Source organism: Paraburkholderia sp. MM6662-R1, assembly GCF_050436245.1.
Taxonomy (GTDB): Bacteria; Pseudomonadota; Gammaproteobacteria; order Burkholderiales; family Burkholderiaceae; genus Paraburkholderia; species Paraburkholderia tuberum.
The window spans coordinates 343,008-400,678 of sequence record NZ_JBNDLV010000004.1; the positions used below are offsets into that span (position 1 = coordinate 343,008).

A 57,671-nucleotide genomic window follows, 5' to 3' on the forward strand; every position below is an offset into this window, starting at 1 on the left:
CACTTCAGTTTCATTGACGTCGCCTCTGCCTTTTATGATGACCGGGCGAGCCCGGGCGGATGCTTGCCTGTTACCGAATGGCGCGGGGTCGTCGATCCCCGCTGCCGGCGCAATCGGTGCATGCGCGCGTTCATGTAGCGAAAGATCTTCCCGGTATTGGAGCTGTGGAACTGAACGATGTCGCCGACGACTTCTATACAGAAGGCCGGCGGCGATCGCCCCAACCAGGGTGACCGACGACCCCGCATACGCGCCGCCGCTCAATAACGACGACGGCGCCTCGATATCGACGATTTTCCGCTTCATGGAGCCCTCTTTTCATGCCCGTCGACTGATTTGGACGGGATGCGCAACTTGACGATCCCTCGACGATTCCGGGGCCTTCCTGCAACGGCCCGGCTTGCCGACCGAACACTGACAATGCCGATCATCCTCTAAAATTGTTGATGTCGACATTAATACTTATACTGAGTCGACCCGGCAGGCAGAACGGTATATGGCTTCGCGACAAGCGACCACGACACCCGCGACAGATTCCGCAACTCTATTTTTGTCGACATTATTATTTTATGGGGATACACTGTGAACCACAGTGGCCTTGCACTGCCGCGGCCGATGTGAAGTCAATGAACGGAGGGATTCCGATGCTCTCGACGCAGCCATTTGCGAAGATATTGGTGAACAAAACTCATGCCGCTCGACGGATTGCGGCGCGGATTGCCTCAGGGTTTGTCCCGAGGGGGAATCTCACTCCGATGACTCATGAAGCGCTTTGCTATGCGTGCATGGTCGGCATTGTGATGCCGACCCACCATGACGTCACGCCGACGCATCCGTCTCATTGTCTAAGCCGCTGAGAAGCACGTTGAAGAAGGAACGATTCATTGCGCAGCACATTGCTTCCGACAGAATCGCGCGCGGCATGCCAATGGCTCATCAGGACCCCGATGAAAGTCAGGTGCTGACAATGAACCAGATTGGTCAGCATGATGTGCACTTGATCTCGTTTCGTCCTGCCGTCGCTGTCGGGATCGTGGATGCGGCAGTCGATGATCCGGCGCTCTTGCGTCAGCGGATTACTGTCATGAAAAGTCAAGTGCAAGGCATGCAATGTAAAGCAGGAAGTGACGGCGGGCCAGATGATTCACTGGGCGCATCAGACACTCGATGGTGCTGCGAATGGCGTACTAAAGCTTTCTCATCCAGTTCGACATTCTCACTATTCACAATTTCAATTTGGAGATCCATCACCATGAACTTCCTTGACGGCCACCTGTATCCCGAGAACCAGCAGCCCCTGATCATTACAGCCGCTCCCTATGCGCCGGGCTGGATTCCCTCAGACTTCCCGGAAGATATCCCTGTCACCATGGAGGAGCAGATCCAGAAGGCGGTGGATTGCTACGAAGCTGGTGCCACCGTGCTGCATCTGCATGTGCGCGAAGCCGATGGCAAGGGCAGCAAGCGCCTGTCCATGTTCAATGAACTGATCGCCGGGGTGCGCGCCCGCGTGCCGGAAATGGTCATCCAGGTGGGCGGTTCCATCAGCTTCGCGCCTGAATCCGAGGGCCAAGCCGCCCAATGGCTAAGCGATGACACGCGGCATATGCTGGCCGAACTCGATCCGAAGCCCGACCAGGTGACTGTCACCGTCAACACGACACAGATGAACGTGACAGAGCATGCCGGTATGGATGACTTCAAGGGTGTTTCGCGAGGATTCCCGCACCTCTATGCAACCTACAAGGACATGATTGTCCCCTCGAATCCCAGCTGGGCCGAAGAGCACATCCGACGCCTGACAGCCGCCGGAATCCAAAGTGAGTTTCAGTGCTACAACATCAACAGCTTTGAAACGATCGAGCGGATGATTCGCCGCGGTGTCTACAAGGGGCCACTGGTGATGAACTGGGTGGCTATCAGCGGCGGCATGGATCAGGCGAACATCTACAACCTGGCCAACTTCCTGCGTGCTGCGCCCGACGGCGCAGTGGTGACGGTGGAGAGTTCGGTGCTAAATGTGCTGCCCGTGAATATGATTGGCATCGCCTTGGGTCTGCATGTGCGGTGCGGCATCGAGGATGTGCTCTGGAACCAGACCCGCACGGGCAAGATGAGCTCCGTCGAGCAGATCAAGCAGTTGGTGCGCATTTCAGGCGAATTTGGCCGTCCCATCGCGACAGCGAAACAGGCGCGAGAGATCATGAAGATTGGGGTCTTCTACGACACGGCTGACGAGACGCTTCAGGCCAACGGCTTCGCGCCCAATCGTAACGGTGGCAACCAGGGCTTCCTGCGCAAGCCGACCCAAGGGTGAAGTAAGCGCTAGCGAGCCGCAGACGAACTGCGGCAGTCGATACATATCCGCAACCAGCTTGCATCGGACCAGAGTAAGGGCTTTGCATGGGACCAGAGTAGCGCGCTGAAGCGCGAACTCTGGTCGACAGCTAAAGCGCCAACTCTGGTCGACCGCAGATATTGCATGGGACCAGAGTAAGGCGCTAAAGCGCCAACTCTGGTCGACAGGAGACAACATGGCAAAAGTCGTTAAATTCTACGAAACCGGCGGTCCCGAGGTCCTTCGTTTTGAGGACGCTGAAGTTGGAGAGCCGGGACCGGGAGAGGTGCGCGTCCGCCACGTGGCAGTGGGTCTTAACTTTGCCGACACCTACTTTCGCGGCGGTATCTACGAGGTTCCGCTGCCCAGCGGCCTCGGCAACGAGGCATCCGGCGTGGTCGAGGCCATCGGTGCGGGCGTGACCCATCTGGCGGTCGGCGACCGTGTGACCTACACGGGCTTCATCAACACGCTGGGCGCCTACAGCACGGAGCGGCTGATTTCTGCCGCGCCGCTGATCAAGCTGCCGGAGGCCATCAGTTGCGAAGCTGCGGCGGCCATGACCATGCGGGGCTTGTCCGCCGCCTACCTGGTGCGCCGAATCTACCCTTTCAAAGCTGGCGACGCCGTGCTGCTGCATGCCGCAGCAGGCGGTGTTGGCCTGATCGTTTCGCAGTGGGCCAAACTGCTCGGCCTGACGGTGATCGGTACGGTTTCGACTGACGCCAAGGCGGAGGTGGCGCGCGCCCACGGCTGTGATCACACGATCAACTATAGTCATGACGATGTGGCCAAGCGCGTGCGGGAACTCACCAACGGAGTGGGCGTGTCCGTGGTCTTCGACAGCGTGGGCAAGACCACCTTCATGTCCTCGCTAGACTCTCTCAAGCGCCGCGGCCTGCTGGTCTGCGTCGGCACCGCTTCCGGCAAAATCCCGCCGTTCGATCCGGCAATTCTGGCCCGCAAGGGCTCGCTGTACGTGACCCGCCCGGGTCTCGCCGACTATATCGCCGATCCGGCCGAGAAGGCAGAACTGGTCGATGAGCTATTCGGCCATGTGGCGGCAGGCCGCATCCGCATCGGGATCAATCAGCGGTATGCCCTGGAGGACGCGGTGCAGGCACATCAGGACCTGGAGGCTCGAAAAACTACGGGGTCCTCCATTTTCGTGATTTGAATATGTCAGGCTGTTTGGGCTGCGGAACGTAGCCCAGTGATTCGGCATGTCGGGTCAGGTCGTTAATGACCCGCTGCCGGACGGTTATACGTATGAACGTTAGGGCTGCACGGGTCGAAGGACATTCTGGGCAGGAAGTAACAATCACCCTCGCAGACGGCAGCGCCGTACGGGGCACGCATATTCTCGTCGCGGCAGGGCGTATCCCCAACGCCCGAGATATTGGTCTTGACGCGGCAGGAGTTGAAGTTGATTTGCGCGGCTTCATCGTCACAGACGAGCGACTCGCAACGACTGCACAGAACACGTGGGCAATCGGTGAAGTTCCCGGCACGCCCATGTTCACACACGCTTCCTTTGACGACTATCGCTTACTGAAATCGGTTCTGGACGGAGGCTTACGGACAAAGACAGACAGGGTTATCCCGTACGCGCTCTTTGTCGAGCCGGAGCTGGGAAGAATCGGCATCACTGAGATAGAAGCGACAACACGCGGCATTCCGGTCCGGGTCGCAAGCCTGCCGATGGCAGCTGCGCCCGTACCAACGGCGAAACGGATAGATCATAGTTGACCGTGACTCAGACGAGATTCTCGGCTTCACAAGAGGGTTGGCTGTAATTCGTGAATTTTTCGTCAAAACGATGCTAATTCAACGAGTCCAAAAGGAAAAATTTGACCGATCGCAGTGCATTGAACACTGCAAGGGTCGACTGAAAGTTAATGGCAGCTTCAGTCAGGTGGTAACCCCGGCCACCGCGATGCCCATTTCCAGATCGAACCAGCCGTCGCCGGCATGGTGCGCCGTCCCGTCGATGGCATGGATCTCGATCACGTTGAAGCGGAACTCAGCTGTCATGGTGACGCGCCAGCCCTAGTCGCGCAGAAGAGGTAACACGTCATTCACGAACGCGTACAACGCATCGGGCTCCGTTATTCCGAGCATCGCATCGGGAAGCGATTGCATACTCTGTACGCGGCCGGCGGGTATCTTCTGCAGCCCGCTCTTGCGCAGCTCCACGAGCCGCTTTTTCTCAGCATCAGCGCGCCGCCTGAGCTGAACAACGCCACCATCGGGATTCGAGACCAGGGTCGCGTCACTACCCGCGTTGAGGCAGGCCCCGTCGTAGTTGTCAAACGAACTAAAGTTGATACGAACTACTACAAAAGTTGGTGCCTTTTCAGTTCTGTGACGAATTCCGGGCTGAAGAGCCTTGTGTAGCAGGGTTTCCGGCTGATTGACGTAAAGATGGTACGCTGTGTAGCGAGAGACTTTGGCCTGTCTCACCCGACGCGTCGCCTCTCAATCAAGAATCTCGAGCCCGTTTTCAGCGCCCCATTGCCTTAGTGCCTTTTCGACAGAGTCGGCTTCAAACGCATACCAGCGTTCCAGAGCACCTTCGCGCTCGAGTAAATCCTTGAAGCGCGCGTATGCCCCTCGCCGCTGGAAAAACCCTTCAATCTGGTCATAACGCGCAGGCAGCTGCTGTGCGGCAAAGCGCAGGGCGAGACTGCTTCCGAGATCAAGTTCGTTCTTGTGCGGTATCGCGAGGTAGCGATCCGGGTCTTCCAGATCCTCGGGAATCGCCTCCTCGATCGTGTCGATGGCATCGGAAATCCAGTAGATTTTTCCCGTATCGAGCGAGATATACGCCTGGTGTTCCATCGGCGCTGCATAGCTGACGAAGTCGAAGGCCGAGGAAAGATCATCGAATTTGACGGCGACCATGACGGTGACCTCATCGGGATGTTTTTGCTTTCTGTGGGGGTCGTGGTGTCGCCGGCGAACGTGTGGGCGGTTTTTGCGTGGCGGTTGAACGGGGCGCCTTTGGAGCCCCCGCGCGCAGCTTGCCGGCAGGTTTTGCGGCAACGACGGGTTTGACCACCGCTTTAGGCGCCGCCGTTTTGCCTTTCGAGGTCGATTTCGCGCTTGCTGAACGGGTCGCCCCTGGTGCGTCCGCACGCGCCTTGCCAGCAGGTTTTGCGGCAACGACGGATTTGACCACCGTTTTGGGTGCCGCCGTTTTGCCTTTCGAGGTCGATTTCGCACTCGCTGCCGGTTTCGCTGGGGTCGATGGCGTGGGAACCCGGCTCGTTTGCGCAGCGGACTGCCTGCCTGTCCGTTTGCGTGCAGCAGGAGATGCGGCGAGCGGCTCGCTGCCGGTGTCGATCTCGATACCGAATACGTCGCCCAGGGCCGCGTCGTCGAGAACCTTGCCCGACGCTGGCGCGGGTCCCGCTGCGGACAATCCGGCACCCGTGCTGCTGACGAGATCGGCGGCGTCCACACCCCGCAGCGTGAAGAGCAGTTCGGGCTGCTGGTCGAACCGGGCGCCGATACCGTACAGCACCGCGGCCACATGCTTGCACATCGACGCCCAGTCGAGGCAGCTGCAACCGAACCGGATATCCTTCGGCGACGGAAAGAGTCCCGTGCCCGGCTTGCAGATCCGTTCCATCACGGCGCCCGATAGCTTGCCCTGCAGCAGCTCGACCATGGAATCGATCGATGACGCGCAGTCGGCGACCAACGTGCGCCAGTGTTGATTGGCAGACGCACTGACGTCGATCTTGACCGTGTAGAGGCTCGATCCCATGACCTGTGCGTGTATTTTGCCCGCCGTGATCTGCAGATCGATCACCGAACCGTTACGGACGTAGGTGCGCCCGCGCGGCAGGCGATTGCCGTAGTCGCTGTAGCGCTCCAGATTATCGCACCACGCCTTGCCCCAGAAGGTTTTCGCGATGGCGCCGCGATACGGCGCTATCGGCGACAGCGTCCTGCCGGTCTTGATTGCTTTCGCGACCTGCTGTTCGGCTTTTCTCCGGCGTTCAGCCACCGGGACATAAGGTTTCCATCCACCGTAGTAACCCATCACATTCCCTTTGCGTAGTCAGGTTTCCTGCGCACGATGTATATCGAGCCTGACGAGATCGAGCAACTCCCGATCGGTCATTTCAGTCAGCAGCAGCTCCGCTCCGCCTTCGAGCACATCCTTCACCAGTTGCTGCTTCGTTTCGATTAGCTGGTCGATCCGATCCTCGACTGTGCCCCGGCAGACGAACTTGTGCACCAGCACGTTCCTGCGCTGGCCGATGCGAAAGGCCCGGTCCGTCGCCTGATTCTCCACGGCCGGATTCCACCAGCGATCGAAATGAATCACGTGGGAGGCAGCCGTGAGATTCAACCCCGATCCCCCTGCCTTGAGCGACAGCACGAAGAAGGGCGTCAATTCGTCTTCCTGAAAAAGCCTGACCAGCTCGCGCCGCTTTCCGACCGGGGTGCCGCCATGCAGGATCAAACCCTCGCGGCCAAACAGTGATCCCAGAAACGCCGCCAGGGGCTCGGTGGTTTCGCGAAACTGCGTGAATACGAGTACCTTTTCCTGCTTCGCGGCAATCACGTCGACCAGTTCCCGCAGACGCGCAAATTTGCCGCTGGCCTCAGGCTTCCATGCCGCGTCGCCGAGCCACTGGGACGGATGGTTGCATATCTGCTTCAAACGCATCAGGTAGCTCAGCACGATGCCCTTGCGCTCGATGCCTTGTGCACCGTCGAGCGCGGCGGCCAGGTCCTGAACCGCGCGCTCGTACAGTGCGGCCTGGACGGGACTCAGGTGACACCAGGCCTTGAGCTCGGTCTTTTCCGGGAGATCGGCAATGACATTCCTGTCCGTCTTCAGGCGGCGCAGAAGGTACGGTCGCACGAGCGAGCGAAGCGGACCGAAGTGCCCGGCTTTCGCGAGACGCCTGCTGAATCCGGCGAAATCCTTCGCCGAGCCCAGCAGGCCCGGATGCGTGAAATCGAAGATGGACCACAGGTCCGCCAGGCCGTTTTCCACGGGGGTACCTGTCAGGGCGATGCGCGACTGCGCCTGAAGCTTCTTGACCTGCCGGGTCTGCCTGGCTCCGGGGTTCTTGATTGCCTGCGCTTCGTCGACGATCGCCAGGCGCCATCGGATCGTCTCCAGCGCGGGTTGGCGAAGCAGCGCGCCAAAACTGGTGATGACGAGGTCGGTCTGGGCGAGCCGCACCTCATCGAGGCCGCGCAGGGTCTCGGCCGGCGTGACGGAGGGGTGGGCAACCAGGACGCGCAGACCGGGCGCAAAGCGTTCGGCTTCCGAGGCCCAGTTGGCCAGCAAGGAGGCCGGCGCAACGAGGAGGCTGGGACGTGGATCACGCTGTTCGCGCTTCAGGATGAGGAGCAGCGCGAGGATCTGGATCGTTTTGCCGAGCCCCATGTCGTCGGCCAGACACGCGCCCAGTTCGAGCCGGCTGAGCAGGTAGAGCCACTGCACGCCCGCGTGCTGGTACGGTCGAAGCTGCGCATGCAACCCGGGGCCCGGCTCGACGCGCGCCAGGCCTTGCGGTTGACGCAGGTTCTGAAGGGTATCGGCCAGCCAGGGACCGGCCACGACCTGCGCCCAGTCGTGTTCTTCAGGCACTTCGGCATCATTGCCCGGCACGCCTGCCAGCAGGCGTAGCGCGTCGTTGAGTGGGAGCCCCAATTGCGCGGCTTGCCCGAGATCTTCGAAGCGTTGCAGAAGACGGCCGAGCTTCCGGGTATCCACCTCGATCCAGCGCCCGCGGATCCACTGCAGGCCGTCGGCGCCCTTGAGCAGCTTTCGGACTTCGGCGGGGCTTAATGGTTCGCCCTCGAGCGAGACTGCCAGGTTGAAATCGAGCAAGGCATCCTTGCCGACGAGCGACGGCGGTTTCGTGCCCACACTGGCCGTGACGCTCGGCCGCGCGGGACGACCCGTCGTCCACGTACCGGGCAGCCGGACGATGATGCCGGCGGCCTCGAGTGCCGGCAGATCCTGGAGCAGGTGCCAGGCCTCGGTGGGCGTCCAGCGCAGCGGATGATAGATCTCGCGCGACTCAAGCATGGAGCGCACCCAGTCGCAACACTCGGCCGCCCGCTGAACGGGGAGCAGCAGCGAAAGAAGCTGCGCCTTGTTGCGCGTGCCGGAAAATTCCTCGAGCGAGCGCGACAGGGGCTGATGCTGGGTCTTGCCATGCGCGGAGACGCGCGCCGTATAAGTGGCCAGAAAAGCGAAGGGGGCCTCAGGGTCTTTCCGGTTCTCGGCAAGATTGAAGTGGACCCGGCCCACCAGATTCCAGGTGGGGTGACGCGACCTGAGAAATGCCTGAAGCGAGCCGCCCGTGCTGGCCAGCTCCTGGCGCAGGGCGCTGCCGATCTCGCCCCACAGTGTCGCGAGCACTTGCGGCGTGAGATATTCGACGCCTGTCATGGGTGGGGCATCGTCGATCAGCCTCCCGATGTCCCGGGCGTCCGGTTCGGCGACTGCGATGTCCCCGTCTGTGGCCGTCGTGCACAACGCGGTGACGTAACGCATGGCGAAGTCGCGCCACCAGCCCCAGGCGGGGGGCAGTGCCCGTCCGATTACCGTGCTGCCGAGATAGAGCAGACCGTGGCCTGCGCCGGCCTGAAAAGCGCGGTCGAGCGCGATGTCTTCCGGCACAGGGGAAGCATCGGTTTTCGGCACCGCAAGAAGATGACCCGTCGGCGTGATGTTGGGCGCAAGATGATCCGTATTGATCGAAGGCATGATGGTCGAAGGCGCTGATTTCACTGCAAGTCAGACGGTGTACGCTGTTTCCTGATGCGACGTCCAAAGGCCTCAGCGAACTGCCGGGCGCGCTTGAGGTCGTCTCCGCGCAGGTACATCGAGGTCGTTGAGATGGACGAGTGGCGCAGGTTGTCGCGTACGCTCGTCAGTTCCGCGCCGCGCGCGAGTGCATGACTGGCGTGGGAGTGCCGCATCCAGTGCGGGCTCGCGCGGCACAGTTTTTCCGCCAGCAGCGGATGATCACCCTCCAGCACGCCAGCGGCTTCCACGAAGAACCGGCGCATGACGCGCCACAGGTGCGCGCCCGTAATACCCGCGCCCTCATTCTCGCCGAGGCTGGCGAGGATTGGCGTCGCCGGGCTCCAGCGCTCCCGTGAGACCGGCAGCCGTCGTTCAAGCAGATATTGATCAAGCGCATCGGTTGCCAGCGGGGGTAACGCCACCCTGCCGGGTTTGCTGCCTTTGCCAATGAGGTGAAGCCACGACTCGCCGTGCCCGTCAGCACGGATGTCGCGCAGCACGGCGCCCACGAGTTCGCTCGCGCGCAGGCCCGTCGCGTAGCCGAAGTCGAGCAGGAAGCGCAGCCTCTGTGCGGCCGGTCCGGACCAGCCGTACGACCACTCGAGACCGTCCGCAAAGGCCCGCAGCAGCAGCCACTCGCCCTCGGTGAAGCCGCGCGTCGTGTCGAGTTCGGGGCGCAGCGCCGCGCCGCGAACCTTGACGCCGGCAAAGGGGTTGGCCAGCACGTAGCGCTGCTCGATGAGCCATCGATACAGCGCCGAGAGGACCGTCAATGCGTAGGCAGTCGAGCGCGCCGACAGGCCGCCTGTGAAGGGGCGCCATTCGACAGAATCACGCGGTCGCGGGGGACCGACCCAGCGTTCACGGGGCGAGGGACGGCGTACAAACGTCCGGTATGCAATCGCGTCGTCGGTCGTCAGCGACGAGAACGCGCGGCCTCGCTCGACGATGGCCCAGAGGATCAGCCGCTCGGCTTCCTTGCGGTAGGCGCGCTGCGTCGTGACTGTTTCGTGCAGCGCGAGCCACGCCTGCACGGCCTCGTAGTCGTTCGTGGCATTGAGCGTGCAGGTCTCGCGCGGGGCGCGCAACGTACCCTGCGAACCGTCGACTTCATGCGGCAGCCGTAGCTGCTCCCACGGCACGATACCGGCCGGCTGCGTGAGCGTGATCAAGGCACGGGCACGCTCGGTCAAGGCAGGGTGCGCGGCGAAGAACGCTTCGATGGCGTGCGCGCCGGTCGCCCCGAGCCCCTTGATCCGGGTCCACCACTGGCGCCGGCGCGGAATGCGTACCGTCAGATCCGTGAGCGTACGAATGCCGTGCGCATGCAGCGCCCGCACTGTGCGCGGCGCGAACCACAGCGCGACGTCGTCGGTCACCTGCGGTTGTGGTACGGGCAACGATCCAAGCGTCCTGATCGTGCGCTCGACCGTGCCCGCCCGTGCGTGCCGTTGCGTGGGTGTATGTTCGAAGACTGCCGCCAGATCGGGCCGATGCCGGCTATGCGCAAAGGCGATCAGTTGCCTGCGGATGTCTCCGATGAGACCCCGCGAGGAAACGCCTGCCGCCCTGCGCCCGCCCAGGTAGCGGGCCACGGCTGCGCGCGAGGACAGGCCCGCATACCAGCTGCGCAGGGCGGCAAGCGAGTCGGCATTGGGGAAACCCTGCCCGGCGGGCTCCTGGGTCTGACGCGTTTCCATGGTGCCAACTTTTCATGTGCGAAATGAATGACGCGATAATATAAATTATCTCACTGCTTCGAATTTGTAAAATTTTTCTCGAGCGCAAAAGACTGTGACGAGCGCTTCGAGCGCCGCCGCGTTCGCGCGGAAGTCGTCCGAGCGGGGGTTCAGCTTTGATTCGATGAAGGGCATCGTTTTAGTCTCCTTTTTCCCGCGCGCGCTTAAATCGTTTCCGCGAACAGTTCGCGGCCAATCAACATGCGGCGAATCTCGCTCGTGCCCGCGCCAATTTCATAGAGCTTCGCATCGCGCCACAAACGACCGACCGGATACTCGTTGATATAACCATTGCCGCCGAGAATCTGGATCGCCTCGCCAGCCATCCAGGTCGCCTTTTCGGCCGTGTACAGAATCACGCCCGCGCAGTCCTTGCGGACCTGGCGCACATGGTCGTTGCCGAGCGTGTCGAGTTGGCGGCCCACCGCATACAGATACGCGCGGCATGCCTGCAGCGTCGTGTACAGATCGGCGACCTTGCCCTGGATCAGCTGGAATTCGCCGATCGACTGGCCGAACTGCTTGCGGTCGTGGATATACGGCACGACCGCGTCCATCACCGCGACCATGATGCCGGTCGGGCCGCCCGCGAGCACCGCGCGCTCGTAGTCGAGACCGCTCATCAGCACCTTCACGCCGCCGTTAAACTCGCCGAGGATGTTTTCCTCCGGCACCTCGACGTCCCGGAACACCAGTTCGCCGGTGTGTGAACCGCGCATGCCGAGCTTGTCGAGTTTCTGCGCGACCGAGAAGCCCTTCATGCCCTTCTCGACGATGAACGCGGTGATACCGCGCGCATTCGCTTAGGGATCGATCTTCGCGTAGACGACCAGCGTGTCGCAATCGGGGCCGTTGGTGATCCACATCTTGGTGCCGTTGAGCACGTAGCGGTCGCCCTTCTTGTCCGCGCGCAGCTTCATGCTGACGACGTCCGAGCCCGCGTTCGGCTCGCTCATCGCGAGCGCGCCGACGTGCTCGCCCGACACGAGCTTCGGCAGATACTTGCGCTTTTGCGCCTCGCTGCCGTTGCGATGAATCTGGTTCACGCGCAGGTTCGAATGCGCGCCATACGAGAGGCCGACCGAGGCCGAGGCGCGCGAGATTTCCTCCATCGCGACCATGTGCGCGGTGTAGCCCATGTTCGCGCCGCCGTACTCTTCGGAGACCGTCATGCCGAGCACGCCGAGATCGCCGAACTTGCGCCACAGGTCCATCGGAAACTGACCGGTGCGATCGATTTCCCCCGCGCACGGCGCGATTTCCTTGGCGGCGAACGATCCAATGCTGTCGCGCAGCATTTCGATCTCTTCGCCGAGCGGGAATTTGAGTCCAGGAATTTGTACCATTGCATGTCTCCTGTATAGGAAACGTTGATTTCAGTTCGTCGCCGGGCGGCTATGCCATGCGACCGCAAGGTTCGGTGTTACGCCGCTACTTTTGGTGTTGCCTGTCTCGCGGTCTCACCGTTTGCCAACAACGCCGCGGCGGTCTTCGCAGCGGCGGCCGCATTGCGCTCCCTGATATGTCCGAATCCACGAACCGTCTGCGGCAACTTCGCAAGCTCAATCCGTGTCGTCATATGCGCTTCGTCAAGACTTTCGACAAGACGTTTCACGAGCTTCTGGTAGTCTCCGATCGCAGCACGCTCGTCCCGCCGTTCCGCCGTGTAGCCGAACGGATCAAGCACGGTGCCGCGCAGAAATTTCGCTTTCGCGAGCAGGCGAAACGCAGGGACGACCCAGCCGCCGTACTGCTTCTTGATGAGGTGGCCTTTCTCGTCCTTCTTCGCCAGCAGGGGCGGCGCAAGATGGAAGCGAAGCTTGAAATCCCCTTCGAATTGTCCACGGAGCCGTGTGAGGAAGCTTGTCTCCGTAAAAAGGCGAGCGACCTCATACTCGTCCTTGTAGGACATCAGCTTGTACAGACTGATCGCCACCTCGCGAGTAAATCGGTCACCACCCACACGGCTCGATTCAAGCGACGCGATTTGTTGGACGAAATCCTCGTACCGCTTCGCGTAGGCCGCATTCTGATACGCCGTCAATTTACCCACGCGATCTGCGACAATCTGTTGAAGAGACGCTTTGCGCTGAGGCATCGCCATGATGCTTACTTTTTCCAGACCTGCTGCCGCGCGAGCGATGGAAAGGTCCAGCGCGGCCTGTCGCCCCCATGCAAAGGCCGACTTGTTCATCTCCACTGCCGCGCCATTCAGTTCGATCGTCTGTAGCAGGGAGCGCTCCTCGATAGGAATCAAACCCTTCTGCCACGCGTATCCCAACAGAAAAACGTTCGTCGCTACAGCATCGCCCGTCAGCGCTGTAGCGATCCGCGACGCCTCCAGCGCCTCGGTCACTTGCGTATTCGCCTTGACCTGGCTCAGCAGTCCTGCAGGCGCTGCCTGCCAGTCGGGGTCCCGCGCAAAAGTCCCGGTCGGAGCAACGTCGAGGTTGACGACCGCAAGCGTGCGCAGCGGGCTACTTAACGTCATCGCGTCTTTGCTCGCAGCAACCATCATGTCGCAGCCGAGCAGAAGGTCAGCTTTGCCCGACGCCACTCGCGCCGCGTGCAATGCGTCCGGGGTCTGAGCGATGCGGATATGCGACATGACTGCGCCACCCTTTTGCGCCATGCCTGCCATGTCGAGAACCAGAACTCCTTTGCCTTCGATATGTGCAGCCATCCCCATCAGAGCACCGACCGTGACCACACCAGTTCCTCCAACGCCCGTGACTACGACGTTGTAGGGACGTGACAGCCCCGCGATTTTCGGCGCGGGCAACCCCGTTGGAACCGCAACACGCGCCTTTGCGGCTTTACGCAACTGACCGCCCTCGACGGTAACGAAGCTTGGGCAAAATCCCTTCACGCAGGAGAAATCCTTGTTGCAGGAGCTTTGATCGATAGTCCGCTTTTGGCCGAGATCGGTTTCTAACGGCATCACGGAGACGCAATTCGACTGCACGCCGCAATCGCCACAGCCTTCGCAAACTTCTTCGTTGATGACCACGCGGCGCGCAGGATCAACCAGCTTTTTCTGCTTTCTGCGGCGCCGCTTTTCCGCCGCGCAAGTCTGCGCATAGACAATTGCGGTCACGCCCTCGACGTCCCGCAGTTCCTTCTGCAATGCGTCCATCTGGTCGCGATGCAGCAACCGTGTGCCCGGCGGCAGTGTTGCGCCGTTGAACTGCTGCGGCTCGTCACTGACCAGGTGAACCTGCTTAGGCTGCTACTAGCAGACAGGCGTGGGTGTTGTCCGCTACCATTGGCGAGACAGTTGTAATAACGACCCGCAGGTCATGCTTGCATGGACGCACGGTACAGCTATTGAGTTGGAATCGACACCTGAGCGCCCCGAGGCAACCCGGAGCTACGAGGAAAACCGCATATGGCGACACGCACGAAACCGCGAATCCGGGTTGGCGTTGGAGGCTGGACCTATGGCCCATGGCGCGGGGTGTTTTATCCGCCGGATCTGACGCAAAAACGCGAGCTCGAATACGCGAGCCGCCAGCTGACGACCATCGAAATTAATGGGACATTCTATGGCTTGCAGAAACCCGAGAGCTATATGAAGTGGCGCGACGAGACGCCTGACGATTTTGTATTTGCACTCAAGGCGCCGCGCTACGCGACCAACCGGCGTGTGCTGGCCGAGGCCGGCGACAATATCGAACGCTTCTTCGGCAGTGGCCTCGTGCATCTGAAACAAAAACTCGGTCCGATCAACTGGCAGTTCGCCACAACCAAGCAATTCGACGCAGACGACTTCGAAGCGTTTCTCGCGTTGCTGCCCAGGAAGCTCGACGGACTCACGCTAAGGCATGCCGTCGAAGTTCGACACGAGAGTTTCCGCAACGAAGTCTTTGTCGCGCTGGCGCGCAAATATGGCGTGGCGATCGTACTCGCAGGCGATAGCCATTATCCTCAGATCGCCAGTCTCACCGCACCCTTTGTGTATGCGCGCATCATGGGGACGTCCGAAAAGCAGGCCCAAGGTTATTCGAAGAAGGCGCTCGATGCGTGGGCCGAGCGCGCACGCCAGCTTGCCGCAGGCACCATTCCTGAAGATATCGAACCCGTCGAGGCCAAGGCAGCCGCAAAAAGCGCGCGCGATGTTTACCTTTACGTGATCAGCGGCTTCAAGGAACGCAATCCGGACGCGGCAAAAGCCATCATCGAGCGCCTGTGACAGGCTAAAGTTGAGCGATATGCGTACGCGTTGATCGTATTGCGAGCAGAACCCGAGGCGCACGCAACGAAAAAGTGGGAAGCCCGCAAAGGCTTCGCTCTCAAGCTGGCGCGTCACAGCATTAGCAACTTCGGTCCAGCAGCCAATTTTTCCGCCTCTTTTGAAACCCGAGTGGGTGATTTGGCGGGTCAAGGGCGGGCGTGAGCCCGGCGCAGCGAACCCTTGAGGCGCCCTGAACCGGCAAGCTGGTGCATGGCTGGTTGCGGCAGAATGCGGCAACCAGCCATGCGAGACGAAGCGAACATGACGAATCAACTCTTTGAAGCCGCCTTGGGAATCAAGGCCCCGTGGTACCTGCAAGGCGTCGACTTCGACACGGCCAAACGGCAGCTCACGATTGCCGTGGACTTTGTCGCTGGCAGCCGCTTCGCCTACCCCGGGGTCGCCGGTGAGCACCCAGTGCATGACACGCAAATCAAGCGACTGCGCCACCTGAATTTCTTCCAGCACGAGTGCTATCTGGAAGTGCGGGTACCGCGAGTGCGCTTGCCGGATGGCGCGGTACGGCTGGTGGAACCCGACTGGGTCGGCCAACTCGACGGCTTCACGTTGCTGTTCGAAGCGCTGGTGCTGATGCTGGCGCAGCAGATGCCGTTTGCCGCGGTGGCACGCATCGTCAATCTGTCGTGGCACCGAGTGCACGCCATCTGTTCGCGCTATGTGGAACTCGCGCTCACGTCGGCGAACCTGTCGGACGTGAGCACGGTAGCTATTGACGAAACCTCGTACCGGCGCGGCCACGAGTATCTGACGCTGGTCGCCGACATGCAGGCGCGACGGGTCGTGTTCGTCACGCCCGGGCGTGACGCGAAGACGATTGAAGGCTTCGCGGCATATCTGAGCCGACACCACGGCACGCCCGAGCAGGTCACCTCGGTGAGCATCGACATGTCGCCCGCCTTCATCAAAGGCGTGGGCGAACATCTGCCCAATGCGCGGCTGACGTTCGACAAGTTTCACGTCGTCGCCCACGCGTCCAAGGCGCTTGATACGGTGCGCCGCCAACAACAGAAAGCCGACCCAGAACTTAAAGGGATGCGCTGGACGCTGCTCAAGGACGCCAACAAACTGAATCTGGCGCAATTGACCGACCTCGAGGCGCTGGTCAGGCAGTACGCCACCAAGCGCACCGCCCGCGCATGGCTGTATCGCGAGCAACTGCGCGAGATTCTCGGGCGCAAGCAAATCCATGTCGTCTCCGAGATGTTGCGGCAGTGGTGCACCAACGTCATGCGTTCGAAAGTCGAGCCGATGAAGGACGTCGCGCGTCTGATTCGTCGGCACTTCGACGGCATCGTCGCCTGGACTCAGACGCGCCAGACCAACGGCTTCATCGAAGCAATCAACGGCTTGTTTCAAGCGGCCAAGCGAAAGGCTCGCGGCTACACGCGCTTCGCGACGATGCGCACGGTCCTCTTTCTCGTTGCTGGCAAGCTCGATTTCTCCGGCCTCAACCCGCATGCCTCGTGAGCCCCGTTACCCACTGCATTTTCAAAAGAGCCGTCTTGCATGATCGCCGAGAACTCCCCAGTTTTAGCGTTCGCGAGAATCAGCTTGGTCATGCTCACGCGATACTGCGGACAAAACCGATACTAAGCGGAAGCCAAACCGCTTCCGCCGTTACCTTCATCCAATCTTCAATCCATCGCGATTGGGCGAACTCACTGGACGAGTGTCTCGTCTACGACCCGCTGCCCAGAGCTGAACCCTGCCATGAGCGCGACGGCTTCCGTCGCGAAAGGCTGCTGGTTATCTGCTGTCAGCCGTATCGGCGCAATCATGAGCCAAGTAGCGCCCGCCGTTCTAATGTGCCGTGTGCACGACGGCGATGAAGCCACGCGGTGGCAGCAATGTAACGTTGCCAGACGCTTCCCACACTGGTTCAAGCTCGACCGCGATCTCGAAGCCTTTTGTACGTATAGATTCTTTTCATCTGTCTATTTGAATTGTGACCCCGCTGTCTCGCACTCTACGAAATCAATTCTTCGACGCAGGCCCCTTCTCCCGTTCCGTAACGGAAGGTTCGCGAAAAGTGTTTGAACAATTTTTTCAGGGGCCGCCATATTCACCTTTCTTTCAAAGTTGGGGCTGGTGGGCCGCACGAATGACATTATGCCCACAATACCGCCACGGTAAATGATCGGCGTCACTGGCGAGCCTCGTCGAGGCATTGATAGCTCATCGACCGCTTTCAGGCGCAGCTATCGATCGAGGCGTCGCCGCGTCGAAGGGCGGCTCGCTCCTCATTAGTTGACGTTCGCGAACAGATCGTGACGGGCCGTTTCTGGCCGATCGCGGACTAACAACAGTATCAGTTCGGCGCCGGCATCCGTGGCGCCCAATAGGAAAGAAGTTTGCGAAGCAGCGTGACCGGACGTCGCGCCGCACACTCCGGCGAAATGTGCAGTTTGCCTCGATACCGGATTTATTGCGACGGCTCCGCGATGGCCCCGGACATAATGAGCAAGCGTACGTGAGGTCGAGCGCCTGGCGGTCCGCTACCAGACATCGGATGCTATGGTCCCTTGCTTGGGTTGACGCAATCCGCCAAATTCAGGGTGCTAGCTGTGCCCCATCAATCAATGAGGCCCTCCATAATTGTCCCACCACCGTAACGGCGAACCGAAGTGAATTTCCTTCAGTGCGAGACAAGGTCTGACAAAAGCTATGAGACAGTCGCAGCCAATTGAATTTTTAAGCTGGCGCTGAGTTTATTGGTTTTGTTAGATGCATGTCATTGATTGAGAAAACGACAGGCAATTAACCAAACCCACACTGACATGCCGACCGCTTTCGCACAAACCGTCGAAGCCCACTTTACCGAGCTTACCCCCACGGCCAAGCGCATCGCCAGTTACATGCTGGCGAATCTCGAACGACTCGGACTCGAGACCGCTGATCAAATTGCGCAGCAGACGGCCACGAGCGGAATTTCTGTGGGGCGTTTTCTGCGCAGCGTCGGCTATCGCAACCTCGACGACCTCAAGCGCGAGCTGCGCGGCGCACAAGCGCGCCCGTGGATGATTACCGACCGGCTCGACGAATACCGGCGTGTGTCCGGACAGTCCGGCAACACCGCGCATAACGGCGAGAACGGCGCCCTGACCCGCTCGCTAGAACTCGAAATCGACGCGATCCGGCATGTGTACCAGTTGGCGCAATCGCCCATGTTCGCCCGCATCGCGGAGCGCATCTCCAATGCGGATGCCGTGTATATCCTCGGCATCCAGTCGACGCGCGGCATCAGCAACGCGTTCTACAGCTACCTCGAATACATCCGTGCGCGCGTGTTCTACTCCGACGGTATGTCCGGCTCATATGTCGATTCGCTGAACTCGGAGTTTGCCTCACCGTACCTCGTCATTACCGATACGCGCGCCTACTCGATGATCGCGCGCCCCTACTGTGAAGCCGCGACACGTCGTGGCGTGCCGTTCACGCTGGTCACCGACATCTATTGTCCCTGGGCTCGCGAATTCGCCTGCGACCTGTTGCAGGTCAAAACCGACGTCGGCCAGTTCTGGGACTCTCTGGCGCCGCTCACCTGCCTGTTCAACCTGCTGATTACCGCGATCGTCGCGCAACTGGGGGCCGCCATCGACGAACGCGTCGCGCGCAATCGCGAGCTGCAAGGCGAATTTAACCAGTTCGATCTCTGAACCCTCTCATATCCGGCATCGTACCGCGCCCTCCATGACAAGACCGCGACTCATCGAAATTACCGCCGCCACGCATGGCGTGGACATCGACCTCGTCTATGCCACCGAGCGCAACCTGACCGGCAAGCCCATCTACAAGATGGCTCACTGCCTGCTGCTCGAACCCGCCGAAGCCGGTTTGCGCAAGGGAGTTGAAATTGCCCGCGGCGCCGGCCTGACAGTGCGGATTTTCGACGCCTACCGTCCGCCCCAGGCGCAACAGGTGCTGTGGGATTTCCTGCCCGATCCCACCTACATCGCTGAGCTTGGCCGTGGTTCGAACCATAGCCGCGGCACGGCGATCGACCTGACGCTGCTGGATGCCAGCGGCAATGAACTCGACATGGGCACGGCCTTCGACGCCATGACGATCGAGTCCGAACACTTCCATACGGGCCTGCCCGAGCACGTGCAGCGCAACCGCCTGTTACTGCTCGGCATCATGCACGGCGCCGGTTTTGCGCACATCAAGAGCGAATGGTGGCATTACGAGCTGCCAGGCTCCCGTGCGCTGCCGCTGATCGACAACAGCGAAAGCGGTCCGTTGCATCTCATGTAGTGGCGTTCGATCTCTCCATCCGTTGTTCCCTGACAGGCTCTACCCCATTCCTTATGGAGCGGCAATGAAACTGGTATCGCGCAATGCACTGACGGCGGCAGCGATCGCCTCCGCCTTGACCTTGTCGTTCACAGCGGCCAGCCCCGCTGCGGCGGCGACGCCGAAAGACATGTTCGTCATGGCCACGCTCCTCGACGAATTCACCACGCTCGATCCAGGCGAAGTCTACGAGCTGGTGCCGGAAGAATATGTGGCGAATACGTATGACCGGCTGGTGCGGGTCGATCTGAAAGACCCGTCGAAGTTCAACGGCGATGTCGCACAATCATGGACCGTGAGCCCCGACGGCCTGACCTTCACGTTCAAGATCCGTTCGGGTCTAAAGTTCCACTCGGGCAATCCGTTGACCGCCGACGACGTCGCGTGGTCGATCCAGCGCACCGTCCTGCTCGACAAAGGCGCGGCGGCCGTGCTGCAAGGCATCGGCCTGACCAGGGACAATGTGCTTAACAACGTAAAGAAGGTTGACGACACAACCGTCAGTGTGACGACAGACCAGAAATACGCGCCGACGTTTGTCCTGAACGTACTCGGCGCGTGGCCTGCATCGGTGGTGGACAAGCAGTTGCTGCTCACGCACCAGAAAGGCAATGATTTCGGCAACGACTGGCTGCGCACCAACGAGGCCGGCTCCGGCGCCTACAAGCTCGTCAAATGGACCGCCAACGACAGCATCGTACTGCAGCGCTTCGACGGTTATCGCTTACCGCTCGCGATGAAGCGTATCGTGTTGCGTCACGTGCCGGAAGCATCGAGCCAACGCCTGCTGATCGAGAACGGCGACGTCGATGTGGCGCGCAACCTGAGTCCGGACGATCTCGTCGCACTGACCAAGTCCGGCAAGGCGCATGTGACCGCGGTGCCGCAAGCGACGCTTCTGTACCTCGGCCTGAACGTCAAGAATCCGAACCTGGCAAAACCGGCAGTCCAGGAAGCGATGAAGTGGCTGATCGACTATAACGGTATCCAGAGCAACGTCGCTAAAACCACCTACAAAGTGCACGAAACGTTCCTTCCGGAAGGCTTTCTCGGCGCGCTGAACACGAACCCTTACCAGCAGAACGTCACGAAGGCCAAGGCGCTGCTGGCAAAAGCCGGGCTTCCGAATGGCTTTTCCGTGACGATGGACGTGCGTAACGGCTACCCGTACAGCGAAATCGCCGAAGCCGTGCAGGCCAATCTTGCGCAAGGCGGCATCAAGGTTCAGATCATCCCCGGGGACAACAAGCAGACGCTTGCAAAGTACCGCTCGCGCTCGCACGACATCTATATCGGTGAATGGTCCGCTGACTACATCGACCCGCACAGCAACGCCCAGGGCTTCACCTGGAATCCGGACAATTCCGACAAGTCGGCCTACAAGATGCTCGCCTGGCGCAACTCGTGGGACATTCCTGGCCTGACGAAGGAGACCAACGCCGCGCTCGCCGAATCGTCGACAGCGAAGCGCGCCGAGTTGTACCAGACGATGCAGAAGCAGATGCTCGCGAACTCACCCTTCGTGATCATGTTCCAGCAGGTCTCGCAAGTGGCCGCGCGACCGGGCGTGACGGGACTCGAGGTGGGTCCGATCAACGACCTCGTGTCGTATCGTGATCTGAAGAAGCAGTAACGTTTGCGGCGAAGGCGATACTGTCCAGGCTTCGCCTTCGACCGAGGAACTCATCATGTCGACTCCCTTCACGACTTTCGAGCGCATGCGCGCGCTTTCAGCTGAAAGCGCCAGCGTGCGCTGGACCTTGCGCCTCGTGCGCTGGATCATCACGCTCGTGATCACCTTCACCGGGTTGCTGGCGGTCACGTTCGTGATTGGCCGTAAAATTCCGATTGATCCGGTGCTGGCGATTCTCGGCGATCGCGCGTCGGCGACGGCCTACGTGGCGGCGCGTCTCCAGCTCGGGCTGGACAAGCCGCTCGCCGTGCAGTTCCTGATCTATGTGCGCGATGTGCTGCATGGCAACTTCGGCATGTCGCTACTGACCGCGCATCCTGTTATCGAAGACATCCAGCGTGTGTTTCCCGCGACGCTCGAACTCGCGACCCTGTCGACCATCATTGGCGTACTGATCGGTGTGCCGCTCGGGGTGATTGCCGCCGTGCGCCACAACCGCTGGATCGATCACGTCGCGCGCTTTGTCGGCCTCGTCGGCAGTTCGGTACCGGTGTTCTGGCTCGGGCTGATGGGCCTGCTGCTGTTCTACGCGAAGCTGCACTGGGTAGCGGGTCCGGGTCGCGTCGATCCGGTATTCGACGGGATGGTCGATACGCACACAGGCAGCCTGCTCATCGATTCTCTCATGGCGGGCGAATGGGACGTGTTCTTCAATGCGTTCTCGCATATCGCCCTGCCTGCTGCCATTCTCGGCTACTACTCGGTCGCCTATCTGAGCCGCATGACGCGTTCGTTCATGCTCGAGCAACTCAGTCAGGAGTACATCACCACGGCACGTGCGAAAGGCTTGCCCGAGCGCCGGGTGATCTGGCGTCACGCCTTCGGCAATATCGCCGTGCCGCTCCTGACCGTGATCGCACTCACGTACAGCTATCTGCTCGAAGGCTCGGTGCTGACCGAAATCGTCTTCGCCTGGCCCGGTATCGGTTCGTATCTGACGGGCGCCCTGCTGAACGCCGATATGAACGCCGTGCTTGGCAGCACGCTCGTGATCGGCGTCACGTTCATCGCGCTCAACCTGTTGACCGATGCGCTTTATCGCGTGTTCGATCCGCGCGCCCGCTGATGTTCCGGAGATTTCCCTCGTGCTTCCCCCAACCGATCAATCTATGCAAATGCAGGACTGGCCGATGAATGCCGTGCCCCGACGATGGAAAGACTGGCTGCTGAGTGACACGCCCGCGTCACGCAAGCAGGCCGCACTCGGCCTCGCTTACCGGCGCTGGCGACGCTTCGCGGGCAACCCGCTGTCGGTCTTCGGCTTGGTGATTCTGGCCTTGCTGATCATCATCGCGGCAATCGGGCCGCTGATCGCACCGCACGATCCGCTGCAGCAAGTCCTCTCCGACCGCCTGCTGCCGCCGGGTTCGCCATCGCACTGGTTCGGCACCGACCAGCTTGGCCGGGACATCCTCTCGCGTCTTGTCTACGGCTCACGGCTCACGCTTTCGATTGCGATTCTCGTCGTGGTGATCGTGGTTCCGGTGGGCCTTTTGATCGGCACCACTGCTGGCTTCTTTGGCGGCTGGGTGGACAACGTGCTGATGCGGATCACCGACGTGGCGCTCGCGTTTCCGAAGATCGTGCTCGCGCTCGCTTTCGCGGCCGCGCTGGGATCCGGTGTCATCAACGCGGTGATCGCCATTTCGATTACGGCCTGGCCGGCCTATGCACGCCTCGCGCGGGCGGAAACGCTGCGGCTCGTGCAAGCCGATTTCATTCACGTCGCGCGCTTGCAGGGCGCGTCGCGGATGCGCATCCTCCTGCGCTATATCATGCCGCTCTGCTCGTCGTCGGTGATCGTGCGCGCGACGCTCGATATGGCCGGCATCATTCTCACTGTCGCGGGTCTTGGGTTCCTTGGCCTCGGCGCGCAACCGCCGAGCCCCGAGTGGGGTTTCATGGTCGCGTCGGGCCGCAACGTGCTGCTCGATTCGTGGTGGGTGGCCACCATTCCGGGCTTTGCCATTCTGCTGGTGAGCCTCGCCTTCAACCTGCTCGGCGACGGTCTGCGAGACGTCTTCGATCCGCGCCATGGAGGCTGATATGCCAGCCGTTACGACCCAACCCCTGTGTGAAATCGACGACCTGCGAATTGGCTTTCGCGGTCATGGCGGCGAATTGACCGAAGCCGTGCGTGGCCTTTCGCTGACGCTGCAGCGCGGCGAGCGGCTTGGCATCGTCGGCGAATCCGGTTCTGGCAAATCGCTCACCGGGCGTGCGCTACTCGGCCTGCTGCCGCCTGCGGCGCAATGCCATGCGAAGGCGATGAAGTTCGACGGTCAGGATCTGCTGGCAATGTCGGTGCGAAAGCGCCGGCAACTGTGCGGCCAGCAGATGGGCATGATCCTGCAAGATCCGAAATACTCGCTCAACCCGGTGATGACCATCGCGCAACAGATGCGCGAAGCGTTCGAACTGCACGGTTCGAAGTTCAGCCGTCGCGAGATGCGCGAGAAGATCATCGAGGCGCTGGCAGCGGTGCATATCCGCAATCCGGAGCGTGTCGCCGATGCCTACCCGCATGAGTTGTCGGGTGGCATGGGGCAGCGCGTGATGATCGCCATGATGGTGTCGTCCGGACCGCGTCTGCTCATCGCCGACGAGCCGACCAGCGCGCTCGACGTGCTCGTCTCGATGCAGGTGCTCGGGATTCTCGACGCGATGATCGAAAAGCACGACACAGGCCTGATCTTGATCAGCCACGACCTGCCCCTTGTAATGTCGTTCTGCGACCGCGTCGTCGTGATGTTTGCGGGACGTGTGGTGGAAACCTGCGCGGCGCGCGATCTCGTCCACGCCCAGCATCCCTATACGCGCGCCCTGCTCGCGGCGAATCCACCGCTCATCAATCCGCCCGATGAACTGCCCGTGCTGAAGCGGGACGCAGCATGGCTCACGCAATCGGCAGGAGAATCAGCATGATTGATGTTAACGCCCTGACGGTCCGCTTCAGGACCAAAACCGGTGACTTCGACGCAGTGCGCCAGGCCAGCTTTCATGTCGACGAAGGAGAAGTGTTCGGGCTGGTCGGCGAATCGGGTTCCGGCAAGTCGACGATCCTGCGCGCGTTGACGGGCCTCGCGCCCGTCGCTGGCGGCCATATGAAGATCGGCTCGCACGTGCACGGAGAGAAGATCGACCGCTCCTTTCGACGCGACGTACAGATGGTTTTTCAGGATCCGTACGGCTCACTGCATCCGCGTTTCACAGTCGATCAGACCTTGCGCGAGCCCCTGACCATCAACGGCATCGGCCGGCAGGAAGAACGCATTGTCGATGCGCTGCGCGAAGTCGGGTTGGGTCCGGCGTATCGTTTCCGCTATCCGCATCAGTTGTCGGGGGGGCAGCGGCAGCGCGTCGCGATTGCACGGGCGCTGATTGTCGAACCGCGCGTGCTGCTGCTCGATGAGCCGACATCCGCGCTCGATGTGTCCGTGCAGGCCGAAATCCTCAACCTGCTGCGACGGCTTCATCGCGAACGCAATCTCACAATGATGCTCGTGAGCCACAACCTGGCGGTGGTCGGCTTTCTCTGCTTGCGCGTCGCGGTCATGCGTAATGGCGAGATTGTCGAGCAGCGCGATATCGCTTCCATTCGAGCGCAGCAGGTCGAGCACGAGTACACGCGCAGCCTGCTGCTCGCGACCACGGGCTACCGGCGCAAGTCGGCCCGGGTAACTGGAGCGGACACGCTGTTATAAAAGCCAGTAGCGGCGAGGAGTTGTCACCGATCCTGCCCGTCGTCCTGCCTTGTGATTGGTTCAAGGCAGGCGCGTCCGGCATTTCCACTCGTCTGAACGAAACAGTCCAGAAGCAATCTCAAATGAGGCGACCATTAAGCTCAGCATGTGAGCTTCCAGAGGATCTTGTCCGGTTGAGGAAAGTGTCAGGCGTGTCGGACGCGTGTCGCCTGACAGCGTCCTCATGCTCGCATGGGCCCGGTCTGGTTCTGTCGCAACAAGGCGTTGAGGTAAAATTTGGCGGACGGAAATTGCTGACGACCACGATGGCCAAGACGACGAAGACGCCGCGCAAGACGTTGCTCCCTGGCATCGCCAAGGTGCTGAAGCGACTGCACTATCCACTGGATGTGATGCTGTTGTGCGTGCGGTGGTACGTGGCATACTCGCTGAGCCTGCGAAACCTTGAGGAAATGATGGCAGAACGCGGTGTCGAGGTGGACCATTCGACGATACACCGCTGTCATCAAGCTCGTGCCGTTATTCGAAAAAGCGTTTCGCCAACATAAGCGACCGGTCGGCAAGAGCTGGAGGATGGATGAGTCCTATATCAAAGTGAGCGGCCAGTGGAAGTATCTGTACCGCGCGGTGGACAAGGCCGGCAATACCGTCGATTTCCTACTTCGAGCCCATTGCGACAAGGCTGCCGCCCATCGCTATTTCGAGAAGGCCATCGAGCGGAACGGGGAGCCGCAGACCATCACCGCGGATAAGAGCGGTGCCAATCTGCCCGCCCTGCAAGCCATCAACGCCGACCGGCAAACGCCCATCAAAATCCGGCAGAACAAGTATCTCAACAACATTGTCGAGCAGGACCATCGCGCCATCAAACGTATCATCAAGCCCACGATGGGCTTCAAGGATTTTCGCTGCGCCCGCCTCGTCCTGCCATTCTTATCGCGACACAACCCGCCCGCGAGCCGCAGCTTCGAAGACTACGCTGTCCTCGACGAGTGCCGGCTCGCTCGCGGCGGTCTTCGCGGGCTGCCAGTCGCCGTCGTTCGAGCCGCGCTCCACGCTATCGTCGCCTCGCGCTGCAGCGTGAACGGCATGCTCAGCTGCACCAATTGCTTGACGTCGCAGAGCTTCGCCGACACGCCTTTCCTCGGCGCCGCGACGCTCGTCTGGTGCCCCGTTCCGATGGCCGCCGGGGCCCCGCCGCCCGGGCTTTTCACGTCCACGACGCGCCGCCCCGCGACGGAGCGCTTGAAGGTGCGCGCCACTTCGGCTTCCATCTGTTCCCATGCGTCCTCGGAAATCAGCGCAAGCTCGCGATGCAGGTTATTCATATTGTGAAGTTCCTTTAAGTGAGCCGATGTTCAATGTTCCCCTGCGGCTTGTTTCATTTGATGGCGGTGCTGGACGGCTGAGATGACGTCGACGCCGCCGCAGAGCCTCTGCCCGGGAGCGCGTCGAGCAGATCGGCGGACGGCACGAAGAAGAGACCGCCCGTCACTGCGCGGCTGTAGTCGAGCAATCGGTCGTAATTGCCCGGCGGGCGACCGACGAACATGTTTTCCATCATCTGTTCGATCGGCGCGGGCGTGCGCGCATAGCCGATGAAGTATGTCCCAAACTCCTTTGCGCCAGGACGGCCGAAGGCCATGTTGTGCCGCAGGATCTTGATCTCCTGGCCGTTCTCATCGATGGTCGTGAGCGAGCTATGCGAGCACGAGGGCTTCACAGCCGCGTCTAGTTCGACGTCGGACAGCTTCTTGCGCCCGATGATCTTTTCCTGTTGCTCCACCGTCAGGCCATCCCATGCATCCATATTGTGAAAGTACTTCTGCACAATCACATAGCTGCCGCCCGCGAATTCCGAATCCTCCTCGCCGATGATCGTGTGGTTCGGGGCGCTTCTCCCTGAAGGGTTCTCCGTGCCGTCGACGAAGCCCACCATGTCGCGCAGGTCGAAGTAGCGAAAACCTTGCACCTCGTCGACGACCGTGACGGCGTCGCCCAGTTTGATGAGCAACTGTGACGCGAGCTCGAAGCATAGATCCATGTGATCCGCGCGGATATGCAGCAGGATGTCTCCGGGTGTGGCAATGGCGCGGCGCTCGCCCGATCCGACCTCGATGAAAGGATGCAGCGACGCGGGACGCGGCGCGCCGAAAAGAAAATTCCACGCTTCGGAACCGAAGCCGCACACGCAAGAAAGGTTAGCGGTAGGCGCGCGCGTGCCGACCGCGCGGACCAGCGCGGCAATGTCGCCGCACCATTCACGCACGGTGTCGGCTGGGCCTTCGCCGCGCGCTACCGTGAGTGTGAGGAAGATCGCACTTCGGGAAATCGGATCACAGACGGCTTGTGGTTCGGGAGTGTCGTTGTTGGGCATCTGAAATTTATTTGATTACGCCAAGGACTCGCTCACCCGAGGAGTCACGACGGCATTCATGCAACGGCGGACCGCGATGGACTCGAAATAATGCTGGATTTCGTCACCCAAGCAAGCCTCGCCCCGTGCGCACATGGCCGACCTAAAGCAAGAACGTTGGAATATCTCGTTCATTAAAACCGGGACGACCCGAAGCGGCAAAACCGGCGCACGCGCTTCCGACAGATTCTATTGCTTTCACCGCGGCCATGGGTCACCCGGTAGAAAATTAGCAGGCACGACACCATTAGTCTTACTGTGTCACAAAATTCATTTGCAGCAAGGTGATGCCTGGTAGTATTGAATAATACAGACTTCGGGCGATCGCGATGAGAGAAGATGTCGACGAATTTGACGCGTATCTGAGTCATCTGGGGCAGGCGCTAGGGCACGCCGATCGTCTTGCGGGTCTGAAGGGTTACTGTTCGGGGCTGGTGCTGCCTTTGTCACGCAAGAGCGTCGAACCGATGGCCGCGCACATTGATCCACTTCACGCGAGCGCGACGCACCAGTCGCTCCACCACTTTGTGGCCAAGGCAGACTGGTCTGACTGTGCGGTATTGCAGCGGGTACGCGAATGGGTGATGCCCGCGTTAGACGCGCACGCTGCGGAAGAGACCGGCTACTACTGGATTATCGACGACACCGGTTTTCCAAAGAAGGGACGTCATTCGGTTGGTGTGGCACGTCAGTACTGCGGGCAGCTCGGCAAACAGGATAACTGTCAGGTCGCCGTGAGCCTGTCGATCGCGACACAACGCGGCAGTTTGCCGATTGCCTGGCAACTGTATGTCCCCAAAGAATGGATTGACGACCGGGAACGTGCCCGTCGCGCTGGCATTCCCGACGATCTGGCTTTCGAGACCAAGCCGCAGATTGCGCTGGCCCAGCTTCGCGAGGCTATGGCATCCGGCATTGCACCGGGCATCGTGCTGGCCGATGCCGGATACGGCGACGAAACAGCTTTCCGGGACGGGATAACTGAACTGGGTTTGCTGTATTCAGTAGGGATCCGGCCGGGCACCTCGGTGTGGGCACCCGGTACGGCGCCGCTGCCTCCTAAACCCTGGAGCGGGCGCGGCAGGCCACCGGCGCTGTTGCGCCGTGCGCCTGGCCATGAACCGATCGCCGTGAAGGAACTGGCCATGCAATTACCCGTGAACGCCTGGCAAGCCGTAACCTGGCGCGAAGGCAGCAACGCAGCACTTTCGTCTCGCTTTGCCGCTGTACGGGTTCGTCCCGCACATCGCGACTATTGGCGAAGCACCGTTCGCGACGAAGAATGGCTGCTTGTTGAATGGCCTGATGGCGATACGGAGCCGCTCAAATACTTTCTCACTACCGCCCCCGGGGAGGCGACACTTGAGCAGCTTGTGTTCGTGACCAAGATGCGCTGGCGCATCGAGCGCGACTATCAGGACCTGAAACAGGAGTTCGGGCTCGGTCATTACGAAGGGCGAGGCTGGCGTGGCTTTCACCACCACGCCACACTGAGTATCGCTGCGTATGGGTTTCTGATGGCTCAGCGACTCAGAATGCAATCAGATGGACGCGATAAAAAAAACTTCCTTGAACGCGCGCTCCCTGCCCTTCCCCCGGATTACATCCCCCGGGGTAGTCCAGCGCGCTCAACGCCACGTTCCTGATTCCATTACTACGTTGCGTATCCTGCTTGGAATGCGGCTCATGCAACGATGGCTCTCTTCCTGAGCGGCAGATAGATTCCCGACTTATTTTGTGACACAGTAAGATTAGCAGGCTGTTGAAATATCCGTCGTTGATGCACTCAGGTGCATTGCGACGGATGCTGAGTTCGCACTTCTGAAACGCGGAACGCGTTTCCGGGCGTTCGAGGCTGCTAACGGTTTCACCATATCGATGTTATCCACTGCATCCCGGCCCTCAACGGGCAAGTGTGCGCATACGCGTCAGGTTGTAGCCGACCTGCGTCAGCACGAAGAGCTGGTCCACGCGTTCAAGTCCTCGATACATCGCCTGTCGAATTCGTCCGACTGTCTTGCCCCATCCGAACACCTGCTCAATCCGCTTACGTTTTTGCTGGCTGACCGCGTAACCCGGCCAACGCGTGGTTCGCTCGTCAATCGCTGAGCCTCCTGGACGCCCATCGTTTTGCGCGACATGAGGCGTGACGCGATTTGCTCGACAGGTGGCAACAAAGCCGGCCGTGTCGTAGTTCTTGTCTGCCCCGACCGTAATGCCGCCCGGGGCCACCTTCGCGGCGTCAGCAAGCATTTGCGCGGCGCAGTCGCGCTCGGCGGTGCCCGTCGCCAGCGTCACCTGCGCGTTGACTACCAGGCCGTGCCGATTGTCAGTCAGTACATGGCCCATGTAGCAAAGCATCGCACCGGTTCCTTTGCTCTTGCGAAACAGCTAGATATCGGCCCCTCGCGCTGGGACACGGTCGAGCGCCCACGCGAACGCGAACCTGCGATCCATCCCGGACGTCCCGCGCCCCAGCCGCCGCTTGAAGATCTGACACGCAGGCTTGGGCACGGTCCACGGAAACGATCTTACCGCCGGTTCTGGATTCGTCAGAAGCCGAATAAATCGTGCGTCAATCGCACCGGACGACAAGTTGAATCAATACTGTCTGGTTGCAGCCGGCCGGCCCCCTGATTGTCGACAAGCGCGGAACAAATATTTTTCCTACCCTTGCATGAGGCAGCCGTCTTCAGGAGACAAACGGTGGGAAGCATTGAAGAGTGGCTGGCATCACTCGGCTTGTCCGAGTATGTCCATAGCTTTGCCGAGAATGGTATCGATCCCTCGGTCCTCCGCGATCTGACGGACCAGGATCTCAAGGATCTTGGCGTCTTGCTTGGCCATCGCCGCAAAATGTTGCGTGCAATTAACCAGCTTGGCGACAGCGCCGCTGCAATATCTCCAACCGTGGCCACGCCCTTGCCACGAGATGACGCGGACCGACGCCAACTCACCGTCGTGTTTTGCGATCTCGTCGGCTCGACTGCCCTCTCGAAGCGGCTCGATCCTGAAGACATGCGGAAGATCCTCGCCGCTTATTACCGGGGTTGCGCGGATGTAGTTACCAAGGCCGGTGGCGTCATTGCCCAGTACATGGGTGACGGTGTGCTGGCCTATTTTGGTTATCCTCAAGCGCATGAGGACGATGCCGAGCGGGCTGTACGTGCTGGGCTGGCGCTGGTGCGAACCATCGGCAATCTCGATTTCGGGATCGACGAAAGTTTGCGGGTGCGGATCGGGATTGCCACCGGCGTAGTGGTAGTCGGTGATCTGACGGGTGAGGGCGAAGCCCAGGAGCCTGGCGTCGTCGGTGAGACACCCAATCTCGCTGCCCGGCTGCAGACGTTGGCCGAAGCCGGAACAGTGGTGATTTCTACGAGCACGCAGCGGCTGACGGCTGGGCTGTTTGACTACCGCGACATGGGCCTCGTGACCGTGAAGGGTTTTGACGAATCGGTGCGGGTTTGGCAAGTACTCGGCCCCAGCGGGGTCGAAAGCCGCTTCGAGGCGCTGCACGCGACCACGTTGACGCCGATCGTCGGACGCGACGAAGAAATCGAGTTGTTGCTTCGCCGATGGCAGCGGGCGAAGAATGGTGAGGGGCAGGTTGTGCTGCTTGCAGGCGAGCCGGGTATCGGAAAGTCGCGGCTGACCACCTCTCTTGAAGAGCGGCTTCAATTCGAGCCGCACGACCGCTTGCGGTATTTCTGCTCGCGCCGCCATCAGGAAAGCGCCTTTTACCCGTTTATTTCCCAGCTCGAACGTGCGGCCGGTCTGCGGCGCGACGATACGGCTGAACAACGCCTCGATAAACTGGAGGCGGCGCTCGCGTTCGCAGGCGACAATCTGGGCGAAGCTGTTCCGCTGGTGGCGGCGTTGCTATCGATTCCGACGGAAGATCGATATCCAACACTGAATCTTACGCCGCAGCAGTACAAAGATAGGACCCTTAGCACGATTGTTGCGCAGATCAAGGGCCTGGCAATGCGCCACCCGCTGCTGATTTTGTTCGAAGATGTGCATTGGGCCGATCCCAGCTCGCTCGAAGCGCTGGACCATCTTGTCGATCGTATTGCAACCCTGCCTGTCCTGCTGATTGTCACGTTCCGGCCTGAGTTCGTATCTCGGTGGATCGGCCGCTCAGAGGTGACGCTCCTTACTCTCAATCGTCTGCACCCTCGGCAGCAAGCCGAGATGATCGAGCGGATAACCCTTGGCAAGGCACTGCCGAAAGAGATTACAGACCGGATCATCGAGCATACGGATGGAATACCGCTATTTGTCGAAGAACTGACCAAGACAGTGCTCGAGAGCGGCGTACTGCGCGAGCAGAACGGGCGCTACGTCCTCGATCGTCCGCTGCCGCCACTGGCGATCCCGATGACGCTGCACGCTTCGCTGATGGCGCGGCTCGATCGCCTGGCCCCGGTGCGGGATGTAGCACAAATCGGCGCTGCAATTGGCCGGCAATTTTCCTATGAGCTCATCAGCGCGGTCGCGTCGATGCCCACGGAGCGCCTGGACGACGCATTGGACCATCTCGTCGGTGCCGAACTGGTGTTCCGGCACGGGGCACCACCGGATGCGGAATACACCTTCAAGCACGCCCTGGTGCAAGATGCCGCGTACAGCTCCCTGCTGCGGGACCGGCGACAGCAACTGCATGCCCGCATCGCAATGGAGCTCGAGAATCATTTTTCTGACGTAGCGGAGCAACGACCGGAAATCCTGGCTGAACACTGCGCCCAGGCCGGATTGACTGAAAAGGCAGCCCGGCTGTGGCTGCGTGCCGGTCACAATACTGCAAAACGCGCCGCACATCGGGAGGCGTCGGTCTTGTTCGAGAAAGCCCTGACTGCCCTTGCGGTCCTGCCGTCCTCGGCCGACACACTCGGAGAAATCATCGACATCCGATGGGATCTTAGCCACTCCCTGCATGCGCTCGGAGAAGTGACACGGAACCGCGCGAATCTGGAGAACGCGAAAGATCTTGCCGAAGGGCTTGGTGACGAGGTACGCCTATCGCGTGTTCTATCAAGGCTGGCGTTCGCGCTCGGTTCGCTAGGCGATTCGGTCGGCGCCGTCGAGGCAGGGGAACGCGCCCTCGCGTTGACGGAGCGGCGAAGCGACCCCGATGCGAAGGCTTGGGCGACCATGATGCTGGCACGATCACGGTATGGCTGCGGAAACTATGAGCGCGCGATGGTGCATGCTCGGCAGGCGCTGGCACTCCTACATGAAGGCCATGGCCACGGCCTCGGACCCGATGAGACTTACGTGAAATACACGCGCGTCAACGCTCGTATCTGGCTGGTGCTGTGTCTTGCCGAACTTGGCCGGTTCGACGAGGCTGCTGCCCTTGGACAGGAGGCGATGGACATGGCCCGAGGGATAAATGAGCCAGAGCAACTGATCTTTGCTGGCCACGGTGTCGGACGGATGCACCTTGTTCAAGGCAATCTCGACGTTGCTGTCGAGACACTTGAGCCCGCATTGGCCATGTGCAAGGCTGAGTTTCCATACTACGTTCCCCGAATAGCCTCCTGTCTGGGGGCGGCGTATGGCTCGCTGGGCCGGACCAAGGAGGCACTGGTTCTTCTGAACGAGGCAGTTCGCCAGGCAGCGGCGAGCAATTTAACGTTCGGACATTCGCTCGTGCTCTCGATTTTCGGTCGAGTGTGCCAGCTCGCTGGTCGAGAGGATGAAGCCCTTGCTCATGCACATCATGCCATTGACCTGGCACGAGCCTCCGGCGAACGAGGCAACGAGGCCTGGGCCGGGTGCCTGTTGGGAGATCTTGTCTCGGATGGCAACGCTACCGCACCTCGGATTGAGGAAGCTCACAATCACTATCGCATGGCGTTGATGATCGCCCACGACCTCGGAATGCGTCCTTTGCAAGCACAGTGCCTATATGGCCTGTCTTGGCTGCAAAAGATGGGCGGAGATAAAGCTTTGGGCGAGAGAAGTGCAGCAGACGCCGCATCGCTTTGCCGGGAAATGGGCATCAAACCATTGACTGGCTGAACATCGTCTCACCTCGCCCCGGTTTGCCGAGAGCCGCTTGCGCGCCGGTCTGCATCAGATCTCAATTACCCCAGTCGCCTTACTTACCCAGCGACCGGTTTGCCTTTTCGGCTGCCGCATTCAATGCCGCGGCGGGTTGAGCTTTTCCCAGGTAGACGGACTGCATGGCATCCGACACGACTTTCGCGGTGTATTCCCACCCAGTGACAGTCGGTGCGAACCGTGCGTTCGGCAACAGTGCGATGAACGCCTTGGTGTCTGGGCCATTGAGTGCCGGATCGCTTGCTTCGGCCTTCGTCGTGGGCAGGAAGCCTTCCGTCTTCGAGAATTCGACGCGCGGGCTCTTTGTGAAGAGGAAGTCGAGAAACTTCCAGGCGCTCTTCTTGACCTTGGAGTTCTTGAACATCATGATCGAATCTGTCACCGCATAAGTGGCCTGCGTCGTTCCCATCGGAATGGGACCAATGCCGTACTTGAGATTTGGCACCTCCTTCGCGATTTGTTTCGACAGGAAAGGCAAGGAGATAACCATCGCCACACGGCCCTGCTTGAACAGGTTCTGAACGCCTTCACGGTTATAGCCGGTGACTCCCGGTTCGGTCAGACCGTCGTCTATCATCGTTTTGTACAGCGTTGCGGCTTTCACACCAGCCTGCGAATTGAAAGCAGCCTTGCCGTCCTTGCCGATCACATCTCCGCCGTAACTCCAGAGTCCATAGTAGAAGTAGACATCTGTCTCGATCTCTTTGCCTTGAAGACCAAAGCCGGCGATATGCATCGCTTTCAGCTTCTTCGACGCATCGATTACGTCGTTCCAGGTCTTCGGGCCATTCGGATAGCCAGCTTTCGCGAGCAGATCCTTGTTGTAGTACAGCGCGCGTGTTGAAGCAGCGAGCGGCAAGCCATACACCTTGCCTTTGATTTCGCCCGGCGCCAGGATCTGGCCAATGAAGCGATCCCTGAAGCTGGCGTCCATGTAGCCATCAAGGGGCTCAGCGACGTCGTCGTGAACGAAATCCAGCAACCAACGGGTAGCGACAATCGCGAGGTCCGAGTTCGCGCCGCCCATGATGTCGGTCTGGAGCTTCTGTTGCAGCGCATCCCAGTTTACTTCTTCGATCTTGATTGTCGTACCAGGGGTAGCTTTCTCGAACTCGTGAGCCATCTTGTTGAAGTATGGGCCAGTCGCGTCACTGTAGTGCGAGACGGTAATCCGAACCGTGTCGGCGTGCGCCGTTACTGCAATACCTGAAAACGCAAACGCTACGATGATCGTGGGTAGCGCGAAAGACACAAGGACTTGCTTGCGCCGGAGATTCACCCTGCTCATGGATTCGCTCCCGCTGGCGCGCCCTTGCCCGACAGGCGGGAGCGCTCCTTCCATAGGATAGGCCGAGCCAGCACGCGGCGTCCGCCATTTTCCCGCGTGGGACAAAACGGCAAGGAACACCGGCAGACGTGCGACACGTCGCCGCTTTGGTCGCGCGGAGTCGGACGACAGCAAGGGGGCGGGACATGACACGTTCGCCTACGTGTCAAAGCGGCGCCCCTTCTATTGAGCGTTTGTTGGTCGTTCACGTATGTCGCCGTTCATTCACTGAGCAGGAAGGCGCCCACGATGCGCAAACCGTTCACAACGCCGCACGCAATGCCTCATCAACGCGAAGGCAAGTCGAGCAGCGATGATCTTGACGAAAAACCGATGAACCCGTTGCGCGGCCGGACCGACCGTCCATCATCGACCGGCAGCATGCTCAACCCGCTGGTCGTGAAATGCCGCGCGAGCATCGCGCGAAAGTCGTAGCCGTGCCCTGTCGCACGCGAGTTCGCCGAGCGCAACTCGTCTTCGACCTACTCCAGACCCACGTCGAGCGAAACGAATTCACGAATCCGGAGCTTAAGTGTCCCGGTTTTCGTGAGCAGGTCGCGTGAACACGGCGTCAGCGCAGTCGGCATTAGGTCCGCGTTCTTCGCTGCGCTTAGCTGACTTAGCTTGACGAAGCTGATCGATACCTACGCGTCCATGCCCTGAGTCGATGCAAAATCGAGCACGATGAAACGGACCGGCACCGGATGACTCGCGGCGAGCCGCTCACGCAGGCTCTGGAGAATCGAATTGGCCCGCGAAGCGCGAACGGAGCGGGATATCGGAGACGGTCTGGCCCGGCTTCACATGAATTCCGCGAAAAAAGCGAGGGAGAGGTGGGACGCGCTGCCCAGTACCCGTCGTGACTCGAAACGCCGTCGAACATCATGCGCCGTGCGAGTTGTACGCCTACACTGGGTATTCATCGGCCCGGTTCAGTGCCAAGCTGGGGCCGATTGCATTGGCGAGCGGTGCGCCCGATTTTTGTCTGACGTTTGCGAATCGCATCGCGTCGCGCCGGAGCCAAACCGGTGCGGCAAGCTCGCGTGTGCCGGCTGGCATCGAATGCAGGCCACGAATATGGACATCGCGCAATGGCTCCAGCGTCTCGGACTCGAGCAGTACGCGCTCGCATTCGCGGCGAACGATATCGACGCAAGAAGTGACGCATATGCATATCATCCTCATCGCACCGACCGGTTTGTTCCGCGAGGGCGTTGCACGCCTAGTCCGCGACTTCGAAGAGTGTATCGAGGTGACATGTGCGGACTATCGGATCACCGCTTTCGAAGACTGGACCCGCGCAGACCTGCTGATACTGGATGGCGACCATCAAAACGAAGCACTCGATGTGCTGAGCGCATTGCGGCGCGTCTTCCCGCATTTGCCAGCGCTCGCATTGCTGAGCGAGATCGGTCAGCAGACTATCGACTCCTTCATGGCTGCCGGTGTGGCGCGCTGCCTGAACAAGTCGCAGTCCGCGCAAGCGTTGCGCGACGCGCTACAGGTGGTGCTTGCTGGCGCGGCATACCTGCCGGCAACGTTCTCTGCAATAGAGCACACGCAAGCTTCGCGTGGCGCAACCACGGATTCGCGCGTGGTTCCCGACCCTGCGATGAACAACCGCATGCTGACGCCACGCCAGATCGAAGTACTGGCCCTCGCGGCGCGCGGCGAGTCGAACAAGTCGATCGCGAGGCAACTCAATATCGCGGAAGGGACAGTAAAGGTGCATCTCTATACGGTGTATAAAGCGCTCAAGGTCGAGAGTCGCAGGCAGGCCAGCATCGCGGCCGCGCGGCTCGATCAGGTCGGCGATGCACAGCTTCATCAGGCGCTCGATGCGCAGCTCGCCATCAAGCGGCTCCTCTCTGATTTGCCTCCCCGTCGCTTCAAACGCGGAGACGTGCTGTTTCGCAAGGATGCGCCAAGCGACGCGCTCTACTATGTGTTGCGCGGGACGGTCAGCCTTCAGGAGATCGGAGTCGATATTGGCGCTGGCACGATCCTCGGAGAGATCGGACTTTTCTCGCCGGACCATCGCCGCACCTGGACGGCCTGTTGCAAGAGTGAATGCGAGTTGCTGACGGTTTCCGCGGCCGATGCAATGCGGATGTACTATCAGGATCCCGAGTTTGCGACTTACCTGATCCATCTAGTCACGCGCAGACTGGAGGCCGACAAACTACGCTCGAAGCAGGACAATGCGCGACGCTCCCTTGATTGATTTTCACGCGGCCGACCCTGTCCGCCAGCCAGCCTGCGACGACGATGAAAACGCCAGAAAAGTGGGCGGTGATGCTGACGGCGATGTCACTGAGGCCGTCGTCGATTTGCAGATCCGCCCACATGGACTGCTGCACGTTCAAGGTCGTCTGGGCGAACAGCCAGAACGTGACGACGGCGAGCACGATGCCGGCAACCAGCTTCTCCCCGCGGTTGTACTCGGAGAGAATCGACGGTTCGTCGAAAGACGCCATTTTGGTTTTCCCTCCTTTCTCCGGAGCCGCAGTTTGCCCGCTCCAGGCAGGTTCACTTGCCACTACCTTTGAAGAGTTCCTGCAACCGCGCTGCCTCGCCGTTCTGCTGCGAGTGCACGAGGTCTTGATAGACTTCGGCGCGGGTCTTTCCGTCACCCACGCTATGTCCGCCGGACATCGAGCTTCCCGAAGGGTCGGGACCTTCCGAATTCATCGCGTCAGGCTGTGCTGCGGTCGTTGGATTTGCAGTGATGTTTTGCGCGCTGGCGTGCCAGGCGCACGCGCACAATAGCCCACCCGCGACGAGTAACACTGTTTTCATAGGAGTCTCCGTCAAAAAAGAATGTGGACGCAACGCGCCGTCGCGACGTGTAGAGGCGAGCGCCGGCGCTGCCCCTTGCAGGGGCTACCGGCCGCACTTGCTTGCAAGCTGGAAAAACATCGGAAACTGTGCAGCGAGCTCGTGTGTGCGGCAGGTCGGAGCCAGTATGATTTCCGAGCCTCGCTGCCGCTATATCACTTTGGTAATAGGCGGCAATGGAGAAACTGGCGCGGTGGTGCGCGAGTGTGTCGCAACTGCTCTCATCAAAGCCAGTCGAACGCCGCTGCCGCCCTACGCGAGCCTTGGCAACTCGACCCGGCAGCTGCTTTGCGGTACGAAATACGCTGTCGGGCGGTCCGGAGGTTCCACCATCGGCCGTGATGTCGGCGATGCATCCATAGTCACCCGACGCACGCCCCTAGGCGCCCGCTGAAGGACCGGCGATTGCCGGTGTGAAAGGCTCTCCCGCGATCACCGTTCTGCCGTTGCGATTACCGTCGTGCTCGAGGCCCACGCGTTCGGATCGTGTTCTCGCGATATGTGGTCACGTATGCGATGCCTACGGCTGGGTTGATCGGGAAGTCGTCCCACTGTCGGCCGCCGGTGATGTTGCACGCGCAAACCTGGCGATACGGCGGGCAGTCGCACCCCGGAAGCAGTCATTGAAGTTGCGCCAATCCGAACGGCCGCTCCGGGTGGCAAGATGACGGTCCAAAAAAACGCGCAGACGTGCCATGAAACGCGAGGTTCGCCGCGAGATTGCGGTGCGCGTCCTTACGCGAACACTGCGCGGTGCTGCGCCGAAGCCGGCGCGAGCTGTGCACCACCGTTAGCGTCAGCGTCGCCCACCTGAAACGCCGCGGCCGCGCGTTGCAGACTCATCGCCTGCTCCTTCAGCGACTGTGCCGCGGCCGCCGCCTGCTCGACGAGCGCCGCGTTCTGCTGCGTCATGCTGTCCATCTGCGTGACCGCGAGATTCACCTGGTCGATGCCAGCGCTCTGTTCCGCCGCGGCCGCAGCGATTTCCTGCACGACACCGGTCACACGCATGATCGCGTCGCGCGCTTCGTCAATCGTCGAGCCGGTGTTTTCGACCAGCGTTGCACCACTGCCGACGCTGCCCACCGCATGACTGATCAGCTCGCGAATTTCCTTCGCCGCGGTCGCGCTACGCTGCGCGAGGCTGCGCACCTCGCTCGCGACGACTGCGAAGCCGCGGCCTTGCTCGCCCGCGCGTGCTGCCTCAACCGCAGCATTCAGCGCGAGGATGTTGGTCTGGAATGCGATGCCCTCGATCGTCGCGATGATCTCGACCATGCGACCCGATTCGTTCGAGATCCCCTTCATCGCCGCGACGGCCTGCGTGACCATGTCGCCGCCGCGGTTCGCGATTTTCGCGGCGCCGGCCGCAAGCTCGCTGGCAGTGCGCGCGTTGTCTGCAGTCTGGCGGACCATCGCCGTCATCTGCTCCATGCTCGACGCCGTTTCCTGCAACGACGCCGCCTGGCTCTCGGTGCGCGACGACAGGTCCGCGTTGCCGTTCGCGATCTCGTTCGCGCCGCACGCGACGTTGTCGGACGCATGCTTGATCTGGCAGATGGTACCCGTCAGCGCGTCGCGCATCCGCTGCATTACGTGTAGGAGGCTCGACGTGTCGCCGTTGCGCGTGCGGATCGCCACCGTCAGGTCGCCCGATGCGATCGCGTCCGCCACGTTCGCCGCATAGGCCGGATCGCCGCCGACCATGCGCGCGATGCTGCGGTTCGTCACCGCGACGAGCGTCACGAGGACCGCGGACACGGCCACGAAGATCGCGCCGATCAGCCACAACGACGCCATGAACGCAGCGTCGATGTCGTCAACATAGGCGCCGGTTGCGATGATCCAATCCCACGGCGCATAGCGCACCACGTAGCCGATCTTGCCGACCGCCTGTGTCGACGCCGCGCCTGAATGCGGGAACACGTAGTCGACGAAGCCGCCGTCCGGCGCCTGTGCGGTCGACGCGAACGTCACGTAATGGTGACGGCCGTCGGCATCGGCGCTGCCCGCGAGATCCTTGCTTTCGAGTGCCGGCTTGATCGGATGCATCACCATCTGCGGCTTCGAATTGATCACGAGGAAGTAGCCGTCTTCGCCGTAGCGGACGCCGCGCAGGCGTTCGAGTGCCTGCTTGCGGGCATCCGCCTCCGGCAACGCGCCGCTTTGCGCCAGCGCCGCATACTCCGTCACGATGCTGAGTCCGACGTGCGCGATGTTCGTGAGGTCGTGCTTACGTTCTTCGATGCGCGTCTCGCGCGACTGCCACGCCGCCGATACGGAGACGGCGAGCAACGCGACGAGGCTGATGATCAACGGCAGCCAAAGCTTCTGCGTAAAACTGAGCTTGTGCATCCTGAGTCCTCGTGCAAATGAATGGAAACCGCGCAGGGCTGCCGTGCGAAGTGGCATGTGTATGGGCGCGCCGTGTGGCGCCGGCGGACTGTCCGGGGGCCATCCAGATGGTTCCTGCTCGAGTTATCGGCGGATACGAGCGAAAGTTTCATCCCGTGAAACCCTCGGTTACCACCTTGCCAAGGCGTATCGGAGGGCCCTTGTGCGTCGGCTCCCACGGAGCGTCATCAGGCACCAGCCGGCCACCTTGAGACACTCGACGCCGCCGCTTAAACTGTTGTCAATCATTCCTCCTGAGGCGAAGAAAAATGACAACTGAGATCGAACTCTTGAGGCCTACGACTGCGTTGCTGGCAAGCTACGTTTCGGCCCTTGAGGCGGGATGGTCACCTGACAATGTTCGTAAGGAGGTCGCTGCGCGCGAACAGTTGAATGCCATCGAGTTGAACGCAGAGGCATTCGTCGACGGGCTGGATGATCCGACAGCATCAGGCGGCCCGATTCCTTTGCCCGATGGCTCGACCGTTGCCCGTCTTCCAAGCATCATCCGATGGATTTGGGACGGCGATGTTAGCGGTGCGATCGGATTTCGTTGGCAGGCTGCATCTGCCGAATTGCCGCCGTATGTGCTCGGACATATCGGCTTCTCAGTCGTGCCGTGGAAGCGAGGCAACGGCTACGCCAAGCAGGCGCTCAATTTGATGCTTGGCGAAGCGAGGCTGCAAGGCTTGCCCTACGTGGAACTAACGGTTGATCCTGAAAATATAGCCTCACAGCGGGTGATCGCAGCATGCAGTGGTGTCCTGACTGACCGGTTCAAAAAGACCGCCGCCTATGGATTCGCGGAAACTCTTCGTTATCGCATTGAGCTAGACGACTGAGACACGTGTCGGACCCTGTTCGGCCAACTCTGGAGATTGATCCATCTCTGTTGGATCGGCGACAATTCAAGCCCTGCACACGCCTATACGATGGAGCATCATGAGTGGCATTCAGCTAAGCCGAGTGATCCGTGCCGACGCCGCCGATTTGATCGCCGCAAACTCAGCAAGTCAGGACTATCACCTGCCTTGGGTCACATCCTTTACCGATCAAACGGGCTTCGATAACTGGTTTTCAGGTGGTCTCACCGGGTCGAACGTCGGCCTCATTGCGCGTGAAGTGGCATCGATTCAAATTGCCGGTGTGGTGAACATTAACGAAATAGTAATGGGCGCTTTTCGCAGCGCCTATCTCGGGTATTACGGAATGTCGAACTTCGCCCGGGCAGGGTTGATGACGGACGCGGTACGGGCAGCTGTGATCTATGCTTTCAGCGAACTTAAATTGCATCGGGTGGAGGCAAATATTCAACCAGGGAATATCGCGTCGATCGCACTTGTGCGGCGGTTGGGTTTTAAACAGGAAGGTTTTTCTCCTCGCTATCTCCGCATAAATGGCGAATGGCGCGACCACGAGCGATGGGCGTTGCTGGCCGATATGCCCGGTTAGACACAGCCGCCACTCAAAAAAATAATGTGCCGCGCAGAAGTTGTTTTTGTGCCAATATTGACAGCATGGAACTTCGTAACGTCCCGAGCAAGGCTCACCACCATCATCACGGTCGCTATCCGCTGCGCCGTGGGTCGTTACGTCCATAGCAAGGAATTCGACCTCACGGTCCATTCCATGTGCAAACGACCAAGGCGCTTAAGGCGCCTTTTTTTATTTCCCCACCATCAAGAGCTGAAGATGACCGACTCGATAAGCTATCGCCGCGCAACCGTGGACGACATTTTGAAAATTTGCGAGTTGGGTCAAATCTTGAACGCGATCCACCATCAGGCACGCCCTGACGTCTATGCAAACGCCACTGAAGAGTTCGCTCGAGACAAGCCGCACTGGCTATCTAGCCTTCAGGGAGAAGATCGAGCCATGTTTCTCGCCGAGCATGGCAGCACGGCGGTCGGCTTTATCACCGTTCAAGTGATGCAGCCGACAAGTCCACTGTTGCAACCGTTGACCGTTGGCCGCATTGGCTCAGTCGCTGTTTTGGAACGACTGCGGGGACGCGGCGTCGGGAGCACGCTGATGAAACTTGCTGAAGAGTGGGCACGAAAAAACGGTGCCAACGACATGAGGCTGACCGTTTGGGCGTTTAATGAACAGGCGGTCGATTTGTATCAGGAACTTGGCTACGAGCTTCGTGCGTTCGAGATGGGAAAGCAACTGCCTATTGCTGGGGATATGCCAGTCGCATGAGGCGATGCTCGGCCACGAACGGTCAGTCTATATTCGTGCATAGATCGTGGACAATTAATTGTTTACGTGAAACTTTTGAAACCTCTATTATCTGTTGCGCCTTTCCGAAAACGTTCTTGGAGCATTCAATGCGGATTAGAACCACCTATTTGAAAGTGTCGGACATGGAACGCGGTTCTGCTTTCTGGGAAAACCTGTTGGAACGCGCGCCGAACCGCAGGTCGGATAAGTGGACCGAATTCTCGCTCGGTGAAGTCCGCTTCGGGTTGCTGCTAAATGATTTTGGCGATGAGTTCGTCGGGAGCGGATGCGTTCCTGTGTTCGAATTTGACGTATCCGCCTTGCATATATTTCTGGATCGCGCCAAGGCTTTTGGGGCAACAGTCGCTCTCGACGGGCTAAACAATGAAGCCATGAAGAGCATTGTGTTGGTTAGCCCTGATGGCCACGAGTTCGAACTTTGCTGCCGAAGTCGCAACAGGGACGCGCGAAGGCAGACCTGCAGGCGATCTGGATGGCCGCTACGCGTGCGGACGCGTACGCTGCGTTCGAGCGGCGAGTCATCCTTCTGGAAATACCGCTTGATCACCCACGGACCGCGCGTGTGCAGTTCGCCGAACGCGACGTCCGACCGACGACCGGCGGCATTGGCCGATGACGCGACCTCCATCCCAGCGATTTCAATCCTCTCCCCTCAATCTTTATCGGCCTCCGGTGCAGTCTGCAGCGACGTACGGTATGGCTGTTGAGACTGGAATCGGCGCTGGAACGCAGCTGGGTAGCCAAGTGGGTAGCCGCACTGCTAGCTCTGCGATACCAGCCTTAACTGGCAAGCCTTACAAGATTCCCCCGAGATCAACGGCACGTTCTACGGTTTGCAGAAACCGGCCAGCTATGAGAAGTGGTATCAGGAGACGCCCGACGACTTCGTGTTCTCGCTAAAGGCGCCGCGTTACGCGACCAACCGCAAGGTGCTCGCCGAAGCCGGCGACACGATCGAGCGATTCTTCGCAAGCGGCGTGCTGCTGCTCAGGCAGAAGCTCGGTCCCATCAACTGGCAGTTCGCGCCGACCAAAAAATTCGACGCCGACGATTTCGAGGCCTTTCTGAAGCTGCTGCCCGCGAGCATCGAAGGACAGAAGCTGCGGCACGCGGTCGAGGTTCGTCACGATTCGTTCAGGACACCGGAACTCATCGCGCTGGCGCGCAAGTACAAGGTCGCGGTCGTGCTCGCGGCCGACAGCGAGTATCCGCAGATCGCCGACATCACCGCGCCGTTCGTCTACGCGCGCATCATGGGCACGAGCGAAAAGCAAGCCAAAGGCTATTCGACGAAAGCGCTCGACGCATGGGCCGAACGCGCGCGCCAGCTCGCCGCGGGCATCACGCCCGACGATCTCGAGACCTGCGCGGAGCCGCCCGCGAAAGCCGCCACGCGCGACGTCTATCTATATGTGATCAGCGGCTTCAAGGAGCGCAATCCGGCCGCTGCGATGGCGTTGCTCAAGAAGCTCTGAATCCGCCGCGCCGCCTGCCCGCCGGTCCACCTGCCATGAGGCCGGCGCCGGTGTCATAATCGCGCCAGCGCATCCGTGCGCGGTCGCGTCGGCTTCGTGTCAAGCCCGACGCAAGACCTTGCGTCAAACCTCGCCCGAGGCACGCAGTAACCCAACCCGCACGGTCCACCTCAAACCCACGCGGCGCCCGCACGCCCTCATCGCGGCGGCGCTCGCATAATCAGGCGGCAAGGCCGCCTCATCAACCGATTGCGGAGAACATCTTGAGCGCCCTCGACAATCCCCTGCACGATCAGGAAGTCGGCTCGGCCGACGCCACCCAGGACACCACGCGCATCGACGACGTGCGCATCGGCGCGGTTCGTCCGCTGATTTCCCCCGCGCTGCTGCAGGACGAACTGCCGGTGCCGCCCGCGGTGCAGTCGCTGGTCGAGAAGACTCGCGTCGAAATCGCCGACATTCTGCACAGCCGCGACGACCGGCTCGTGCTGATCGTCGGCCCCTGTTCGATTCACGACCACGACCAGGCGATCGAATACGCGCGCAAGCTGAAGGCCGCCGCCGAACACTACCGGGACGATCTGCTGATCGTGATGCGCGTGTACTTCGAGAAACCGCGCACGACGGTGGGCTGGAAAGGCTACATCAACGATCCGCGTCTGGACGGCAGCTTCCGCATCAACGAAGGCCTGCGTCTCGCCCGGCAATTGCTGCTCGACATCAACGGTCTGGGCCTGCCCACGGCGACCGAGTTTCTCGACCTGTTGAGCCCGCAATACATCGCCGATCTGATCGCGTGGGGTGCGATCGGCGCGCGCACGACCGAGAGCCAGAGTCATCGTCAGCTCGCGTCGGGACTGAGCTGCCCGATCGGCTTCAAGAACGGCACCGACGGCGGCGTGCAGATCGCCGCCGACGCGATCGTCGCGGCGCGTGCGAGCCACGCGTTCATGGGCATGACGAAAATGGGCATGGCCGCGATCTTCGAAACGCGCGGCAACGACGACGCGCACGTGATCCTGCGCGGCGGCAAGAAAGGGCCGAACTACGACAGCGCGTCGGTGCAGGCGACCTGTGAAGCGCTGAGTTCAGCGGGTCTGCGCGAGCAGGTGATGATCGACTGCTCGCATGCGAACTCGAACAAGTCGCACTTGCGGCAGATCGAGGTCGCGGACGATATCGCGCGGCAACTGTCGGAGCGCGAGCGCCGCATCATCGGTGTGATGCTCGAAAGTCATCTGGAAGAAGGCCGTCAGGACCTGAAGGCCGGCGTGCCGTTGCGTTACGGCGTGTCGATCACGGATGCCTGCGTGAGCTGGGCGCAGACCGAACCGGTGCTCGCCACGCTCGCCGAGGCAACCCGCAAGCGTCGCGCGGGCTGACAGGGCAACGCACGGACCGCCCGATCGCGATGGCCGCGGCGGGTCCGCTTTAGACTCGATCGAAGCCGGTCGAGCCCACGAACGTCTGGCTCAAGGAGCCAGACACACGCGCCGCACCAGTTGCCGGCGAATCGCCTGGCCGGGCTGGGCAGCGCGTGATCCTCACGCCCGACGCATCACTCACGCGCGCCTCACAGCGGGGCTGCGGCGCGCATCGCGAATGCTCCGGCGTGAAGCGCGTTGCTTACGACGCGTTGACGGCTTCCTTGAACGCCTTGCCTGCGGTGAACTTCACCGTCTTGGCCGCGGCGATCTGGATCTCTTCGCCCGTCGACGGATTGCGGCCCACGCGTGCCGCGCGCGCGCCGGTCGAGAACGAACCGAAACCGACCAGTTGCACCGTATCGCCGCTCACCACGGCCTTGGTCACTGCCTCGACGATCGCGTCGATGGTCTGGCCGGTTGCCGCTTTGCTTTCGCCCGTCGCTGCGGCGACTGCATCAATCAGTTCCTGTTTGTTCATAGCACTTCCCGTATGGTAATCATGGAACCGGCGCCCTCTGAGGCGCCGGGACCGACACACTAACGCATAGGCGCACCTTCGCGCAAACCCTTGGTGTAAGGCTTGTATCAAGGCAAAGCCGCCGGTTTGACGTTTTTGCGCCCCAAACTGCCATAAGAATCGCGAGCTTATGCGCGCGCGCCGCCTCATGAGCGTTCGCCGCGCATCACAATCCGTTGCAATTTCAGTACTTTAGGTCGCGTTACGCGATCCCGCGCCGGCTTCCCGATGACGATAGCCCTTTTCGCGATGCGCAGGCGCGCCATTTGCGACACATGTCACAAGTTAACTATCGGCAAGACATAAAGAAGTGAGAATTCGCCACTTTGCAACATGCGCGCTGCTCGCCGCGTTGTCGTCGGCGGCGGCCGCGGCCGACGACAACGCGTGCGCGACCCTCGTCGGTGCGACGAACTCCAGCGCCGCGCAGAGCTTTTCGCTACGCGACGGCGAACCAGTCGACTTCGTTGGCGGCGGAAAAACGGTGCACGGCAAGCTGCTCGTGTTCAGCGACGGCGACGTGTTTCGCGCGTACTGGCAGCCGGATGACAGCCCGGAAAAATACGTGCTCGCGAATGCTGGCGCCGACGCGGTCCGGCTCGTCTCGGCCGCGCCGCGTGGCACGCCCGCGCCGGCCGGCCAGCCCGGCACCGCCATGCGGCCGCAGCGGGTGCTGTCGTGCCCCACGCTTTGAGCATGCGCGAAGGCCGCCTTTTGCTCGAGTCTCGCGATCGGCATCCGGCACAAACGTCTGGTTCCAGCGCCGCCAACATGCGCCGCCAGGTAGTACTTACCGCCCGACTATCCGTAAGCGCGCAGCCGGGTTCACCGACCCTTGACTGCGATGCTCCGTTACCCCTTTGAGCTCTCAAGTTAATCAGCCTCGCGCCGATATAAACAGCTGCGTTTAGCGCGCAAACGTTAAAGGGATGGCGATGGCTTGGCTTGCGAGATTGAAGAAGGTACTGTCGGTCGCCGAGGGCGACCGGGAGCTGATGCGTGCGCAGTTGCACGCGTTCCGCCGCCAGGTACCGCTTCTCTACTTCATCCTGCTCGTCAATACGGCGGCGATGGCGGCGACGCATCTGGACAGCGCGCCGGCCTGGCTGTCGATGTATGTGCCCGGCACGCTCGGCGCGCTGTGTGTGTTTCGCTGCGTGCGCTGGTGGCGCAAACGCAACCATAAGATGACGGACGCTCAGGCGGTCCGCGAATTGCGCAGCGTGACATGGATCGTCGGCGTGTTCGGCGTCGCGTTCAGCGGCTGGTCGGTGCTGCTGTTTCCGTACGGCACCGCCTACCAGCAGGGGCAGGTCGCGTTCTATATGGCGACGACGCTGGTCGGCAGCATGTTCTGCCTGATCCATCTGCGCAAGCCCGCGCTTCTGCTGCTTTGCATCGTCATCCTGAGTTTCTCCGGCTTCCTCGTGTCGAGCGGCTCGCCGGTGTTCTTCGCGATGGCGGTCGACATGGCGCTGGTCGGCGTCGCGCTCGCGGCGGTCATCCAGCTTTACTGGCGCACGTTTGCAGACGCGGTGCACGCGCAACGCGAACTGCAGGCAAGCCAGCACAACACCCAACGGCTCAGCGACGACAACTACCGGCTCGCCAGCATCGACAGTCTGACCGGCCTGCCGAACCGGCGCAGTTTCTTCGCGGCGCTGAGCGCGATATCGGAGCAGGCGCTCGAAACCGGTGGCGGCTTCAACGTCGGCCTCATCGATCTGGACGGCTTCAAGCAGGTCAACGACATTTACGGTCACGCGAGCGGCGACCTCGTGCTGCAGGAAGTCGGCACGCGGCTCGTGTTGATCGGCGAAACGGGCCTGATGTTCGCGCGTCTGGGCGGCGATGAATTCGGCGTGCTCGTGCGCCACAAGGTGTCGAACGAAGCGCTGGTCGAGTTGGGACAGCGTATCTGCGATGCGCTCAGCCAGCCTTATCAAGTCGCCGACAATGTCGCGGAGCTGTCGGGCACGATCGGCTGGGCCGCGTTTCCAGACGCGGGCTCGACGGTCGCGCAGGTGTTCGAACGCGCCGACGCCGCGCTCTATGTCGGCAAGGAAAACCGCCGCGGCATGCCGGTGATTTTCTCGACCGAACACGAAACGCAGATGCGGCGTCTAAGCCTCGTCACGCAGGAGCTGCGCCATGCGGACCTCGAAGCGGAACTGTTCCTCGAGTTCCAGCCGATCTACGATCTGCTCACGCGCCGGCCGATCGGCCTCGAAGCGCTCGGTCGATGGCACAACGCGCGGCTCGGCATGGTCAGGCCGGAGGAATTCATTCGGATTGCAGAGCGGACCGAGCTGATCCTCGGCATCACCGACGTGCTGCTGCGCCAGGCGCTCGCCGAGGTCGCGCACTGGCCCGCCGATCTGTATCTGTCGTTCAACCTGTCCGCGATCGATATCTCGACGTCGGCGCGCGCGCGCCGCCTGATCGACATCGTCGCGGCAAGCGGCGTGTCGCCGCATCGCGTGACGTTCGAAATGACCGAAACCGCGTTGACGCGCGATTTCGAGCAGGCGCACAGCGCGATGACGATGCTGAAGCAGGCCGGCTGCCGGCTGTCGCTCGACGATTTCGGCACCGGCTATTCGAGCCTCAGCTACGTGCATCGGCTGCCATTCGACGCGATCAAGATCGACCGCAGCTTCGTGAGCGACGTCGATACCAATAGCGCCTCGAAGAAGATCATCAAATCCGTGATCGACCTATGCCGCAACCTCGGGCTCGAATGCGTGGTCGAAGGACTCGAAACACCGTTGCAGGCCCAGGTCGTGAAGGCGCTCGGCGCGCGCGCGGTGCAGGGTTATCTGTTCAGCCTGCCGATGCGGGCGAGCGCGGTCGGCACGTTTCTGTGGACCGCGCTCGCCCAGAGCCACGCGGCGCAGACGCATTCGTAGCGCTCGATCGCTCCATGGCAGCGCCGCTCAATACGCCAGCTTCGGATACCAGTCGGTGCCACGGCCGCCCGGCGTCATGTCGAGGATCGTCCACAACGGCATCAGATCGGGCGCGCCGCGCGAATCCTGTCCGGGGTCCGACGTCGACGGCCCCATCTCCTCGGCCCAGAAGTGCCGCACGACGCCGCCCGTGCGCGTGAATACGTTCAAGCGCGGGAAGGTCGTCGCCGGCGGGATCTTCGGCCGCGTAATCGCGATTGAACGTGTTGCCGCCCGACGAATACAGCCGCAGATGCCGCCAGCCGCGCTCCTGCTTGAACGCGACAAGCCTGTCGATCGGCGAGCGGCCGATCACCGCGAAGGCGACGCGCTGCAGGATATCGGGCATTTGGGGCGCTTTCCTGTCATTCACAGGTCTGTGGTCGCGAATGACTCGTCCCGCGGAAAGCGAACGAGTACTTGCGACCCACTTCTGCCCCTCGACCGACGGTATCTCAACGGGAGCTTTAGCTGCGGAGCAGACAGTCGGAAAAGTCGTTCGGAGGGAGGCACGAGCGATGCGCCGGCGTGGGCGCTACACTCATATCTGTACTCCGACTGCGATGACGATGGAGACGGCGAGGATCCACAGCTCGATGGCGGTGAAGCGGGGGTATCCAATCTTTTTCATCGTCTTCCTCTCCTTATGACCCGCAGCCCGAACTTCATTGGGCATTCCCGGCCGGCAAGTACCTGGCTCTGGCCGTCGTCGATGAGCAACAAATCAACGGCTTGTACCTCAGCCGACGGTGAAACCTCGGCCCGAGGTCGAGGTCGACGCGCCGTACTTGGCCGGGGTCTGCGCCTGGCTACCGGTGGCAGGCGCGTTCCGCCGCTCGCTGACCGCTCGGTAAAAAAAAGCCGGCGGAAGCCGGCTTCGAAGCAGGTTCCGTTTTTCCCAGGGGTGCGGAGGTAGGAACCTGAGGAGACTCATTGTGTCAACGCGTTGGCCGGGTGATGTCCTACAACAGTTCACAAGCGCCCAAACTAAGACCTGCCGATTCGATCCTCGCCTCCTAAATAACAATCGCACCGTCCATGGAACCATGGTATGCGGATGGTCCCAAGACGGCCATTCTACGAACGGTTGCCGCAGTCGTACGCGAGCGTCGGGCTCTTATACTCGTGTATATCATCGAGACGATGAAGCGGGCCGGGCGTCGAACAAACATATTGCAGTACAACAAGACGGAGCGTGCCTGCCCGAGCGGCGGGTACTGCGGGGTAGCAGACGTCGGAACGTCCGCGAGAAGGTGCCGACCAACGTCAGTAGCTGGCCGAACCCGGTCCGACAGCAAACTTCGGTGAGGGGGCTGAGCACCGCCGGTTGCGTTCGGCGGCACCCGATCCACTTCTACCATTTGAGATCGCATCTGAACTGACGAACGCCAGCTGTCGCCCGATGCGGGACCATCGGAGGTCAATCAAACACGGCATTTGAATCGGGCTGCCCTCACATCGAACCCTTCGACGAGGGGGGCCTCCGGCCATCTCCACATCAACGGCCCCATAGATTGCGAGCGGGACGCAGCAACGGTAAGCGTCGCGCAATTTTATTGATTTGCGCGGTCACATGGACAACAACGACGAATTTGCGATTGCGCTCATTGTGCGTGGGATCGGATTGTTGGCTTGCGCCGACATGCCTCTCGATTAGGGTTAACCCATTCATAGCTGTGCCGCAAAGTACATACAGTTCTTGCATACGAGCTTGCTTCAGACGCGGGGGCATCGCCGCCCAGGGTCGTCTGGCGGTGGTTCCTCATTTCCACGAACTCAAAGGAGACGACAGATGGAAATCCGCAACCCTTCCCCCGGCCTCTACAACGAAGATCTCGCACCCGCCAGGGTGCGCAACTGGGGTGCCTTTAGCATTTTCAACGTCTGGACCTCGGACGTGCACAGCCTCTGGGGCTACTACCTAGCCGCCAGCCTGTTCTTGCTGTGCGGCAGCTTTACCAACTTTGTGCTGGCGATCGGGCTCGGCTCACTCGTGATCTTCGCGCTGATGAATCTGATCGGCTACGCCGGCGAGAAGACCGGCGTGCCATACCCGGTGCTTGCGCGCGCCTCTTTCGGCGTGTGGGGCGCCAACCTCGCGGCGCTGGTGCGCGCCGTGGTGGCCTGCTTCTGGTACGGCGCGCAGACAGCAGCGGCTTCGAGCGCGATAGTCGCGCTGTTGATCCGCAGCACCAGCCTGATGGAGTTCCACAAGGGCACGCACTTTCTCGGCCACTCGGGGCTGGAAGTGATCTGCTACTTCATCGTCTGGGCGCTGCAGCTGCTCATCATTCAGAAGGGCATGGAAACGGTGCGCAAATTCCAGGACCTGGCCGGTCCGGCGGTGTGGATCGCGATGCTGATCCTGGCGATCGGCCTGTGCGTCAAGGCGGGCGGCTTCTCGTTCGAGCATGGCATTCCGATGGACGCGCTGCTCGAGAAGACCAAGGACGCCGGCGTCAGCGGCGAGCCCGGCTCGTTCTGGGCGCTGATGGCCGTAGGCGCGACCTGGATCACCTACTTCGCGGCGCTGTACCTGAACTTTTGCGACTTCTCGCGCTACGCGAAAAACCGCGATGCAGTCAAGAAAGGAAATCTGTGGGGCCTGCCGGTCAACCTGATTGCGTTCTCGCTGGTCGCCGGCGTCACCACCATCGCCGCCTTCAAGGTGTACGGCGAAGTGCTGCTGCACCCCGAGCAGATCTCAGCCAAGTTCGATAGCTGGATACTGGCACTCATCGCGGCGGTGACTTTCGCAGTCGCCACGCTAGGCATCAACGTGGTGGCCAATTTCGTCTCGGCGGCGTTCGACATCTCCAACACGTTCCCCAGGCAGATCAGCTTCAAGAAGGGCGGTTTCATCGCCGCAGCCATCGCGCTGGCGCTCTACCCGTTTGCGCCGTGGGAAGGCAACGCCGCGCACTTCGTCAACGCCATCGGCGCCACGATGGGCCCGCTGCTGGGAATCATCCTGGTGGACTACTATCTGGTGGCCAAGGGCAACGTCAACGTTGCGGCGCTCTACCAGGAGCACGGCGAGTATCGCTACGAAAGCGGCTGGAACGTCAACGCGCTGGCCGCGGCGGCGGTCGGCAGCGTGTTTTCGACCTTCCTGCCCAACTTCACCAACCTGCTGCCGGCCTGGTGGAATACATATGGCTGGTTCTTCGGCGTAGCGATCGGCGGCGGCATGTACCTGGTCATGGCGACGCTGCGGCCGCGTACCGCGATCGCCACTACCCGCGTTTAAGGCTCTTTCCATCCCGATCAGCTAGGGTCAAGCACTGGCACGGCACCGCCGGGTGCCTCCCGGAAGCGGGCGGTCGGTCACGATAGCCGCGTGCGACTCGCGAATCGCAGATTTGGCCGACGATCCGCCTGATGGCATCGTTCAAAGAATGGCACTTTCGGCCACAACTTGCCGTTCAGCGAGCCGGGAAATCTGCCGTTGGAGCGGCCGCATTACTCCGGAACCTGACGGACGAGCTACCCGCACAATTCGGCCATTGCCGTCATTCGAGAATCGGCTTTGGTCAGGCAGCTGAGCGCCAGGGTACAACGGCCATTCAACACGAGTCGCGACTGTCAAACGGTTTGGTTTGGTGGGTCAGTTCGCTTGGCGCAATCTGTCGGCAACGTACCAGGGCAGCAACTCGTCGACACGTGTGAACTTGCGATCGGCTCCTGATCAGGCTTTCCGACCGATTTGCGCCTACAGTTCGTCGCCATTGTATGCTCCGACGCGGAGCCGCGCTCAACGCCGCAAGAACCACAACAGCACGGACGCCACGACCGAAAGCACGATGCACGTGACGATCGGGAAGTGAAAGTTGAATCCGTCGCGGACGATATGGATGTCGCCGGGCAGTCGCCCGAACGGGATGCGCGCGAGCCAATGCCATCCGAGGCCGGCAAGAATGCACAGTGTGCCAATAACGATCAGGAAACGGTTCATGGGGCGTCGTCACTCACGGTAGCCGACGTGGTCATCATAGCCCCACGCAGGCGGAGTATCCGCGCCGATTGAATTTTGAGCCACTGCGGACCAGTCAGGCTCGTATGTTGGCGGATTCCATCGCGTTCGTTTCCCGTGTCTGGTCCGCAGGCAACGGGTCGATCCGATTGTCGACAAATTGGCCGCCAACATTGAACGTCCCAAACTGGCCAATACTCGCCCAGCCCAGCGAGAGGTCAAGCCAGCTTTGAATAGATGCGCGTAGTCCGCGAACTACCATCTGGAGCGCGCCGCTCCTGTCGCAACACCCCTTCCAGTTGCAACCCGGTGCGTTCACAGACCCGAACGCCTGGTGCGTTCAGATCGTCGCAGATTGCCTCTACTCGCTTCTCGCCGAAATTGCAAAACGCATGGTTAGCCAAGGCATCTTCCTCTTTCACGGCCAGCAGCCGGCCGGGCCAGCGCAGGCTGCTGAGTATCGGGTCGCTGGGGGTCGCCCATTATCGCCGCTACATGGTCTACGGGAGTTCGGCTGCAACGGCACCCCCTGATAGCCGATTTACCGTCCTCCGCGGCGCCGCAACTGCGCCTTCTTTCGCGCCAGGACCGACTCAGCGTCCGCTGAAAACAAAATAACAACATCACAGTTGACGATAGAATCAACTTTGGGTGTAATGTCGCCACTCGTCGTCGCGGGCGAGCGATTGGGCGGCATTAATCTCAGGATCCCGAAATCAACCGAACCGCTCTGTTGATGTTGGCGCTGCTTGCCAGTCAGGGGTAACTGGCGATAGCTGAGAGGTTCGCGCATAACCAGAGCCACTAATGGGGCGTAGTTCCCCGATGCCGCGTCGGCGTCCCATTTAAATGAAGTGAAGGCAAAGATGAAGAAGATTCTGATCGCCGCTGCAGTTGTTTTCAGCACTGGCGTCTTTGCAGGCGAAGTCCACGTACCGCAGGTCTATCACGAAATCGCGTCGCTATTCGATCCGTGCAATGCGGCGCTAGTAAGGGGCGACGCGGACTCCGTTGCCAAGGTGGTGTACGCCCCCGATCCTGAAGGCATCACTATGCGCCCGCATATCCAAGCAACGCTAAACGCGGTGCCGGTATATCCCACCGTACAGGCGTTCCAGACTTTCGTGTGATAGCCCAATTCGGGTGGCGGCTGTAGTGTAAGGCCGTACCCGACGCAGTCGCGCTTTACGCCACAATGGTCCCCGGTCTGACCCGCGCAGGTGGCTTTGAGCCAAACCGGGTTCGTCAAAACATCGCGTCGTTTGTGTTCGCGGCAGCGCCGTCGCGCCGGCGCCGACAAGAAAATCTCATGAAACTTGCCCGTCTAACTCTGCTCGTCATTCTCTTTTCGCTTCAAGCTTGCGGGGGCGGCGGGGGCGATGGCAGCAGTGGAAACAGTAACAGTAACAGTAACAGTAACAGTAACAGCTCCTCAGATACCGGCTTCTACGCGCCGAGCTACGGTGACGCGAGAAGCGACACCCGCTATGAGGCCGACCTCTCCAGCGTCACCCGTCAGGTGATCAGCTACCAGGACGTGGGAAAGGACCTTGTTTCCAACGTCGGGGTCTCCGACTCGATGGTCCAACTCTTCGGCAACTACAAGGTGCGGCTGACCCAGGCGAGCAAGAACAGTTGCCCGAGCGGCCTGGAAGGTTGTGACACGGCCGATTCGGACTCCTTGGGGGTGGGCCACGGCGCTCTTATCACGAATCTCGAATCCCTGAAGAGCGATATCAAAGATCAGAGCGAACGGGGCACGTGCGTAGCGTTCTCCCTGAACGCCGCAACGGAATTGCTGCTCTCGAGGCAGCAGAACAGTACTAAACTGTCGGAACAGAACACGTACTTCCAGGGAAAGCGACTGACCAACACCTGGAACAACGCCGGACTCGACCCGTACGACACCATCGCTGCATTCGTCGACAACAAGACCAAGTTCGTTCCGGAGAAATCCTGGCCATACAATGGCGATGACAAGTATTGCACCAACTACAACCGCAAGTATCCCAATGCCACCTGCTCGGGTACCGAGGCGCAGGGTGGCGGCAGCGATACCCGGCAGCAGGATCCTACCGCAGCGAGTTCCTCAGGATTTCGGACGACCACGGCGCACAAGCTCTATGCGTCCATTGGCCGGATCAAGCAAGCGCTGTATCGCGGCTACCCTGTGGTCATGGCCATCAACGCGAACCTCGACTTTCAGGTTGCGACGTACAAGGGCGGCGTCGTGTCGTGGGTCATCAAGGCGGACAGCTGCGGGACCAGCCTGTGCGGTCACGAAATTCTAGTCGTCGGCTACCAGGACAGCGATCAGGTCGCGGGCGGCGGATATTTCATCATTAAGAACTCCTGGTCATCGGGCTGGGGCGACGGCGGGCTGGCCTACGTCACTTACGAATGGCTGCAACACAGCTTGCTGGACGCACAAGCGCTGGTTCGGATCGACAGCGCCGATTAGTAGAGCAAAACGGTATTGTCAACTTACACTATTGGGGGCACGAAGAACGTGCCAGAAACCGAATCTAACCATGGAGTGAACGATATGGCTTTGAAGGCAGTATTGGTAGCAGTGGCACTTGCAGCATGTATCGATGCGCACGCACAGGTCGCCGGCACACAGACTCTGAGCGTCACTATTCAGCAGTCGCAGGCGCTTTTGCAGGGATGGAGCGTCAAGAAGAGCGTGCTGGGCAAATCGGTCTACAACGACCAGAACGAAAAAATCGGCGCGGTCAAAGATCTGATCGTGGCCCCGGACGGCTCCGTGTCGGCGGCCATCGTCGCTACAGGCGGCTTCCTCGGCGTCGCCACGCATGACGTAGCTGTGCCCATCGCCGCACTCGACGTGCGCGGCGGCAATCTATATCTGCCGGGCGCCACGAAGGACGCCCTGAAGGCAACGCCTGAGTTCCAGTACGCGAAGGTGCAATCGCCGCCTAAGCCGAAGAAGGTTCAGGCAGAGTGACCTGTTTTCAACAGTCCTAAGCTGAGGTCGTTGCGGCTGGCAAGGTCAGTCGCAACGACCTATCGCCGGACTCGAGCTTCGCGCTCAACCGCTTGCCCCTTCACTCCCCCTTGCGCTGCGCACTCAACACCTTGCCCCCGCGCTGCTCGGATGGGGGTATTGCAGAGTAGCCTCATCCGAACAAAGCCCCTTCAGACCGCCTTCCCATTTTTCCATTTCCAAGCCACTTCTGTAGTCAATATTGGCGACTGCTGATTAGCACGGTCGCGCGTCTGGACGGGCCACCGCCTTTCATGGATCACCTAACACCATGCAAAAAACTCTCGGACTTGCCGTTGCCATCCTGCTCGCCGTCGCCGCTATTGCGCTGTGGACCCTGCTCGCCCGGTTCGAACCATCCATCAAGTCCGCCATCGAGACGGAAGGCGCCCTTGCGACCCAGACGCAGGTGCTCGTGGGTAGCGTCGAATTCTCGCCCTTCACCGGCGTGGGCGCGCTTGATGGACTTACCGTGGGCAACCCCACTGGTTTCTCTTCGCCCTACGCCGTAGTGGTGGACCGTATCGCCTTGCAGGTGGAAAGCGGCTCACTTCTCGGCGGCGGCCCTGTCATCGTTGATTCCGCCACAGTCATCGCGCCGCAGATTACTTACAAGGCGCAAAGTCCCACCGCCACCAGCAACCTGGAGACCATCAAAAATAACGCCCAGGCCTATTCCACCACCCCGGCCGCCATCCGGGCCGGCAGCAACGCGCGCAAGGTCATCATCCGCAAGCTCACCGTCATGGGCGGCACACTTTCACTTGACATTCACCTGCCCGGAGGCGCGCTTACGGTACCGCTACCTCCGCTGCATCTCGTCAATATCGGCGCGACCACAAACGGCGCCACTCCGCCCGAGATCATCCGTGCCGTGTGCGAGGCGCTCGCGGACGAGGCGAAAAAGGCGGTCACCGAGGCCATCGCCCAAAAGCTGAAATCCGTTATCGATATGCTCAAGCCGCCCGTAGGTGGGTTGCCAAAGCTGCCGTCCCCTCCGTCCCTGCCGTCCCTGCCGCCCCGTCCGTCCCTGCCGCGCCCTCCGTCCCCTCCGTCCCTGTCGTCCCCGCCATCCCTGCCATCGCTGCCCCCCCCACCCGGCCCACCTTTGCCGCCCCCGCCCGGCTTTTAGGGCCTGACCGGGCCACTGCAATCCAGTCCCGATCAGAACCGTAGAGCGTAATAAACTTGTCAGTGCCCCAGGAGACCGGCAAGGAGTAAAGAGTGGAAGTCTCTAACAACGAAGGTCTAGCTCCTCGATTAGTGGCACTCGCCTCTTTGCTCTGGCTATATTGGCGCCACAAAAAGTACAGACAAGAGATAAGAAGCCGTATGAAAAACCTGTCCGCGTAGGTGAAATGATGAAAACGAAGCTGAGGGCCGCGAGCGCAGCGGTATTGATCGCAGGCGTGCTCACGGGTTGCGCCGATGTGCGACAAGAACACGCCGGAGGCAGCGACCTACGGCACGTACCCGGACGACCACAAAGCCCTGATCGATTCCAATCGGCAGACAATGCCAAATGAACCTTCGAGCGCCGTGGTGCAATATCTGAATGAACCATCGTCGGGATGGACGCGAGCCGCACTTGAAGCGCCTGCTGTGTTCGGTTACCCCCGGCGTCAGACTACTTGTCGTGTTATCTGAATCTTATAGACATGGTCCGGGGGCGGTAAAATCAGGGTGAATGAAAGCCTACTCAGCAGAAAGAAAAGAAGCGCTGGTGCGTCGCATGATGCCGCCGGAAAACGCGTTGGTCTCAGCGCTGGCCAGAGAAACGGGAATTACCGAACAGACGTTGTACACGTGGCGCCGACAGGCGAAAGGACAAGGGCTGGCCGTGCCGGGCGATGGGAAGAATCCCGAGGGATGGTCTTCGGAAGACAAGTTTGCAGTAGTGCTGGAAGCCGCCCCGCTCAACGCAGCGGAGCTGGCCGAGTACTGCCGGCGCAAAGGACTCTATCCCGAACAGATCGCGGCGTGGCGAGCGGCCTGCCAGGCAGCCAACGCGAATGCCACCGAGCAGGCACGCGAGCAGCGCCACCAGTCGAAAGACGACAAGCAGCGCATCCGGCAGCTCGAGAAGGAATTGCAGCGCAAGGAGAAGGCGCTAGCGGAAGCGGCGGCGCTGCTGATTCTGAGAAAAAAAGTCCAGGCGATCTGGGGAGACAAAGAGGACGATTGATCAACGTCCCGGATCGCCTGTTATGTATATCGTTGA

At 60.8% G+C, this 57,671-nt stretch carries 41 protein-coding genes and 8 pseudogenes (2 of these 49 cut by a window edge); 30 read left to right on the forward strand and 19 right to left on the reverse strand.

Annotated elements, in window-relative coordinates; all coding sequences use genetic code 11:
• A protein-coding gene (locus OKW39_RS31370; protein WP_429333628.1) for a porin crosses the window boundary here: on the reverse strand, positions 1–14 show its beginning. The gene continues 1,108 nt to the left of window position 1, outside the view; only the first 14 of its 1,122 coding nucleotides appear in the window; it begins with the start codon at positions 12–14; its stop codon lies beyond the left edge, outside the window.
• Positions 15–1,252: 1,238 nt separating this feature from the next.
• On the opposite strand from OKW39_RS31370, the gene OKW39_RS31375 reads away from it, so the two are divergent.
• The 3 genes and pseudogenes from OKW39_RS31375 to OKW39_RS31385 form a co-directional block, all read left to right on the forward strand.
• On the forward strand, positions 1,253–2,317 hold the full coding sequence (locus OKW39_RS31375) for a 3-keto-5-aminohexanoate cleavage protein (protein ID WP_090806705.1): 1,065 nt from the start codon (positions 1,253–1,255) through the stop codon (positions 2,315–2,317).
• Between the two features lie 217 nt (positions 2,318–2,534).
• Entirely contained in the window at positions 2,535–3,515 is a 981-nt protein-coding gene (locus OKW39_RS31380) for a quinone oxidoreductase family protein (RefSeq protein ID WP_090806707.1), read from the forward strand.
• An 86-nt stretch (positions 3,516–3,601) separates the two neighbouring features.
• Positions 3,602–4,054: pseudogene (locus OKW39_RS31385) on the forward strand (FAD-dependent oxidoreductase); the annotation flags it as partial.
• 195 nt (positions 4,055–4,249) lie between these two features.
• On the opposite strand, the gene OKW39_RS31390 reads toward OKW39_RS31385, so the two are convergent.
• The 8 genes and pseudogenes from OKW39_RS31390 to OKW39_RS31425 form a co-directional block, all read right to left on the reverse strand.
• Positions 4,250–4,372 carry a hypothetical protein gene (locus OKW39_RS31390; protein ID WP_341809960.1) on the reverse strand — a complete coding sequence of 41 codons (123 nt, stop codon included), beginning with the start codon at positions 4,370–4,372 and terminating at the stop codon, positions 4,250–4,252.
• Between the two features lie 15 nt (positions 4,373–4,387).
• Positions 4,388–4,801 (reverse strand): hypothetical protein, encoded by a 414-nt coding sequence (locus OKW39_RS31395; protein ID WP_090806711.1) that lies wholly within the window; start codon positions 4,799–4,801, stop codon positions 4,388–4,390.
• Positions 4,802–4,816: 15 nt separating this feature from the next.
• Complete coding sequence (locus OKW39_RS31400; protein ID WP_090806713.1) at positions 4,817–5,242, reverse strand: UPF0158 family protein; 426 nt, start codon at positions 5,240–5,242, stop codon at positions 4,817–4,819.
• 10 nt (positions 5,243–5,252) lie between these two features.
• The gene (locus tag OKW39_RS31405) at positions 5,253–6,155 is read right to left on the reverse strand and encodes a hypothetical protein (protein WP_429564428.1); all 903 of its coding nucleotides are present in this window, start codon (positions 6,153–6,155) and stop codon (positions 5,253–5,255) included.
• Positions 6,156–6,407: 252 nt separating this feature from the next.
• Positions 6,408–9,086, reverse strand: coding sequence for a DEAD/DEAH box helicase (locus OKW39_RS31410; protein WP_429564429.1), 2,679 nt, complete (start codon positions 9,084–9,086; stop codon positions 6,408–6,410).
• A gap of 20 nt (positions 9,087–9,106) precedes the next feature.
• Positions 9,107–10,828 carry a site-specific integrase gene (locus OKW39_RS31415; protein WP_090806718.1) on the reverse strand — a complete coding sequence of 574 codons (1,722 nt, stop codon included), beginning with the start codon at positions 10,826–10,828 and terminating at the stop codon, positions 9,107–9,109.
• A 203-nt stretch (positions 10,829–11,031) separates the two neighbouring features.
• Positions 11,032–12,213: pseudogene (locus tag OKW39_RS31420) on the reverse strand (isovaleryl-CoA dehydrogenase).
• 77 nt (positions 12,214–12,290) lie between these two features.
• Positions 12,291–14,003 carry a DUF6537 domain-containing protein gene (locus tag OKW39_RS31425; protein WP_429564430.1) on the reverse strand — a complete coding sequence of 571 codons (1,713 nt, stop codon included), beginning with the start codon at positions 14,001–14,003 and terminating at the stop codon, positions 12,291–12,293.
• A gap of 252 nt (positions 14,004–14,255) precedes the next feature.
• Here OKW39_RS31425 and OKW39_RS31430 point away from each other — a divergent pair, with 252 nt between their 5' ends.
• From OKW39_RS31430 to OKW39_RS31475, 10 genes and pseudogenes are all read left to right on the forward strand, one after another.
• Entirely contained in the window at positions 14,256–15,059 is an 804-nt protein-coding gene (locus OKW39_RS31430; RefSeq protein WP_090806724.1) for a DUF72 domain-containing protein, read from the forward strand.
• Between the two features lie 303 nt (positions 15,060–15,362).
• Positions 15,363–16,589: an ISL3 family transposase gene (locus OKW39_RS31435; protein ID WP_429361893.1), complete on the forward strand. Its 1,227-nt coding sequence runs from the start codon at positions 15,363–15,365 to the stop codon at positions 16,587–16,589.
• Between the two features lie 1,310 nt (positions 16,590–17,899).
• Positions 17,900–18,778, forward strand: coding sequence for a sap1 transcriptional regulator SapR (gene sapR / locus OKW39_RS31440; protein WP_090806728.1), 879 nt, complete (start codon positions 17,900–17,902; stop codon positions 18,776–18,778).
• A 34-nt stretch (positions 18,779–18,812) separates the two neighbouring features.
• Positions 18,813–19,376, forward strand: a complete 564-nt coding sequence (ddpX, locus tag OKW39_RS31445; RefSeq protein ID WP_090806730.1) for a D-alanyl-D-alanine dipeptidase — start codon at positions 18,813–18,815, stop codon at positions 19,374–19,376.
• Positions 19,377–19,440: 64 nt separating this feature from the next.
• On the forward strand, positions 19,441–21,048 hold the full coding sequence (locus tag OKW39_RS31450; RefSeq protein ID WP_429364047.1) for an ABC transporter substrate-binding protein: 1,608 nt from the start codon (positions 19,441–19,443) through the stop codon (positions 21,046–21,048).
• A 55-nt stretch (positions 21,049–21,103) separates the two neighbouring features.
• On the forward strand, positions 21,104–22,174 hold the full coding sequence (locus OKW39_RS31455) for an ABC transporter permease (RefSeq protein ID WP_429564431.1): 1,071 nt from the start codon (positions 21,104–21,106) through the stop codon (positions 22,172–22,174).
• Positions 22,175–22,238: 64 nt separating this feature from the next.
• Entirely contained in the window at positions 22,239–23,153 is a 915-nt protein-coding gene (gene nikC, locus OKW39_RS31460) for a nickel transporter permease (protein WP_429364049.1), read from the forward strand.
• 1 nt (position 23,154) lies between these two features.
• Positions 23,155–24,033, forward strand: a complete 879-nt coding sequence (locus OKW39_RS31465; protein WP_429364051.1) for an ABC transporter ATP-binding protein — start codon at positions 23,155–23,157, stop codon at positions 24,031–24,033.
• Entirely contained in the window at positions 24,030–24,812 is a 783-nt protein-coding gene (locus OKW39_RS31470) for an ABC transporter ATP-binding protein (RefSeq protein ID WP_429553329.1), read from the forward strand. Before OKW39_RS31465 ends, OKW39_RS31470 begins: the two co-directional genes overlap by 4 nt.
• 305 nt (positions 24,813–25,117) lie before the next feature.
• Positions 25,118–25,739 (forward strand): annotated as a pseudogene (locus OKW39_RS31475) (IS6 family transposase); the annotation flags it as partial.
• A 15-nt stretch (positions 25,740–25,754) separates the two neighbouring features.
• On the opposite strand, the pseudogene OKW39_RS31480 reads toward OKW39_RS31475, so the two are convergent.
• Positions 25,755–26,140, reverse strand: a pseudogene (locus OKW39_RS31480) (family 1 encapsulin nanocompartment shell protein); the annotation flags it as partial.
• Positions 26,133–27,189, reverse strand: a pseudogene (locus tag OKW39_RS31485) (Dyp-type peroxidase). The pseudogenes OKW39_RS31485 and OKW39_RS31480, both read right to left, overlap by 8 nt.
• A 368-nt stretch (positions 27,190–27,557) precedes the next feature.
• Here OKW39_RS31485 and OKW39_RS31490 point away from each other — a divergent pair.
• Positions 27,558–28,874, forward strand: coding sequence for an IS701 family transposase (locus OKW39_RS31490; RefSeq protein WP_429561931.1), 1,317 nt, complete (start codon positions 27,558–27,560; stop codon positions 28,872–28,874).
• Positions 28,875–29,130: 256 nt separating this feature from the next.
• On the opposite strand, the pseudogene OKW39_RS31495 reads toward OKW39_RS31490, so the two are convergent.
• A pseudogene (locus OKW39_RS31495) lies at positions 29,131–29,619 on the reverse strand (transposase); the annotation flags it as partial.
• Between the two features lie 315 nt (positions 29,620–29,934).
• On the opposite strand from OKW39_RS31495, the gene OKW39_RS31500 reads away from it, so the two are divergent.
• Complete coding sequence (locus tag OKW39_RS31500) at positions 29,935–33,258, forward strand: AAA family ATPase (protein WP_429564432.1); 3,324 nt, start codon at positions 29,935–29,937, stop codon at positions 33,256–33,258.
• Positions 33,259–33,337: 79 nt separating this feature from the next.
• Here the strand turns inward: OKW39_RS31500 and OKW39_RS31505 are convergent, their stop codons facing one another.
• The gene (locus OKW39_RS31505; RefSeq protein WP_429333618.1) at positions 33,338–34,588 is read right to left on the reverse strand and encodes an ABC transporter substrate-binding protein; all 1,251 of its coding nucleotides are present in this window, start codon (positions 34,586–34,588) and stop codon (positions 33,338–33,340) included.
• A gap of 1,207 nt (positions 34,589–35,795) precedes the next feature.
• On the opposite strand from OKW39_RS31505, the gene OKW39_RS31510 reads away from it, so the two are divergent.
• Entirely contained in the window at positions 35,796–36,851 is a 1,056-nt protein-coding gene (locus tag OKW39_RS31510) for a LuxR C-terminal-related transcriptional regulator (protein WP_429564433.1), read from the forward strand.
• On the opposite strand, the gene OKW39_RS31515 is transcribed toward OKW39_RS31510, so the two are convergent.
• From OKW39_RS31515 to OKW39_RS31525, 3 genes are all read right to left on the reverse strand, one after another.
• Positions 36,784–37,104 (reverse strand): hypothetical protein, encoded by a 321-nt coding sequence (locus OKW39_RS31515; RefSeq protein WP_429564434.1) that lies wholly within the window; start codon positions 37,102–37,104, stop codon positions 36,784–36,786. The genes OKW39_RS31510 and OKW39_RS31515 overlap by 68 nt on opposite strands.
• Positions 37,105–37,156: 52 nt before the next feature.
• Positions 37,157–37,426 carry a hypothetical protein gene (locus OKW39_RS31520; protein ID WP_090806748.1) on the reverse strand — a complete coding sequence of 90 codons (270 nt, stop codon included), beginning with the start codon at positions 37,424–37,426 and terminating at the stop codon, positions 37,157–37,159.
• Between the two features lie 774 nt (positions 37,427–38,200).
• Entirely contained in the window at positions 38,201–39,820 is a 1,620-nt protein-coding gene (locus tag OKW39_RS31525; protein WP_429564435.1) for a methyl-accepting chemotaxis protein, read from the reverse strand.
• Positions 39,821–40,128: 308 nt separating this feature from the next.
• Between OKW39_RS31525 and OKW39_RS31530 the strand changes: the two genes are divergently transcribed.
• The 6 genes and pseudogenes from OKW39_RS31530 (at position 40,129) to OKW39_RS31555 (ending at position 44,960) form a co-directional block, all read left to right on the forward strand.
• On the forward strand, positions 40,129–40,701 hold the full coding sequence (locus OKW39_RS31530) for a GNAT family N-acetyltransferase (RefSeq protein ID WP_429333614.1): 573 nt from the start codon (positions 40,129–40,131) through the stop codon (positions 40,699–40,701).
• 100 nt (positions 40,702–40,801) lie between these two features.
• Positions 40,802–41,311, forward strand: a complete 510-nt coding sequence (locus OKW39_RS31535) for a GNAT family N-acetyltransferase (RefSeq protein ID WP_429564436.1) — start codon at positions 40,802–40,804, stop codon at positions 41,309–41,311.
• Between the two features lie 240 nt (positions 41,312–41,551).
• The gene (locus OKW39_RS31540) at positions 41,552–42,061 is read left to right on the forward strand and encodes a GNAT family N-acetyltransferase (RefSeq protein ID WP_187619027.1); all 510 of its coding nucleotides are present in this window, start codon (positions 41,552–41,554) and stop codon (positions 42,059–42,061) included.
• A 128-nt stretch (positions 42,062–42,189) separates the two neighbouring features.
• Positions 42,190–42,810, forward strand: a complete 621-nt coding sequence (locus tag OKW39_RS31545) for a VOC family protein (RefSeq protein ID WP_429564437.1) — start codon at positions 42,190–42,192, stop codon at positions 42,808–42,810.
• A 96-nt stretch (positions 42,811–42,906) separates the two neighbouring features.
• Positions 42,907–43,578 (forward strand): annotated as a pseudogene (locus OKW39_RS31550) (DUF72 domain-containing protein); the annotation flags it as partial.
• 263 nt (positions 43,579–43,841) lie between these two features.
• Positions 43,842–44,960 carry a 3-deoxy-7-phosphoheptulonate synthase gene (locus OKW39_RS31555; protein WP_429564438.1) on the forward strand — a complete coding sequence of 373 codons (1,119 nt, stop codon included), beginning with the start codon at positions 43,842–43,844 and terminating at the stop codon, positions 44,958–44,960.
• Positions 44,961–45,204: 244 nt separating this feature from the next.
• Here OKW39_RS31555 and OKW39_RS31560 read toward each other — a convergent pair whose 3' ends face one another.
• Positions 45,205–45,483: an HU family DNA-binding protein gene (locus OKW39_RS31560; RefSeq protein WP_013092091.1), complete on the reverse strand. Its 279-nt coding sequence runs from the start codon at positions 45,481–45,483 to the stop codon at positions 45,205–45,207.
• A gap of 349 nt (positions 45,484–45,832) precedes the next feature.
• Between OKW39_RS31560 and OKW39_RS31565 the strand changes: the two genes are divergently transcribed.
• Together OKW39_RS31565 and OKW39_RS31570 are read left to right on the forward strand one after the other, a co-directional pair.
• Positions 45,833–46,216 carry a hypothetical protein gene (locus OKW39_RS31565; protein WP_176078989.1) on the forward strand — a complete coding sequence of 128 codons (384 nt, stop codon included), beginning with the start codon at positions 45,833–45,835 and terminating at the stop codon, positions 46,214–46,216.
• A gap of 241 nt (positions 46,217–46,457) precedes the next feature.
• The gene (locus OKW39_RS31570; protein WP_429565467.1) at positions 46,458–48,431 is read left to right on the forward strand and encodes a putative bifunctional diguanylate cyclase/phosphodiesterase; all 1,974 of its coding nucleotides are present in this window, start codon (positions 46,458–46,460) and stop codon (positions 48,429–48,431) included.
• Between the two features lie 27 nt (positions 48,432–48,458).
• Here OKW39_RS31570 and OKW39_RS31575 read toward each other — a convergent pair.
• Positions 48,459–48,822 (reverse strand): annotated as a pseudogene (locus OKW39_RS31575) (DUF899 family protein); the annotation flags it as partial.
• 1,440 nt (positions 48,823–50,262) lie between these two features.
• Between OKW39_RS31575 and OKW39_RS31580 the strand changes: the two are divergent.
• Positions 50,263–51,720 carry an NCS1 family nucleobase:cation symporter-1 gene (locus OKW39_RS31580; RefSeq protein WP_187611735.1) on the forward strand — a complete coding sequence of 486 codons (1,458 nt, stop codon included), beginning with the start codon at positions 50,263–50,265 and terminating at the stop codon, positions 51,718–51,720.
• Between the two features lie 504 nt (positions 51,721–52,224).
• Here OKW39_RS31580 and OKW39_RS31585 read toward each other — a convergent pair.
• Positions 52,225–52,425, reverse strand: a complete 201-nt coding sequence (locus OKW39_RS31585) for a DUF2905 domain-containing protein (RefSeq protein WP_090806773.1) — start codon at positions 52,423–52,425, stop codon at positions 52,225–52,227.
• An 884-nt stretch (positions 52,426–53,309) separates the two neighbouring features.
• Here OKW39_RS31585 and OKW39_RS31590 point away from each other — a divergent pair.
• The 5 genes from OKW39_RS31590 to OKW39_RS31610 all read left to right on the forward strand — a co-directional run.
• Positions 53,310–53,573 (forward strand): hypothetical protein, encoded by a 264-nt coding sequence (locus OKW39_RS31590; RefSeq protein WP_090806775.1) that lies wholly within the window; start codon positions 53,310–53,312, stop codon positions 53,571–53,573.
• 179 nt (positions 53,574–53,752) lie between these two features.
• Positions 53,753–54,904, forward strand: coding sequence for a C1 family peptidase (locus OKW39_RS31595; RefSeq protein ID WP_429564439.1), 1,152 nt, complete (start codon positions 53,753–53,755; stop codon positions 54,902–54,904).
• An 84-nt stretch (positions 54,905–54,988) separates the two neighbouring features.
• Positions 54,989–55,411, forward strand: a complete 423-nt coding sequence (locus OKW39_RS31600) for a PRC-barrel domain-containing protein (protein ID WP_090806779.1) — start codon at positions 54,989–54,991, stop codon at positions 55,409–55,411.
• 310 nt (positions 55,412–55,721) lie between these two features.
• Positions 55,722–56,582: a hypothetical protein gene (locus OKW39_RS31605; protein ID WP_429564440.1), complete on the forward strand. Its 861-nt coding sequence runs from the start codon at positions 55,722–55,724 to the stop codon at positions 56,580–56,582.
• Positions 56,583–57,137: 555 nt separating this feature from the next.
• A protein-coding gene (locus OKW39_RS31610; RefSeq protein ID WP_244168772.1) for an IS3 family transposase occupies positions 57,138–57,671 on the forward strand; the annotation gives its coding sequence in 2 pieces (ribosomal slippage) (positions 57,138–57,600 and positions 57,600–57,671; 1,554 coding nt in all); it runs 1,019 nt beyond the window's last position.

Excerpts from the sequence above, each read along its gene's own strand:
- OKW39_RS31375 (WP_090806705.1), top strand. The coding sequence starts at position 1,253 with ATGAACTTCCTTGACGGCCACCTGTATCCCGAGAACCAGCAGCCCCTG.
- OKW39_RS31380 (WP_090806707.1), top strand. The coding sequence starts at position 2,535 with ATGGCAAAAGTCGTTAAATTCTACGAAACCGGCGGTCCCGAGGTCCTT.
- OKW39_RS31390 (WP_341809960.1), bottom strand. The coding sequence starts at position 4,372 with ATGACAGCTGAGTTCCGCTTCAACGTGATCGAGATCCATGCCATCGAC.
- OKW39_RS31400 (WP_090806713.1), bottom strand. The coding sequence starts at position 5,242 with ATGGTCGCCGTCAAATTCGATGATCTTTCCTCGGCCTTCGACTTCGTC.
- OKW39_RS31410 (WP_429564429.1), bottom strand. The coding sequence starts at position 9,086 with ATGCCTTCGATCAATACGGATCATCTTGCGCCCAACATCACGCCGACG.
- OKW39_RS31415 (WP_090806718.1), bottom strand. The coding sequence starts at position 10,828 with ATGGAAACGCGTCAGACCCAGGAGCCCGCCGGGCAGGGTTTCCCCAAT.
- OKW39_RS31425 (WP_429564430.1), bottom strand. The coding sequence starts at position 14,003 with ATGGACGCATTGCAGAAGGAACTGCGGGACGTCGAGGGCGTGACCGCA.
- OKW39_RS31430 (WP_090806724.1), top strand. The coding sequence starts at position 14,256 with ATGGCGACACGCACGAAACCGCGAATCCGGGTTGGCGTTGGAGGCTGG.
- OKW39_RS31435 (WP_429361893.1), top strand. The coding sequence starts at position 15,363 with ATGACGAATCAACTCTTTGAAGCCGCCTTGGGAATCAAGGCCCCGTGG.
- sapR (WP_090806728.1), top strand. The coding sequence starts at position 17,900 with ATGCCGACCGCTTTCGCACAAACCGTCGAAGCCCACTTTACCGAGCTT.
- ddpX (WP_090806730.1), top strand. The coding sequence starts at position 18,813 with ATGACAAGACCGCGACTCATCGAAATTACCGCCGCCACGCATGGCGTG.
- OKW39_RS31450 (WP_429364047.1), top strand. The coding sequence starts at position 19,441 with ATGAAACTGGTATCGCGCAATGCACTGACGGCGGCAGCGATCGCCTCC.
- OKW39_RS31455 (WP_429564431.1), top strand. The coding sequence starts at position 21,104 with ATGTCGACTCCCTTCACGACTTTCGAGCGCATGCGCGCGCTTTCAGCT.
- nikC (WP_429364049.1), top strand. The coding sequence starts at position 22,239 with ATGAATGCCGTGCCCCGACGATGGAAAGACTGGCTGCTGAGTGACACG.
- OKW39_RS31465 (WP_429364051.1), top strand. The coding sequence starts at position 23,155 with ATGCCAGCCGTTACGACCCAACCCCTGTGTGAAATCGACGACCTGCGA.
- OKW39_RS31470 (WP_429553329.1), top strand. The coding sequence starts at position 24,030 with ATGATTGATGTTAACGCCCTGACGGTCCGCTTCAGGACCAAAACCGGT.
- OKW39_RS31490 (WP_429561931.1), top strand. The coding sequence starts at position 27,558 with ATGAGAGAAGATGTCGACGAATTTGACGCGTATCTGAGTCATCTGGGG.
- OKW39_RS31505 (WP_429333618.1), bottom strand. The coding sequence starts at position 34,588 with ATGAGCAGGGTGAATCTCCGGCGCAAGCAAGTCCTTGTGTCTTTCGCG.
- OKW39_RS31510 (WP_429564433.1), top strand. The coding sequence starts at position 35,796 with ATGCATATCATCCTCATCGCACCGACCGGTTTGTTCCGCGAGGGCGTT.
- OKW39_RS31515 (WP_429564434.1), bottom strand. The coding sequence starts at position 37,104 with ATGGCGTCTTTCGACGAACCGTCGATTCTCTCCGAGTACAACCGCGGG.
- OKW39_RS31520 (WP_090806748.1), bottom strand. The coding sequence starts at position 37,426 with ATGAAAACAGTGTTACTCGTCGCGGGTGGGCTATTGTGCGCGTGCGCC.
- OKW39_RS31525 (WP_429564435.1), bottom strand. The coding sequence starts at position 39,820 with ATGCACAAGCTCAGTTTTACGCAGAAGCTTTGGCTGCCGTTGATCATC.
- OKW39_RS31530 (WP_429333614.1), top strand. The coding sequence starts at position 40,129 with ATGACAACTGAGATCGAACTCTTGAGGCCTACGACTGCGTTGCTGGCA.
- OKW39_RS31535 (WP_429564436.1), top strand. The coding sequence starts at position 40,802 with ATGAGTGGCATTCAGCTAAGCCGAGTGATCCGTGCCGACGCCGCCGAT.
- OKW39_RS31540 (WP_187619027.1), top strand. The coding sequence starts at position 41,552 with ATGACCGACTCGATAAGCTATCGCCGCGCAACCGTGGACGACATTTTG.
- OKW39_RS31545 (WP_429564437.1), top strand. The coding sequence starts at position 42,190 with ATGCGGATTAGAACCACCTATTTGAAAGTGTCGGACATGGAACGCGGT.
- OKW39_RS31560 (WP_013092091.1), bottom strand. The coding sequence starts at position 45,483 with ATGAACAAACAGGAACTGATTGATGCAGTCGCCGCAGCGACGGGCGAA.
- OKW39_RS31570 (WP_429565467.1), top strand. The coding sequence starts at position 46,458 with ATGGCTTGGCTTGCGAGATTGAAGAAGGTACTGTCGGTCGCCGAGGGC.
- OKW39_RS31580 (WP_187611735.1), top strand. The coding sequence starts at position 50,263 with ATGGAAATCCGCAACCCTTCCCCCGGCCTCTACAACGAAGATCTCGCA.
- OKW39_RS31585 (WP_090806773.1), bottom strand. The coding sequence starts at position 52,425 with ATGAACCGTTTCCTGATCGTTATTGGCACACTGTGCATTCTTGCCGGC.
- OKW39_RS31590 (WP_090806775.1), top strand. The coding sequence starts at position 53,310 with ATGAAGAAGATTCTGATCGCCGCTGCAGTTGTTTTCAGCACTGGCGTC.
- OKW39_RS31595 (WP_429564439.1), top strand. The coding sequence starts at position 53,753 with ATGAAACTTGCCCGTCTAACTCTGCTCGTCATTCTCTTTTCGCTTCAA.
- OKW39_RS31600 (WP_090806779.1), top strand. The coding sequence starts at position 54,989 with ATGGCTTTGAAGGCAGTATTGGTAGCAGTGGCACTTGCAGCATGTATC.
- OKW39_RS31605 (WP_429564440.1), top strand. The coding sequence starts at position 55,722 with ATGCAAAAAACTCTCGGACTTGCCGTTGCCATCCTGCTCGCCGTCGCC.